A 56,229-nucleotide genomic window follows, 5' to 3' on the forward strand; every position below is an offset into this window, starting at 1 on the left:
GGACGCAGCGAGAGGATGCTTCCATCGATGCGGATCCGGCACTCAGACCGGCTGCGGTTCTCAGTGCTCAGGAACTGCTGCAAGCCGGCTTGCAGGCGGTCATCGTCACGGTCTTGGAGATCGAGCGCGCCGAGCAAGCGGCGCAGGCAGAACGAGCGGCAGCGCTGGCGGCGAAGCCATCGCTGCGTCCGTCGCCCGAAGAGCGCGAATTGAAACGTGCCGAACGTCGTGAGATTCGACGCGCGTTGCGCCGCGCTGAGCGAATGCAGCAACTCCAGCGCGCGTCCGCGGCGTCGATACGGCTGCGCGCCGTCAATGTATGGGCGCGGATTCGCCGCGCGGCACGCTCGGTGCTGTCGCGGCTGAGACGAACGCTGCGCCGTTGATTGTCTCGGTCCGGGGAGCGCAGCCCTTGTGCTGCGCTCCCCGGCTCGAAATCGACGTCGTTACTGCAGCTTGACCTCAAAGCCGACAATCAGGTTGGCACCCGGCATCGGCACCTGATCTTTGACGAACGACGTCGAGCGACGTGCATTCTCGTCGAGCAGGTTGCGGCCGCGCAGGTAGATCGACGTGTCGTGGCCGGCACCGGGCAGCGTGTAGTTGAGGCTGGCGTTGAGCATCGTGAAGCCGTCGGTTTCGGTTTCCAGCGGCGCGACGCGGTCCTGGCGCAGCACGCGGATCAAGTCGAGGCTGCCGGAAAAGTTGCCCTGATCGGCTTCCAGGCCCAGACCGATCCGCGCCGGCGTCATCCGCGGCAGGTCGCGGCCACCGCCGCTGAGCTCGCCATAGGCGATGTCGCCGAACAGGCGGCTGCGGACGTCGAAGCGGCCGTTCTGCACCAGCGCGTAACCGATTTCGCCTTCGAAGCCATAGAACCGGGCATCGGCCTGACGATAGTTGACCAGCAGCAGTTCACCGTCTTCGGCAAACGTGCCCTCGTCGTCGACCCGATCGGCAACGCCGTCTTGATTGGCGACACCGCTGCCGTCGGCATTGAGGCCTTCATCCACTTCCTGTTCGAAGATGTAGTTCTGGATGCGCTCGAAATACACGTTGCCGCGCCACTGGAAGCGGCCGTTGTGCTTGTCCAGGCCAATCTCGAAGTTGTTGGCCGTTTCCTTGGCGAGGCGGTCGTCGCCCCGCTCGTAGGTCGAGGTCGCGCCATGAGGGCCAAACGCGTACAGCTCTTCGGTGACGGGCGCGCGCTGCGAGCGCGTTGCGAACAGCTTCAGGTGGTAGTCGGCGCTCAGGTCGATCGTCGTGCCGCCCGACAATGAGAATGGCTTGAACGTCAGCGCGTCGCGGCCGATGGTGTCGCTGTCGACGTGATCGATGCGCAAGCCGAACTCGGCTTGGCCCCAGGACACCGCGCGCTGCTCGACGACGAACACGCCCAGCGACTCGGTCACCGTTTCCGGCACGAAGGACTCGTCACCGATCGCAGCGAAGTCGCGATGGCCATACTGCAGGCCGACGACGCCGGTCCAGCCGGCCAGCGGAGCATGCAGCGCTTCAAGGCGCGTGTCGCTCTGACGGTTTTCGAAGCGCGTGCCTGGCTCACCGGGGGCCTCGAACTCGACGTGGCCGTAGTCGTTGTAGCCGCTGCGCAGCCGCAGCGACGTGATGCCTGGCAGCGGTTGATACAGCTTGGCTTCCAGGTCGTAGCGGCTCTGGCTCATGTCGATGAAGGCTTCTTCTTCGACCGGCAAGCCGTACTCGGAGACCACGCGGCTGAAACTGCCGGCGATCGAGCCGCCGTCCCAGAACTGCGCTGCCGACAGCGACCCCGAATCCTTGCGCGCGCCGCTGTTGGGCATGCGCCCGCCAAAGCCGCTGCCGTCGAGCGCCGAATTGCCGGCCAGATCAAAGTTGTTCGCCTGGTTGCCGGCGATCGTGGCGCGTAGTTGCGTGCCGCCGACGCCGTAGCCGATCCGTGCATTGCCGAAGCGCTGATCGCCGTTGTTGCCGTAGCCGGCACCGGCTTCGCCGCTGAGCCCCGGCGTGACCGCCGACGGCAGCGCGCCGTCGACGACGTTGATGACGCCAGCCGACGCCGCGCTGCCGTAGATCAGCGTCGTCGGCCCCTTGAGAATTTCGATCTGCTCGGCGTGCGCCGGATCGATGCCGACGTCGTGGTCGGTACTGACGTCCGAGGCGTCCATCGACGGGCTGCCGTTCTGCAGCACCAGCACGCGAGGGCCGCCCTGGCCGCGGATGATCGGCCGGCCGGCGCCGCGACCGAAGTCGGTGGTCGACACGCCCAGCTCGTTTTCCAGCGTTTCACCGACGGTCAGGCCGCGACGGCGGTCGAGCGCGTCGCCAGTGAGCACTTCCACCGGCTGGGTCAGTGTGTCGGCGGGACGGGCGAACGGGTCGGCGGTGACGATGATTTCGGGCAGCACGGTGCCGTCAGGGCTTGCGGCGGGTGACGGACCGGCAGCGTGGGCGGCGGGGGTGGAGAACGACAGATACAGCGCGCTCGCAAGCGCGGAGCGACGGAACAGACGCGACATGGTGGACATCCTCGACAAAACGGATCGGAAGCGGCGCGCACACCGGCGCGCACGCAAGGCAACGAACGCGACGCGGCCGTGAGCGGCCGGGCAGCGCGGGATCAGCAGGTCGAGTGAGGCGGCGCCCTTGCGCGGGCGGTCAGCGGGGTGGCGACGCTGGCATGCAGCTGCAGCGGTGCCGAGGAGACATCGGGCGCGATCCAGTGGGCAACGGCCGGTGATGCCGGCAGCGGTGCCCCCCCGTCGAGGTTCATGCCCAGCACGCAGACCGAGCAGGCCTTGTCCTGCGCCAGCGCCGGATGCTCCAGCGCATGCGCAAAGCTCAGCCACTGCGTGAGCAGCAGGGCTAGGGCCAGCAGCAAGGTGGGCATACGACGGGTCCGCATCCGACTAGTGTGGCTCAGATTCGCGAACAGATGAATGGGGATTGCCGGTGATGGCGTTCAAATCGGCGCAAACAGCGCCTGTCCGCGTGCCGCGATCGCGTCGCGAAACCAGACCAGCGCGCGGCCTTCACCACCGCCGCGCCAGGCTAGGCGCAGCGGTGCACTGCCGCGCTCCTGCTCGACGCGCTTGACCCGCAGCCGGCCGTTGGCGACGTGGCCGCCGATCAGATGCTCCGGCAGAAAGCCGCCACCGAGGCCCGCAAGCTGCGCCTGAATCTTGGCTGCGAGCGTCGGCACGATCAGCGTGTCCTGATTGGGCTGAATGCCGAGGCTGCGGGCCGGCAAGCGTCGCGATGAGTCGGCGGCGACGATGCCGCGATGGCGCGCAATCGTGGCCGCCTGCAAGGGCTCGTCGGCATCGGCCAGCGGGTGATCCGGCGCCACCGCATAGACGAACGCGACGTGGCCCAGTTCCAGGGACACCAGCCCAAAATCGTCGGGCGGCTCGCCAGGCGCGGCCACGGCGAGGTCCGCGCGGTTGTCGATCAGCGCATCCCAAGTGCCGCCGAAGATTTCCTGCGTGAAGCGCACCCGCGTGCCGCTGCCGAGCGCGTCGAACTCGGTCACCAGCGCCAGCAAGCGTTCCAGCGGCAGCACTTCATCAGCGGCGATCGTCAGCTGTGTTTCCCAGCCTTGGGCGACGCGCTTGACGCGCCGTTCCAGCGTCTCGGCCTGACGCAGCAGATCGCGGCCTTGTTCCAGCAACTCACGCCCGGCCGGCGTCAGCTCGGCGCGCTTGCCGCTGCGGTCGAAGATCGCCACGCCCAAGTCCGATTCGAGCTTGTTGACGGTGTAGGTCAGCGCCGACGGCACACGGTGCAGCCGCTCGGCGGCGCGCGCGAAGCTGCCAGCGCTGGCGATGGCATCCAGGGTTTCGAGAGCATCCAGGCTCAAGCGCATCGGCAGAGTTCCAGGTTCAAAGCCGCTGAAGCGGCGGTCCAAATCATTCCGATTTTTTAACGCGGTGCAGCGGCATAGATTGGCGCGATCCAATGCCATGCAGGAGCACGTTCATGATCCGCTTCCATTCCAGCGCCGACCGCGGCCACGCTGATCACGGCTGGCTCAACAGCCATCACAGCTTTTCGTTCGGTGAGTACTACGACGCGGCGAAGATGGGCTTCGGCCCGCTGCGCGTGATCAACGACGACCGCGTTGTCGGCGGCGCCGGCTTTCCGCCGCACTCGCATCGCGACATGGAGATCATCAGCTATGTGATCGACGGCGGCTTGCGCCATCGCGATTCCACGGGCGGCACGTCGGTGATCCTGCCCGGCGAATTGCAGCTGATGACCGCCGGCAGCGGCATCACGCACAGCGAGATGAACGCTTCGCCGATCGATGGCGTGCACTTCCTGCAGATCTGGATCGTGCCGTCGGTGCGCGGCGCGGCGCCGGGCTATCAGCAGGCGGCGCTCGACACGGCGGCGTTGCAGCGCGGCTTTGCCACCGTGGTCGCGCCGGCCGGCGAGGGCGCGCCGTTCACGATCCTGCAGGATGCGCGCCTGCAGATCGCGTGGCCCGAAGCCGGCCAGCGCCTGATGCCGACGATCCGCGCCGACCGCCAGTACTACCTGCACGTGGCCACCGGCAGCGTCGAAACCAGCGGCCGCACGCTCAAAGCCGGCGATGCACTGACGCTGACCGGCGAGAATGCGCTGCACGTTACCGCCGGTGACGACGCGCAACTGCTGCTGTTCGACTTGCCGGCATAGCCCCGCCACAGTGACTCAGCGTGAGCCGCGCCAGTTCAGCGCCAGGTGCACGCTGAAGTCGGGCGAGGAACTGGTGATCAGGTCTTCCTGGAACGCCAGGTCCAAGTCGAAGCGCGGGTCGACGTGGTAGCGCAGGCCCATCGTCAGCTGCAGGCCGTCGCGGAACGGGTCGAGCTCGGACTCGTCGTACAGCGCGCCATGGCCATACAGCTGCACCAGCAGCGACAGCGGATCGAACACCCGTGCCGCAAGCCCGGCGCCGGCAAACGGCACCCACTGGTTCTGCATTTCGCCGAGGATCGCGGTCTGACCGTTGTACGACACACCGCCCGACAAATAGCCGCTGAACATCGAGCCGGGCGCAAACGGCAGCGCGTAGTCTCCCCAAGCTGCAACGCCGCTGTTGCCGCCGGCCAGATGCGATTCGCTGCCGGTTTCGAACTTGATCTCGGTACGCAACGCCAAGCTCTCCAGCGCCTGCCAGCCCAGCGCCATGCGCACGTCGCCGAAGTCGGCGCCGCTGCGCTGTTCCAGCAACTGGGTCTGGCCGTTGCGCGCGTAGCCGTACAGATAGCGGTTGCGCGGCGCTTGCTCGCGACCGCCTTGCGGCAGGCCGAACAGCGAATGCCAGTCCTCGACCGGGCCGTCCATGAAGCCGCCGCCCTGGTACATCACCGGCAGCTGCAGGCTCAGGTCCAGCCCGCGACCGAGACCACGGCGGAACGCCAGCGTCAGCAGATTGGTTTCGCCGTCGAGCACCACCACTTCGCTGGCGTCGCCGCTGGTGTGGTACTCGGTGGTCAGGTCGTAACGCAGTGCATCGGCCGACTCGCCGGCCGCCAGCACCCGCGCCTGCCCCAGCACCGGCAGTTCGAACGCACGCGCCAGCGCGCTTTGGTTGTAGGTCGCCAGCGGGCCGCCGGGGCCAGCGGCCAACGCCGGCTCGACGCTGAGCAACAGCGCCAGACACAGCGGTGCACGGCGTGTCAAAACATTGATCACGGTTGAGTCCTGGTAGGGTTTATCACATACGGTTTCAGCCCGAAGCTTAACGCAGGTCTAGGGCCGATCTGCGCGCTCTGCTAGCATCCGGGCCCGTTTGAATGCAACACGCCGACACGGCCTTTCAACATGAAGTTTGTTACCGACAACATTCGTCTGCGCGCGCGTGCGGTTTCGACGCCGGCGCAGGTTCAGAACGAGCTGCCGCTGAACGAGCGCGCCGCCCAGACCACGTTCGATGCACGCCGCGAAATCCAGGACATCCTGGCCGGCCGCGACGACCGCTTGCTGGTCGTGGTCGGGCCCTGCTCGATCCATGACGTCGATGCCGCGCTCGAGTACGCGCAGCGCCTCGCCACCGCGCGCGACGCGCTCAAGCAGGATCTGCTGATCGTCATGCGCGTGTACTTCGAGAAGCCGCGCACCACGGTGGGCTGGAAGGGCCTGATCAACGATCCGGGCCTGGACGACACCTACGACATCGATCTGGGCCTGCGCACCGCGCGCAAGCTGCTGCTCGATCTCAACGGCCAGGGCATGCCGGCGGGCGTTGAATACCTCGACCTGCTGACGCCGCAGTACCTGTCGGACCTGGTCAGCTGGGGCGCGATCGGCGCGCGTACCACCGAGTCGCAGCTGCACCGCGAAATGGCCAGCGGCCTGTCGTGCCCGGTCGGCTTCAAGAACGGCACCGACGGCAGCGTCAAGGTTGCCGTGGATGCCTGCATGGCCGCGCGTTCGCCGCATCGTTTCCTGTCGCTGACGCAGGAAGGCCAGATCTCGATCTTCGAGACCACCGGCAACGAGGACTGCCACATCATCCTGCGCGGCGGCACGTTGGGCACCAACTACGACACGCAGGCGGTCGAAGCCGCCAGTGCGGCGATGACCAAGGCGGCGCTGCCGGCTCGGATCATGATCGACTTCAGCCACGCCAACAGCTCCAAGCAGCACAAGCGCCAGATCGTCGTGGCGCAGGATGTCGGCGCGCAGATCGCATCGGGCGACACGCGGATCATGGGCGTGATGGTCGAAAGCCATCTGGTCGAAGGCCGGCAGGAAATCGCGCCGCGCGACCGCATGTGCTACGGCCAGAGCGTCACCGACGCCTGCATCGGCTGGGACGACACGGTTGAAGTGCTGCGCGGCCTCGCCGCCAACGTCGCCCAGCGCCGCCAGCAGCTGGCCAAGACCGCCTGAGCGGAGCGCGGCAGGCCTCGACTAGGTCTGCCGCGTCGCCAGCCAGCGCAGCACGCGCTCGGGCGGGTCATCGTTTTTGACCACGTGCAGCGGCTTGCTGCCAGCGAGCCGCCCGCCCAGTGCGACCACGACGCCGTGGCGCGGGCACAGATCCAGGCATTTGCAGCGGCTCAGCGGTAGCGCCGGGCCGGGCAGCGCCTGCAGTTGCAGCCGCAGCCACTCATCCAGCGGCACACCGTCAACGTCGGCGTCGCGGCCCTGCTCATGCAGGCAGGGCTTGCACACCAGCACGGCCTCTTCGCGCATGCGCCGGCTGCGCTTGCTCACGAAACGCGAAACTCCAGCCGTTCGATCAACTGCCCGTCTGGGGTTTCCAGGTCGACGCGCCAATCACCGCGCGGGTCTTCGGGGAAGTTGCGCTTGCGACTCCAGGTGCGCCAGCCGGTCTTGCCGCCGCCGTGGATTTCGGCCGGAATCCGGTCGAGCTTCTTGCCGTTCTGCACCCACTGGAACACGACGCTCTGCTCCAGTCCCATCGGCGCGCGGATCGCGACGAACGCCACCGCGCCGCTGGCGCGCAGCGCGGTCACGCTGAACTGGTTGACGGCCGGCCCCGGATCGAGTCCCTGAATCTGCTGCGCGATCCTTGCTTCGGTCACCGACAGGCCGGCGGGCGGCACATGCGAGCGCAGCAGCCACAGCAGCACCGGCGCAACCGCCAGCGCCGCCAGGCCGATCAGCCGCGCGCGCGGCGTGACCAGATCGGCCCAGACCCGAGGCAAGCCCAGCAGCAGCCACACACCGGTAATCGCCAGCGCCAGAGGCAGCGCGTTTTCGAGTTGCACCTTGAGCGCGATCGGGATCACCACCAGCGCGCAAACAAAGCTGACGTAGGCATGGAACAACAAACCCAGCGTCGGCCGCTGCGCGATGCGTTTCTCGTAGATCGGGTCGAGCGTGCTGATCAACGCGGCCAGCACGGCCAGGCTGGTGAACAGCCACTGGCCCCAGTCGGGCTGCGTGGCGCCGATCACGAACGGCAGCGAGAAGAACAGCACTTCCTGCTGCAGCGACTGCGTGATCATCTGCAGCGCGTAGGGCGTCCAGCGTGAATTGAAGCGGCGCAACAGCCAGCGATGCAGCCAGCCTTGCACCAGCAGCCATGGCCATCCAAGCAGCGCCACCACGGCGATCATCCGCGCCAGGCCTTCGCCACGCCGCACCATGAAATAGCTGCCGGCGCCGGCGACGAAGCTGCCCAGCGGCAGCAGCCATGGATAGCGGTCGAGCAGCCGCAGCACGCGCAGCATCAGCCGCTGCATCAACGGCCAGCGCGGCTTGTTAGCAGGCGTGTCGGCGTCAGCGGACTCGGCCAGGGCGTCGTCGAGTTTCAAAGGGCAACCCGCGCGTGATGACGGTGGCCGCGATTAGGCGCGGCCGTGACTGAAGCCTGCGTGAGTCGGATCGTGTGCGCGCTCACTGGTACACCTGCACCGGAAAGCTCAGTTCGATTCGCGACTGCGGCATGTCTGGCGCCATCTGCGGCACCGGTGACGCGCGCTGGATCACGTCGACGGCCTTGGCGTCGACGGATGCATTGCCGCTGCCGCGCAGCACCGAGGCGTCGAGCACGCGGCCGGCGCGATCAATCGAAAACCGCACTTCGACGGTCACCTTGGCCGAAGCGCGCACCGCTTCGGCCAGCACGCGCTGGTTCACCGTGAACAGATGCTGGGTCAGTTGCTGGAAGAACGCGGCGCGGTTGGCGACGGCGGCGCCGGCAGGCCGTGCCGGTGGCTCCACGGCCATGCCCGGCAGCGCGGGCGCCGCACTCGTGACCTGCGGTGCTGCACCCGGCGATTCGACCGCGGCGAGGTCGGTGCTTGGTGCTACCGGTCGCTCGGCTTGCGGGCTGCGGTAGATCGTCGTCGATGGCGGCGCGTAGATGATCTGCGGCCGGATTGCCGGCTCGGCGGCCGGCGCGACCGGTACCGGCGCTGCGGGCGCCGGTGTGGCCGGTGCAGGTGCCGCAGCCGCAGCCGGCGTCGGGCTCGGCGCTGGCGCGGTCGGCGTCGCTGCGGATGGTTCGATCGCAGCTGGAGTGGGCGGAGTCGGTGGCGACGCTGCGGCCGGAGTCGGCGTTGGAACCGCCACTGCCGGCGGCGCCTCGCGGTCGCGGTTCTGCTCGCGGCGCGGCTCGGGTCGCGGCGACGCGGTCGGACCGGCGGCCTCGGCTACGGTGGCGGCACGCGGCCGGCGACCGGCCGGCGCTGGACTCGGCGCGACGATGGCGCTGGCCGTTGCCGGCTTTGCCGCGACATCCGGCGCCGCTTGCGGCGGCGTCCGCGTCCGCGCCAAGCGCAGTTCGACGACGCTGCGGACCACTTCTGCCGGCGCCGGTGCCGGCGTCGGGTTCAAGCGTTCATATGCAGCCTGGGCTTCGCGGGCCGCGTCGCCCAAGTTCTGACTCAAGTCGAGTCGGATGCGAACGATGCCGGCCGCGGGCGGCAGCGGCACGCGACTCGGCGGATTGTCACGGATGGCGGCGCCGAGTTCGGTGGTCATCCGCAGCGATGACGGCAGCCGCACCGGGATCACGTCCGGAGTCGCCATCGGTTCCAGCGCCGGCGCGCGCCGCATCGCGATGCGCTCGGCCGCGTCGCGCAGCGCCTGTTGGATCGACGGCAGCGACAGCGCCGCTGCCAAGTGCAGCACCACGGCCGCCGCAAAGGCGATCGACAGGCGGGGCGGCGGCGTGGGGAGCGTTGCGGCGTACATGATCGGGCTGCAAGGCTATGCGAAACCCGCGCCGCTTGCGCCGGCTCCGCGCGATGGCGGGGCCGGCGTGCAGCAGGTCGAGCCTGCGCCTACCAGTGCTCGCCCTTGAACACGTTGGCGAACACCATCTGCTCCAGCGTCGGCTTGTGGCCTTCCTTGCGGCCCTGGCGCGCGGCCGAGGACGACGGGAACAAGCGGAAGCCCCAGCTGAGCACATAGTCGTTGAGCTTGGGCCACAGCGCGTAGCTGACCGAGGCCGCCGTGCCCAGCGTGGTGGCGATCGACTTGGGCCGCTCTAGCACCGCGCGCATCACCACGTCGCCGGCGGTATCGGGGCTCCAGGTCGGCACGTAGTCGTACATCTTGGTCGGCGCGATCATCGGCGTGCGCACCAGCGGCATGTAGATCGCCGTGGTGTGGATGTTGTGGTTGCGCACTTCGGCTGACAGGCAGCGCGTGAACGCATCGAGCGCGGCCTTGCTGGCGACATAGGCCGAAAAGCGTGCTGCGTTGGCCAGCACGCCGATCGAGCTGATGTTGACGATGTGGCCGCTCTTGCGCTTGGTCATGCTCGGCAACAGCTTCATGATCAGCCGGATCGCGCCGAAGTAGTTCAAGTCCATCGTGCGCTGGAAGTCGTGGAAGCGCGTCGTCGATTCCATGACCGCGCGGCGGATCGACCGGCCGGCGTTATTGATCAGGATATCGACGTGGTCGAAGTCGCGCAGCACCTCGTCGGCCATGCGGTCGATGTCTTCCATGTTCGACAGGTCGCAGCTGTAGATGTACGCCTCGCCGCCCGCTTTTTCGAGCACGGTCTTGGCTTCTTCGAGCTTGTCGAGCGTGCGCGCCACCAGAATCACCTTGGCGCCGGCAGCCGCGAACTTCTTGGCTGCGTTGAAGCCGATGCCGGAGCTGCCGCCGGTCACCAGCACCACTTTGCCGGCCAGCTTCTGCATCGCATCGGCCGGAATCTTGACCTTCAGGTCGAGGAACAGCTCCCAGTACGCCCACAGCTTGTCGGCGTAGTCGCGGATGTCAGGGCAGGTGATCGACGTGTCCTTCAACGCAGCGCGAGCGCGCTTGTTGTCGAACACTGCGCGGTTGAACGCATAGCCGATCACCGACATCGGCACACCGATGGTGTCGGCAACGCGCTTCTGCGTGGCCTTGGGCACCATGCTTGCCATGCGGCTGCCCAGATTGCGGACCGCGTTGGGGATCACCGGCAGATCGATCTTCGCGGCGAACTCGGGGCCGTGCGCGACTTCCATGCAGGTGCCGAGCAACTCGCCGACGGTCGGCGCCTTGTTCTGCATCAGGTGGAAGCACTGGCCGTCGAGGCCGGGCTTGTGGGCGATCGCGTCCATTGCGGCGGCGACGAAGTCCACCGGCACCACCGGCATGCGGCCGCCTTCGATGCCCAGCAGCGGTAGCCACTTGGGTACCTTGTGGCTGATTTTCTGCAGCGCCTTGAAGAAGTAGTAAGGCCCGTCGATCTTGTCCATCTCGCCGGTCTGGCTGTGGCCGACGACGATGCCGGGGCGATAGATCCGGAACGGCACCTTGGATTCGTTGCGGACGATCGCTTCGGACTGGAACTTGGTCCGGTAGTACGGATGGTCGACCGACTGGCCGACATCGAACATGTCTTCGGTGAACTTGCCGACATGCTCGCCGCCGGCCACGGCGACGCTGGACACATGGTGCAGCCGCACTTCGCCGCCGAGGTCGTTGGTGAAGGCCACGACGTTGCGCGTGCCTTCGTTGTTGATGCGGTCGGCCACCGCATCGTCCATCGTCATGTCGTACATCGCCGCCAGATGAAACACGTGGTCGATCTTGCCGGCGATCTTCTTGAAGTCGGCGGCGCGAATCAGACCCGGCTCGGTGATGTCGCCCGTCACCGGCACCAAGCGCCGTGCATGATCGCCGTAGCGCAGCGACTGCTCGGCGAACTTGTCCTTCGAACTTTCGCGGACCAGCACATAAACCTTGCTGTCCTCGCGCTCGAGCAACTTCTCCAGCAGGAATTTGCCGATGAAGCCGGTGGCGCCGGTGACGAAGTAATTCATGACGTTCTCCTCTCGTTATATTTTGATGCTGCGCCAGGGTCACCTGACCCTGGCTGACCGGCAAGGGTCGAACACGATCAGTTACGGCCGCCCTTGAAGTGCTCCATGCTGCTGTAGATCTTGAACACCTTGTCGGCGATGACGTCCCAGACCGACAACGGCAGCACGCCGCGCGTGAACATCGCCAAGCGAACGGTCCACGGCATCGTGATCAGCGGCTTGCCGATCTTCATGGCCTTCCAGACGCGGTTGACGACCGTTTCCGGCGTCAGGATCGGCGTCATCAGTGGCGCCTTGACGCCGTCGAACATGCCGGTGGAGATGTAGCTCGGGCACACGGTCGTCACCTTCACGTGATGGTGACCGGCCTGCTGCAGTTCCAGGCGCAGCGAATCGCTCCAGCCGATAGCCGCCCACTTGCTGCCGCAGTAGACGCTCATCCGCGGGTTGCTGACGGTGCCGGCGGCCGAGGCGATGTTGATGATGCGGCTCTGGCGGCCGCCGGTGATCATCGCCGGGATGAACGCGCGGGCGATGTACATGATCGCCAGCGAGTTGATCGCCATCGTCGCCCAGATGTCGCGGCGGTTGTCGTGATCCCAGAAGTATTTGCCGCGGATGATGCCGGCGTTGTTGAACAGCAGGTCGATGTCGCCGATCTCGCGCTGCACTTGCGCGGCCGTCTTCTCGATGTCTTCCAGGCTGGACACGTCCACCGTGTACGCGAACACGGTGCCGCCGGCCGCCTTGAGTTCGGCCACGGTCTGATCGAGCGCCGCCTGATTGATGTCCCACAGCACCACGGCGCCGGCCTTCTCACGCACTGCCAGTTCGGCGTACAGCTTGCCCATGCCCATGGCGGCGCCGGTAATCAGCACCTTTTTGCCTGCAACGGTTTCCATCCACATGCTCCGATCAACGAAATAGCGGGGTCGAGCCGCCATCGCCCGGCGCCGGGTCGGTGACGCGCGCCGTTCGGGGCCTATGGGGACGGTCCGGCTCGAAGGCCGCCAGTGTGTTGCCAGCGCGGCGCTATCGCAACCGCGAATCGGCGGCAAACCAGCGCCATTGCGCGCCGATCTGCGCTTGCAGCGCGGCAATCCGTTCGTTTCGCAATGCCTCCGTATAGGGCGCTGCGGGGTGCCGGCCCCAGACTGGCGCCGGCCAGGCTGGATCGCCGACGCGGCGGACGATATGGTGCAGATGCAGCTGCGGCACCATGTTGCCCAGCGCGGCGACGTTGAGCTTGTCGCCGCCAAAGGCCTGCATCATCGCGCGGCCCAGCGTCACGGATTCGGCCAGCAGCTGGGCTTGATCGGCGTCGGTGAGTTCGTAGATCTCGCGCAGCGCCGGACGTCGGGGCACCAGGATGCACCACGGGTACTGGGCATCATTCATCAGCAGCAGCCGGCACAGCGGCGCGTCGGCCAGCGGCTGGCAGTCGGCAGCCAGCTGCGCGTGCAGTTCGAAGCCGCTCATGGTGCAGCGCCAAGCTGGCTCAGGATGAACGCGTATTCGCGCGCGGTGTCCTGATACTTCTGGTACCGGCCCGACTTACCGCCGTGCCCGGCGGCCATGTCGACGCTGAAGATCAGCGGCCGTTGATCGGTCTTGGTTGCCCGCAGCCGTGCGACCCACTTGGCCGGCTCGTAGTACTGCACCTGGCTGTCCCACAGGCCGGTGACGACCAGCATTGCCGGATAGGCTTGCGCGCGTACGTTGTCGTACGGCGAATAGCCGAGCATGTAGTCGTAGTACGCCTTCTGCTTGGGGTTGCCCCACTCGTCGAATTCGTTGGTGGTCAGCGGGATTGACTCGTCGAGCATCGTCGTCACGACATCGACGAACGGCACATAGGCGACGATGCCGCGATAGTCCTGCGGCGCCAGATTGGCGACGGCACCCATCAGCAGGCCGCCCGCGCTGCCGCCGGCCGCGAACACGCGGTCCGGCGCTGCGTAGCGCTGCGCGACCAGCCAGCGCGTGCAGTCGATGAAGTCGGTGAACGTGTTCATCTTCTTCAGCAGCTTGCCGTCTTCGTACCAGGCGCGGCCCAGTTCCTGGCCGCCGCGGATATGGGCGATCGCCACGACGAAGCCGCGGTCGAGCAGGCTGACCCAGTTGGATCGGAACACCGGGTCGGTCGAATAGCCGTAGGACCCGTACGCGTACTGATACAGCGGCGCGCTGCCGTCGAGCCGCGTGTCCTTGCGGTAGGCCAGCGAGACCGGCACGCGCGTGCCATCGCGTGCCGTGGCGTGGACGAATTCGGTGCGGTAATTCGCAACGTCGAAGCCGCCGAGCACCGGCTCGGCCTTCAACAGCGTGCGCTGCCCGTCGACGAGGTCGTATTCGTAGGTGCTGCGCGGGGTGACCAACGAGGTTTCGACGTAGCGCAGCTTCTGCCGCGTGGCGTCGGGCGTGTCGACCAGCGTCATCGAATAGCTCGGCTGGTCGCTGGCGATCACGAAGTCGCGGCCGCCGTCCCAGCGCCGTGCGCGCAGCTTCAGAAGCCCGCCGCTGCGTTCGTTGACCGCCAGGTAATCGCGGTACAGCGCATAGTTTTCGATGAAGGCGTCGGGGCGCGCCGGCAGCACGTCCTTCCACGCGGCCTTGTCGGCCGCGCGCGCGATTGGCACGCGGACGATGCGGAAGTTCGGCGCCTGCCAGTTGCTGCGGATCACGAAGTCGTTACCGATCGCGTCGGCCTGATATTCGTGGCCGGCCTCGCGCGGCAGCAGCGGCTTGAAGCGCAGCTGCGGGTCGTTGGCGGCGGCGTAGCGCACTTCGGTCTGCAAGGTGCTCTGCAGCTGGATGAACAGCAGCTTCTCCGACTTGCTGCTGCCCAGGCTCAGGTAATAGCTCGGGTCTTTTTCTTCGTAGATCAGCGTGTCTTGCGCGGGCGCCTCGCCGAGCCGGTGGCGGTGTACGCGCACCGACAACAGCGTGACCGGGTCCTTGGCCACGTACAGCAGCGTCTTGCTGTCGGCGGCCCAGACGATATTGGGCTCGACGTTGGGCACGCTGTCGGCCAGCGTGGCGCCGGTTTCGAGATTCTTGATCTTCAGCGTGTACTGGCGGCGGCCGACGGTGTCTTCGGCGTAGGCCAGCAGCTTGCCGTCGGGGCTGATCTGCGTGTCGCCGATCTGGAAGTACGCATGACCCTGCGCCATCGCGTTGCCGTCGAGCATCACCTGCTCGGGTGCCGACATCGAGCCGACGCGCCGGGCGTGGATCGGGTACTCCTTGCCTTCTTCGAAGCGCGTGTAGCGCCAGACGCCGTGCTGCAGCACCGGCACCGAAGCGTCGTCGGGCTTGAGACGCTGCACCATCTCGTCATACAGCCGCGCCTGCAGGTCAGCGGCCGGGGCCATGACCGCATCGCGATACGCGTTTTCAGCGTTCAGATAGCCCAGCACCTCGGGCGACTGACGCGTGTCGTCACGCAGCCAGTAGTAGTCGTCGTTGCGGGTGCCGTTGGGTGAGGTCACTGCATAAGGCTTGCGTGCGGCGACCGGGGCGACGGGCGCGCTGGCCGGCGTCGATGCCGTGGTCGCAGGCGCTGGTGTCGGCGCAACGGGACTGGGCGCGACACAGCCGGCAGCCAGCAGCAGCGCCAGCAGCGCGGCCGGCATGCGAACTTCCGCCAGACCGCGACGCGTCAGCGTCGATAGATAGGACATCGTCAACTCCGGTGATCGACGCTCCCCAGCGGCGCCGCCGGCGATCTTACTGTTTGCCCCGCCCGCTCGCGTATTGCCGTCGTAGGAGGGCTACCATCGCGACAACCCCATGCTGGAGCGTCCCGATGTCACGTCATGCCTTGCTCGCCGGTAGTACGGGATTGATCGGCAGTTTGTTGCTGCGCCAGCTGCTCGACGACCCTCGCTACGACCGCGTCACCGCGCTGAGTCGCCGCGAGCTGCCGCTGCAGCACGAGCGGCTGCACGTGCTGCTGACGGACTTCGACGATCTGGATCGCAGGCGCGACATGCTGGGCGCCGATGACGTGTTCTGCGCGTTGGGCACGACGATGGCGCGCGCCGGCTCGCGCAGCGCGTTCGAACAGGTCGATCACGGCATGGTGCTGGCGCTGGCCCACGCGGCCCGCCGGGCCGGCGCGCGCCAGTTCGTGCTGGTGTCGGCGGCCGGCAGCAGTGCCACATCGCCGTCGTTCTACAGCCGCACCAAGGCGCGCGTGGAGTCCGACCTGCGTGCGCTGGGCTATCCGGGCCTGCATATCTTGCGGCCGTCGTTGCTGCTCGGTGACCGCCGCGAGTCGCGGCCGATGGAGCAGTTGGCGCAGCGCCTTTCGCCGGCACTGGGCTGGCTGGCGCGCGGGCCGATGGCGCGCTACGCGCCGGTGCAGGCCGCCACCGTGGCCACGGCGATGCGCGTGATCGCGCTGCGCGACCAAGCGGGCACCCATGTGTACGAGGCGCCGTTTCCGGCCTGATCGCCGCGACGGTGCGCGCGGCTAGGACTCCGGCAACTCGATCACGCCGCTGCCTGGCAGGCGCGCCGCGCCTTGCGGCGCCGCGGTCGGCGTTGCCTCGCCGATCGCCGTGGTGTCGGTGCGTCGCTCGTAGAACGCCTCGCGCAGTGCTTGCTGCAGCCGGTCGCAGCGGTCGCCGCGCAGCCCGGCTTCCAGCAACTCGGCGCTGATCGTCGCCAGCAGCGATTCAAACTCGCGGACCCGCGTGGCGTCGCTGGATATCGCGTCCAGCAATTGGTCGAGCCGGTTCAGGCCGTCCTGCCATGGTGCCGACGGACGGCCGTGGCGCAGCAGCCGCTGTGTCAGCAGCGGCCCCCAACCGGCTCGCAGAAACAGCCGCAACCCTTGTGGCAGCGTGTGCTGCAAGGTCGCCTGAGCCAGGGTTTCGGCAACGTCGCGGCGCGCATCGACCAAACCGCGGTCCTCGCCTAGACCGCTGTGCAGGCGCAGTCCATCAAGGCAGTCGGTGACTTGGGTCGCCGTCAAGGGTGCTATCTGCGGCAACGTCGATTGCACGAAGCTGGCGCTCAAGGCCATCTGGTCGATCCGTGCGCACAGCTGACGGCGCTGACGCTCGTCGTGGCATTCGCAGGCTTGGCGCAGCAACTGACGAACCGGATGTGCCGGCCAGTACAGCAGCGCCCCGTCGGCGAGCACGATCTTGGTCAGCGTGAAACGCAGTGGTTCGAATGCAGCACGCGCGCTCGCGGCCAGCGGCTCCAGCGAGGTGGCGATCAGCTGCCCCAGCAGCGCCAGCCGCTGGGCGATCGGTCGCGGATCTCCAGCCGGGGCCGGGGCTCGATGCAGCGCGGCCAGCAGCACTGCGGCCAGCTGTGCGTCGGCATCCTGCAGGCCGCGCGCTTGCTCGTGGCGCAGCGCCGTCAGCATCGCCTCGTCGACGCTGTGCTCGGCATCGGCCGCTGTCACCATCATCGCGTCGGTCGTGCCGGCGGCGGTGGTCGGTAACGGGTTGTCGAGGGTATCCAGCGCTTGGATCAGGATTCGCTCCAGCGCCGCACCCAGCACCGGTTCGAGCAGTGCATACAGCGCCAGGCGCTGCGATCCGCCGATGTCCTGAGCCTCCAAGGCGACGCGCAGCGTGTCGACCAGCGTGGCCGGAGCGAATGCTGCGGCCAGGTTCGGCATCTGCCCGCGCAGGGCCCGTACCCTGAGCCGCTGTTCGAGTCGCACCAGCGGCGGGTCGTGTGCGCGGCGCAGGCGCTGGGCCAGGGCGTCGATCGCAAGCTGTTCGACGCGCGCCTCGGCCGCCGGCCGTCCATAGCGAACCAGCTCACGATCACCGCGCCCACCGGCGGCTGACGGCGGTGAAAACAAGCGGGCGATCTCGCGCCGGTAGCGCCGGTCCAGGCTGTTGCGCTCGACCCTGAGCCGCGCGGACAGTTCGGCATGCAGGCGCGGGCCCGGTACGTCGCGACCGTCAGCGACAAGCCGGTCGAGCCGACCCAGCAGGTCGCCGAGCGCTTGGCTCAGGTGATCCTGCACCATGCCGCACAATAGGCCTGCCGTCCCCGCTGCGGGTCCGTCGGGTCCCTGGGGCTGCTTTTCGATCGAGTTGGACATGACCTGCGTTTATCGGCCTCCACGGGGATCGGAATGAGCGCTTTATCCGTCGGCGGCAAGTCGCCTCTGACGAGCGGCCAGCCCGACACTTCGCCACATCATCCGTCTATCCGGATGACGAGATACAATTGAGTATGTACGACGCCCAGCCCAGCCTCCGCCCCGATTGCTCCTCCCTGTTGCAGCGCCTGCTGTCCGAGCGCGTGCTCGTGCTCGACGGTGCAATGGGCACGATGATCCAGGGCTACAAACTCGAAGAGTCCGACTACCGCGGCACCCGCTTTGCCGACTGGCACCGCGACCTGAAGGGCAACAACGACCTGCTGGTGCTGACCCAGCCGCAGATCATCGGTGAGATCCACCGGCGCTACCTCGATGCCGGCGCCGATCTGATCGAAACCAATACGTTCAACGCGCAGACGATCTCGCTGGCCGACTACGGCATGGAGCCGCTGGCCTACGAGATGAACTTCGCTGCCGCGCAGCTGGCGCGCAGCGCGGCTGACGAGGTCACCGCGCGCGATCCAGGCAAGCCGCGTTTCGTCGCGGGTGCGCTCGGTCCGACCAACCGCACCGCGTCGATCTCACCCGACGTCAACGATCCCGGCAAGCGCAACGTCAGCTTCGAGGAGCTGGTCACGGCCTATCTTGAGCAGGCCAATGCGCTGGTCGACGGCGGTGTCGATCTGCTGCTGATCGAGACGATCTTCGACACGCTCAACGCCAAGGCTGCGATCTTTGCTTGCGAGACGCTGTTCGAGCAGCGCGGACGCCGCTGGCCGGTGGTGATCTCGGGCACGATCACCGACGCGAGCGGGCGCACGCTGTCGGGGCAGGTCACCGAGGCGTTCTGGGCGTCGGTGCGCCATGCGCGGCCGCTGGCGATCGGTCTGAACTGCGCGCTCGGCGGCAAGGACATGCGGCCCTACATCGCCGAACTGTCGCGGCTCGCGGACTGCTACGTCAGCTGCTATCCGAATGCCGGCCTGCCCAATGCATTCGGCGAATACGACGAGACGCCCGACGAAACCGCGGCGATCGTGCGCGAATTCGCCCAGGCCGGTCTGGTCAATATCGTCGGCGGCTGCTGCGGCACCTCGCCCGGCCACATTCAAGCGATGGCGCGCGAAGTCGCCGGCATCCGCCCGCGTGTGCCGACGCCGCATGACGGCATCACCAAGCTGTCGGGGCTCGAACCGCTGAACCTGTCCAGCGAGATCCGCTTCGTCAATGTCGGTGAGCGCACCAACGTGACCGGCTCGGCCAAGTTCCGTGATCTGATCAAGGCGGGCGACTACAGCGCTGCGCTGACGATCGCACGGCAGCAGGTCGAGGCCGGCGCGCAGATCATCGACGTCAACATGGACGAGGGCATGCTCGACGGCGTCGCAGCGATGGACCGATTCCTGAAGCTGATCGCATCGGAGCCCGACATCTCGCGCGTGCCGGTCATGGTCGACTCGTCGAAGTGGGAGGTCATCGAAGCGGGCCTGCGCTGCGTGCAAGGCAAGCCGATCGTCAACTCGATCTCGATGAAGGAAGGCGAGGAGAAGTTCATCCGCGAGGCGCGGCTGTGCCGCAAGTACGGCGCCGCGGTCGTGGTGATGGCTTTCGACGAAGAAGGCCAGGCCGATAACCTCGAACGGCGCAAGACGATCTGCTCGCGCGCGTACAAGATCCTGACCGAGCAGGTCGGCTTTCCGCCGGAAGACATCATCTTTGACCCGAACGTGTTCGCGGTCGCCACCGGCATCGAGGCGCACAACAACTACGGCGTCGATTTCATCGAGGCCGCGCGCTGGATCAAGCAGAATCTGCCGGGCGTGCATATCAGCGGCGGCGTGTCGAACGTGAGCTTTTCGTTCCGCGGCAACAACCCGGTGCGCGAAGCGATCCACAGCGTGTTTCTGTATCACGCGATCAATGCCGGCATGGACATGGGCATCGTCAACGCTGGCGCGCTGGTGATCTACGACCAGCTCGATCCGGATCTGCGCGAGCGCATCGAAGACGTGATCCTGAACCGGCGCGCCGACAGCACCGAGCGTTTGCTCGAGATCGCCGGCAAGTTCAAGGGCGATGGCAGCAAGCAGGAAGTCGCCGACGAAGCGTGGCGCTCGCTGCCGCTGGGCGAGCGCATCACCTATGCGCTGGTCAAGGGTATCGACGCCTTCGTCGAAGCCGATACCGAGTTGCTGCGCGCCGAGATCGCCGCGCGCGGCGGCCGGCCGATCGAAGTCATCGAAGGCCCGCTGATGGACGGCATGAACGTCGTCGGCGACCTGTTCGGCGCCGGCAAGATGTTCCTGCCGCAGGTCGTGAAGTCAGCGCGTGTGATGAAGAAGGCCGTGGCCTATCTGATTCCGTACATCGAGGCCGAGAAGCAGCCCGGTGACGTGCAGCAGGCCAAGGGCAAGATCCTGATGGCGACCGTCAAGGGCGACGTTCACGACATCGGCAAGAACATCGTCGGCGTCGTGCTCCAGTGCAACAACTACGAGGTGATCGACATCGGCGTCATGGTGCCGTACCAGAAGATCCTCGACACTGCGCGCGCCGAAAACGTCGACATCATTGGCCTGTCCGGGCTGATCACGCCGAGCCTCGACGAAATGGTCACGCTGGCCAAGGAAATGGAGCGCCAGGGTTTCGACATCCCGCTGCTGATCGGCGGCGCCACCACGTCGCGCGCGCACACCGCGGTCAAGATCGCGCCGCAGTATCACGGCCCGGTGGTCTGGGTGAAGGACGCATCGCGCTCGGTGCCGGTAGCGTCAGCGCTGCTGTCGGCCGAGCAGCGGCCGCGCTTGCTCGCCGAGATCGACGCCGATTACGCAACGATCCGCGAGCGCCACGCCAACAAGGACCGCCACGAAAAGTTCATCGCGCTGTCCGCCGCGCGCGCCAATCGCACGCCGGTAGATTGGAGCCAGACGCCGCCGTTCCGGCCGCGCATGCTGCTGCAGCAGGCGATGGACGTCTGTGCGAGCCCAGCCGGTGCCTGCGATCACGCGCACCACGATCACGCCACGCAGTTCGTCAAGACGCTGCACGACTATCCGATCGCCGAGCTGCGCGAGTACATCGACTGGCAGCCATTCTTCATCAGCTGGGAGCTCAAGGGCCGCTTCCCGGACTTGCTGAACAACCCGGCCAGCGGCGAGACCGCGCGCAAGCTCTGGGCGGATGCCAACAAGATGCTCGACGACATCATCGAGCACCGCTGGCTGCGCGCGAACGCCGTGTTCGGATTGTTTCCGGCCAATGCGGTCGACGAGGACGACATCGCGATCTACGCCGACGAAACCCGGACGCGCGAAATCGCCCGGCTGCACAACCTGCGCCAGCAAAGCGAGCATCGCCCGGGCGTACCGCATCGCTGTTTGGCCGACTACGTCGCGCCAGCGAGTACCGGCCTGCACGACTACGTCGGCGCCTTCGCGGTCACCGCCGGCCTGGGCTCGGCCGAAAAAGTCGAAGCCTTCAAGCAGGCCAACGACGACTACAACGCGATCCTGCTCGAATCGCTGGCTGACCGGCTGGCCGAAGCGTTCGCCGAGCGGCTGCACCAGCGCGTACGCAAGGAATGGTGGGGCTTTGCGCCCGACGAACACCTCGACAACGGCGCGCTGATCAACGAGCAGTACCAGGGCATTCGTCCGGCGCCGGGTTATCCGGCCTGCCCTGAGCACACCGAGAAAGACACGATCTGGAAGCTGCTCGACGTCGAGCGCAACACTGGTATCCGCCTGACCGAGAGCTACGCCATGTGGCCCGGTGCGGCCGTCAGCGGTTGGTACTTCGCCCATCCGCAGGCGCAGTACTTCATCGTCGGCCGCGTCAACAAGGAACAGGTCGCCGACTACGCCCGCCGCAAGGGCTGGACGCTGGCCGAAGCCGAGAAGTGGCTGACGCCCAACCTCGGCTACGAGCCCGAGGACTAAAAGCACATCGGCTGAACCGGGCGCCGCGGCGGTCGACCGCGCTGCCGTCCGTTAGCGCGGCGACGCGGGGGGCGACTGGTTCGTCGGGTTGCGATCGGCCCCTCACCGCCGCGCTGGTCGCCCCGCCGATGCCGCATGGCCGCCATCGGGCCTTTTGCGCTGCCCCGCGGCGGCCGAAGGCGTAGCGTAGCGATCCGCGGCGATGACCGACCACGAGCCCGAATGCGACCGGTCATCCTCGCGGGAAATTTGCCTACAAGGGGTTGCCAACAGACTGGGTCCATCACTTCTGTGTAGACCCGGAGCCGAAATTGACGATGAGTTCAGTGGGCCCACCGTACGTGCTGATGGCCGTCCTGTGCATGTCGGGGTCGGCCGTCTGGTTCCTGATGCGCAGCGATCCGGCGCAGTTGGCCTCGATGGCCCCGTCGTCGGGGTCTCGCGATGACATGGCCACGCTCGCGGTGCCCGTCGACACTGCCGACTACACGCGTCGCCAGCCGGGCCGGCCGCTGACCGCCGGCCTGATCAGCTACGCCAGCGTCGAAGATGTCAGTCTGACGCTGCGCACCGGTCGCGTGGCCGTCGAACGGCGCACGCTGGCCCGGCCGCCCGACCCGCGCTATCCGCCCCGAACGCTGGACACGCTGACGGTGGATCGCTTCCCGCTGCTGGGTACGCGCGGCCAGCTGACGCTGCAGTTCTTCAACGACCGCCTGTTCGAGATCGGCTTTCGTCCGGACGACGCCAGCGCCTGTGCCCGATCGCTGAAGGCCGCCGATTCCAAGCTTCGTCGCGACGCCAACGGCCGCGCCGAGCGCACGTCGGGCAGCCAGCGCATCGCCACCAACTGCGACCTGGCCGCCAGCGACGTCGGCCGGTCCTTGAACACCGAGCCCTACGTGCTGTGGCAGGACCTGCGTCTGGTGCGTGAGCGCGACGACTGGGATCTGCGCTTCGGTGCGATTCCGTACAGCAACAAAACGCCGAGCTGAAAACCCCGAGAAACCTCAGGGTTTGACGAACTTCAGCGTCATCCGGTCGGACTCGCCGATCGCCAGGTACTTGGCGCGGTCGACGTCGCCGAGCCGTAGCGTCGGCGGCAGCGTCCAGACGCCGCCCGGGTGGTCGCGCGTGTCTCGCGGGTTGGCGTTGATTTCTTCCCAGGCCACCCAGGTAAAGCCGGCCTCGACCGCCAACTGCACGACGTAGTCCTGGCTCATGTAGCCGCTGCGGATCATCTCCTCGCGGCTGACGTCGTCGTAGTTGCGATGCTCGACCACGCCGAGCACGCCGCCTTTCTTCAGCACGCGGAAGAACGCGGCAAACATCTCGCGTTCGGTGCCGTCGGCCAGCCAGTTATGCACGTTGCGGAACGTCAGCACCATGTCGGCGCTGTCGGGCGGTGCTGGCTGCCAGGCGTTGGGCGCGCCGATGGCCGTCAAGCGGACACGATCGAACAGCTGCGGCGTTGCCGCCAGTGCCTTCTTGTACTGGTCCAGCGTGCGCTTCTGGTACGCCGGCTGATTGGGGCTGTCAGCGAAATGCGCGGCAATGTACAGGCCGCGTGCTCGCAGGAACGGCGCCAGGATCTCGGTATACCAGCCGCCGCCGGGCCAGATCTCGATCACGGTCATGTCGTTCTCGACGCCAAAAAACTCCAGCGTCTCGAGCGGATGGCGATCGAGATCGCGCGCCCGGTTGGCGTCGCGATACGGCGCGGCGATCGCCTGCTCCAGCGTGATCGTCGGCAGCGTCTCGGGCGCTGCGGGCGGCGGCGTGACGCAGCTGCTCAGCAGCCAGCCAGCCGCTGCGGCCGCGACGACCGCGGCGCAGTGCTTGAAAGACCGCTTAGTGATGGTGGCCGCCCTCGCCGTGCACGTGGCCGTGCTCGAGTTCTTCGGCGCTGGCTTCACGCACGTCGGTGATCTCGACGTCGAAGTTCAGGTTTTCGCCGGCCAGCGGGTGGTTGCCGTCGACGGTGACGATGTCGCCGATCACGCGCGTGACGACGACACGGCTCGGGCCCTGCGGGCCGTCGGCGGTGAAGCTCATGCCCGGCTTGATGTCCTTGATGCCCTGGAACGCGCGGCGCGGCACGTCCTGCACCAGGCGCGCATCGCGCTCGCCGTAGCCTTCGGCCGGGGCCACCTTGACGCTCAGCTTGTCGCCGGCGGCCTTGCCGGCCAGTGCGTTTTCAAGGCCGGGAACAATGTTGCCGGCGCCGTGCAGATAGGCCAGCGGCGACGAACCTTCCGACGAGTCGATGACCTCGCCCGCGTCGTTTTTCAGGGTGTAATGGAACGAAACCGCACAGCGGTCGGCGATCTGCATGTCAGGGGCTCGGCTGGAATGGACTGATGGGTGCGGTGACCCGCTGCTATGGTAGCCGATCGACAACTTGTGACGGCTCTTGCAACCCTGTCGCCACGGCGCGCGTCCAAGCAACGGCGCAGGCGCCAACGTCGCCCGGGGGGAGAACGACTTTGACCAAGACAATGGCGGTTTTCGCCGATAGCTGGCCGATTGCGCGACGCAAGCGGCTGACGATGATTTGCACCTCATCATAAAATCCATTTATTTCAGCCATTTAGATGACATCGGCGACTGGCACGATGCGTGGAATGGCTGCCCGAACACGCTTTCCGTACACGACCTCGACATGACGACTTCTCTGCGCGCGCTCCCCCTCCCGAACGCAATCGGCCTGACGACGATGCTGTTGCTGGCGCTGTCCTTGGCCGGCTGCAACGGCAAGAAGGCCGAGGACGAAAAGAAGAAGGAGGAGCCGGCGATCCCGGTCGAAGTCGCGCCGGTCACCCAGGGCCGCATCGATGCGGCATATCGCGGCACGGCGACGCTGGAGGCCGAAAACGAGGCCACGGTGATGGCCAAGCAGGGCGGTGTGATCGAGCAGGTGATGGTCGAGGAGGGTGACCGCGTCCAGGCCGGCCAAGTGCTGGCGCGGCTCGAAACCGACAAGCTGCGCTTCGAACTGGCGCGCGCGCAGGCCGACGTCGACCGGCTCGAACAGGACTTCACCCGGCTCAAGTCCGTCTACCAGCGCAACCTGGTGTCGCGCGAGGCCTACGACAAGACCCAGTACGACCTGGCCGCCGCGCACGCGGCCGCCGACCTCGCCACGCTGGCGCTGAAAGAGGCACAGATCCGCGCGCCGTTCGACGGCGTGGTCAGCGCACGCTTCATCAAGCGCGGCAACCTGATCCAGGCCAACACGCAAGCGTTTCGGATCACGCAGCTCGACCGGCTGCGCGCGGCGATCTACGTGCCCGAGCGCGACATCGACAAGCTCAAGCCCGAGCACGATGTGAAGCTGACGGTCGACGCGTATCCGGATCAGGTGTTCGGCGGTGTCGTGATGCTGATCAACCCGGTCGTCGATGCCAGCTCCGGCACGGTCAAGGTCACCGTGCGGATCGACGCCAAGCAGTCGACGCTGCGGCCCGGCATGTTCGCCCGCGCCGAAATCCTGTACGACCGCCACGAACAAGCGCTGCTGGTGCCGCGCGATGCCGTGCTGGTCGAAGATGCCGCCGAGTCGGTTTATCTGGTGCATGACGGCCGCGCCCAGCGCCGGCCGATCAAGGTCGGTTATGGCGACGCCGAGCATTTCGAGGTGCTTGACGGCCTCAAGCTCGGCGACCAAGTCGTGACCACCGGGCAATCGAGCCTGAAGGACGACGCCAAGGTCGACGTCGTGCAACCGCTGAAGGCAGCGCCAGCGACGGCCGCACCGGCGACTGCGGCGCCGGCCAAGGCGAGCTGAGATGCGTCAGTCGCTCCACCACGTCGCGATCGACGGCAGCGCCGCTGCCGCGCCACGTCAGCCGCCGGCAGCCTCGATGCCGTCGTACTGCCGGATCGCACTGCGCGACGATGACCACGCTGCCGCAAGGAATCCGTAGCCATGCTCGCTTTCGTAACCCGGCGCCCGGTCGCCGTCGTGATGTTCACGCTGGCCGTGCTGCTATTCGGCATGGTGTCGCTGTCGCGACTCCCGGTGACGCTGCTGCCCAACTTGTCGTATCCAACGCTGACGGTGCGCACCGAGCTGGAAGGCGCCGCGCCAACGGAGATCGAAACGCTGCTGAGCAAGCCGATCGAAGAAGTCGTCGGCGTGATCAAGAACGTGCGCCGCGTCACCTCGACCTCACGCGCCGGTACGTCCGACGTCACGCTGGAATTCAACTGGGGCACGCGGATGGACTACGCTGTGCTCGACGTGCGCGAAAAGCTCGACACGCTCGAATTGCCCAAGGACGCCAAGCGCCCGGTGGTGCTGCGCTTCGATCCGTCGTCGGACCCGATTCTACGGATGGGCCTGGCGCTGAAAGCTCAGGACGAGACGCGCAGCGTCGTCGCCGAAGACGTCAGCCTCAAACGCCTGCGCCGCATCGCGGAAGACCTGGTGCAAAAGCCGCTGGAGGCCGTCGGCGGCGTGGCGGCGGTGAAGATATCCGGCGGCCTGGAGGACGAAGTGCAGGTGCTGGTCGACCTGCACAAGCTCGCGCAGCAGGGCCTGACGCTGGAATCGATCAGCACGCGACTCAAGGCCGAGAACGTCAATTTGTCGGGTGGTCGTGTCGAACAGGGCGCCAGCCGCTATCTGGTGCGGACGCTGAACCAGTTCCGCGATCTGGACCAGATGCGCAACGTGATCCTGGTATCGCGGCCGACGCCGGGCGGCGTGCTGCAGCCGGTGTATCTGCGCGACGTCGCCGAGGTTCGCAGCGGCTACAAGGAGCGCGAGGCGGTGATCCGCATCGGCGGCAACGAAGCCGTCGAGATCGACGTCTACAAGGAAGGCGACGGCAACACCGTCGAAACCGCGCAAGTCGTGCAGAAGCGTCTGGAGACCTTGCGCAAATCATTGCCGGCCGATGTCGAGCTCAAGCCGCTGTACGACCAGAGCGTGTTCATCGAAAGCGCGATCGACGAAGTGCGCGACGCGGCCATCATTGGCGGCGTGCTTGCCGTGCTGATCGTCTATCTGTTCTTGGGCAGCGCGTGGATCACGGCGGTGATCTCGATTTCGATCCCGGTGTCGGTGATCGCCACGTTCAACGTGATGTACGGCGCGGGCTTGTCGCTGAACATCATGTCGCTGGGCGGCATCGCGCTGGCGATCGGCCTGGTCGTCGACGATGCGATCGTCGTGCTCGAAAACATCATGCGCAAGCGCGAAGCCGGCCTTGCGCCGGCCGACGCTGCTGTCGCCGGTGCATCCGAAGTCGGTGGCGCGGTGATCGCCTCGACGTTGACCACAGTGGCCGTGTTCTTTCCGATGGTGTTCGTGCAAGGCATCGCCGGCCAGCTGTTTTCGGACCAGGCGCTGGTCGTCACCGGCGCGCTGATCTTCTCGCTGGTGGTGTCGTTCACGCTGATTCCGATGTTGGCGGCGCGCGGTGCAGACAAGACACCGCCACCCGCGGCGGCGCCGATTCGCCGCGACTCGGGTCATATGCGTCACGGTCTGTCCGCGGTGCGCTACGGGCTGTTCGAGCAGCTGCCGTACGCGATCGGCTGGGTCATCGTCCGTGTGCTGCGCGGTATCGGCTGGCTGCTGGGCTTCGTGTTCCGCCCGCTGTCGCGCGGATTCCAATCGATGTTCGACCGCTTCGAGGCGCGCTACGAGCGCGCGCTGATCTGGGCGCTGGGACATCGCACGCTGGTGCTCGGCAGCGCGGTGGCGATGCTCGCCGGCAGCGCGTGGCTGTTGACGCAGATTGGCGTTGAGCTGATTCCGCCGTTCAACCAGGGCGAACTGCGCGCCGAAATCGAGCTGCCGCCGGGCACGCCGCTGGCGCGCAGCGACGCCGCGCTGCGCGACCTGTCGCGAACGCTGCAGGCGGATACCGAAGCCGCGCCCTGGCTCGGCTCCAACTACTCGATCGCCGGCCAAGGCAATCGGCTCGACGTATCGGCCGATGAAGGCGGCGAGAACAACGGCATTCTGAATCTGAGCCTCAAGCCGGGCTTCTACGACAAGGAGTCCGATCTGATCGCCAAGCTGCAAGGTCCGCTCGAAGCGGTGCCGGGCCTGACGTATCGCTATACGCGTCCGACCTTGTTCACGCTCAAGGCGCCGCTGGAGGTCGAGATTGCCGGCTATGACCTCGACGCGCTGGTGCGCATCAGCGAGGCGATCCGCAATCAGATGCGGGCCTCGGGCTATTTCAGCGAGATCGAAACCACGCAGGCTCCTGGGCATCCCGAGATCCAGATCCAGTTCGATCAGGAGCGCGCGGCCGCGCTCGGTCTGGACACGGCCGACTTGGCCGCTCGCGTCGTCAACTCGGTGCAGGGCGATGTGGCCACGCGCTATCGCCTGAACGATCGCGAGATCGACGTGCTGGTGCGCGGCTCCGAAGGCGATCGCAGCAGCGTGGACGATGTACGGCGTCTGGTGATCAACCCCGACGCAGCGCGTCCGGTGACACTGGAAGCCGTTGCCGATGTCCGGCTGCGCAGCGGTCCGAGCGAGATTCGTCGCATCGGCCAGTCACGCGTCGTTGTTGTGTCGGCGCAGCTGGCACGCGGCGACCTGTCCGAAGCGGTGGCCGAGCTCGACCGCATCGTCGCCAGCGTGCCGATGCCGCAGAACATCGGCGCCTCGGTTACCGGGCAGAGCGAGGAGATGGAGGTGTCGTTCAAGTCGCTGCAGTTCGCGCTGGCGCTGGCGGTGTTTCTGGTTTACCTGGTGATGGCCTCGCAGTTCGAGTCGCTGGTGCACCCGTTCGTCATTCTGTTCACGATCCCGCTGGCGGCGATCGGCGCGATTCTGGCGCTGTACCTGACCGGCTCGATCATCAACGTCGTCGCATTGATCGGCATGATCATCCTGGCCGGTATCGTTGTGAAAAACGGCATCGTGTTAATCGACTTGGTCAACCGCAAGCGCGAAGAAGGCTACAGCCGCTTCGACGCGATCCTGATCGGCGGGCGCACGCGCTTGCGCCCGATCCTGATGACGACCGCGACCGCCGTGCTCGGCTTGCTACCCATCGCAATCGGCATGGGCGCGGGTGGCGAGATGCAGCGGCCGATGGCGATCACCGTGATCGGCGGGCTGACCGTGTCCACGCTGCTGACGCTGCTGGTGATTCCGGTGCTGTACACGCTGCTCGACCGCAGCCCGGATCGGGTCACCGACAGCGCACTGGCCGGTGTCGCGGCCGACGGCCATCGCGCATGAGCACGTCGACGCCGCTGATGCTGCCGCCGTGGCAACGACTGCTGCAGTTCGTGCTGTCACTGTCGACGTTCGTGATGATGTGTCTGCTGTTTCTGGATCGACCGCTGGCCGTGTGGCTAGCGGTTCATGCGGGCCATTGGGTCGAGCCGGCGCGCGCGTTCACTGACAATCTGTCGGCCCTGTTTCTGCCGTCGCTACCGCGCTGGGTGCATCCGGTCGCGTTGATCGTGACCGGCCTGCTGCTGGCATGGCAGCGCCGGATGTTGGCGGCGCGCACGCTATGGTTGATCGCGCTGGTGCTGGTGCTGACGCGTACCACGGTATCGGCGCTGAAGGCGGCCTGTGATCGCGTGCGGCCATTTGAGTACCTGAACGATCCGCGGCTCGCCGACTTCGGTGTCGCCGGACATGATTCGTTTCCGTCGGGACACGCGGGTACCTACATGGCGGTGCTGTTGCCGCTGGCACTGGTACTGCCGCAGTGGCGCCTGCCGCTGCTGCTGGTGGCCACGCTCGGCTCGCTGGCGCGCGTGATCGAGGGCGACCACTACCTCGGGGACGTCACGGCCTCGACCGTGATCGTGCTGATCCACATCGTGCTGGTGACCGCGCTGCTCGGCCGTCCGCTGGGCTTGCGCTTTTCGGAGCCGACGTCGCCATGAACCTCACTGCGCTGTCGATCAAGCGTCCGGTATCGGTTGCGATGTTCTTCGTCTGCATGACGCTGATCGGCTTGATCGCCGGTCAGCGCTTGCCGCTGGAGTCGCTGCCGGATATCGAATTCCCGTTCATGGTCGTCAATATTCCGTATCGCAATTCGACGCCCGAAGAAGTCGAGCGCCGGATCACGCGGCCGGTCGAAGAGGCGATCGCGACGCTGCCGGGCCTCAAGCAGATCGAATCGACGTCCAAAGACGACGGCGTCGAAATCGAACTGCAGTTCGACTGGGGCACGGATCTGGCGGTCAAGGGCGTTGAGGCGCGCGACAAGATCGACGCGATCCGCGAGAACCTGCCCGACGATGTCGACCGCATCCAGATCGTCAAGTTTTCGGGCTCGGACCAGCCGATGCTACAGCTGCGCATCTCGGCCGACCGCGACTTGTCGGGTGCGCACGACATGCTCGACCGCAACCTGAAGCGCCGGCTGGAACGTATCGCCGGCGTTTCCAAGGTCGAGTTGTATGGCGTCGAGGAAAAGCAGGTTCGCATCCAGCTCGCCGCCGACCGGATCGCCAGCCACGGCGTCGATATCGCGCGGCTCGGCGAGCAGTTGCAGAAAGCCAACTTCGCACTCAGCGCCGGGCAGCTGACCGATGGAAGGCTGCGCTACACGGTACGCCCCGAAGGCGAGTTCACGTCACTGGAGCAGATCGGCAACATCGTGATCGATCAAGGGGGCGTCAAGCTGCGCGACATCGCCGAGATTCGCTACACCGATCCGGAGCTGACCTACGGTCGTCATCTGAACCAGAAGTTCGCGATCGGCATCAATGTGTTCAAGGAAACCGGCGCCAACCTCGTCGAAGTCGGCGAGCGCGTCACGGCCGAAGTCGAGCAGGTCAAGACGCTGCCCGAGATGCGCGGCATCCGCTTGTTCGTGATGCAGGACTCAGCGCACGACGTCAAAAGCTCGCTCGGTGACCTGCTGGAGGCCGGCGCGATCGGCGGCCTGCTATCCCTGATCGTGCTGTGGCTGTTCCTGCGCGACATGCGCATGACGCTGATTGTCACGCTGTCGGTTCCGCTGTCGCTGTGCATGACGCTGGCCGCGATGTACTTCCTCGGCTTTACGCTGAACATCCTGACCTTGATGGGCTTGATGCTGGCCGTCGGCATGCTGGTCGACAACGCGGTCGTCGTCACCGAAAGCATCTTCACCGAACGCACGCATACCGGTGATCCGGTCAAGGCGACGCTCGATGGCGTCAACAAGGTCGGCATGGCCGTCGTCGCCGGCACGCTGAGCACGGCCATCGTGTTCCTGCCCAATCTGTTCGGCGCGCAGAACGAAATCACCGTGTTCATGAGCCAGGTCGCGCTGACGATCACGATCTCGCTGGCGGCCTCGTTGCTGGTGGCTGTGACGCTGATCCCGCAGCTGACCACGCGCATGGTGACCGGCAATGCGCATGGCGGCGCGCGCTGGCTGGTGCCGCTGACCGCGTTCTATGAGCGCACGCTGCGCTGGACGCTGCTTCACCGGGGTTGGACCAGCTTCATCATCGTCGCGGTGCTGGCTTCGGCTGCGCTGCCGCTGAAGTTCATCAAAACCGATCTGTTTCCGAGCGAAGACGGTAACCGTCTGCAGATCCGCTACAACCTCAACGGCGTCTACCGGCTCGACAAGGTTGAAGAAGCGGTCAACACGATGGAGAACTATCTGTTTGCCCACAAGGACGAGCTGGGCTTTGAGTCGGTGTACAGCTACTTCGACGTCAGCCGCGCCGAAACCACGCTGATCATGCCCGACAAGGAACTGCGCAAGCGCCGTAACGCGGAGGTCATGGAAGACATCCGCACGCACTGGCCGAAGCTGGCGATTGCGCAGCCGAGCTTCGACCAGAATCGCAGCGGCTCGGCCGAAAAGCTCGGCGTGCGTATCTTTGGCGAGTCAGCCGAGCGGCTGCGCGATGTCGCCTCGGACGTCGTCACTGTGCTGCGCCGCGTCGAGGGCCTGACCGATGTGCGCGTGATCGCCGAAGCCGAAGATCAGGAAGTGCGGATCCGGATCGATCGCGATCGTGCACGCCAGAATGGCCTGTCGAGCCAGCAGGTGGCCGACGCCGTCGCGGCCGCGATGCGCGGCACCGAGTTGCGGCCGTTCCGCACCACGACCGGCGAAGTCGACACGCTGGTCGAATTCCGCAAAGCCGACCGATCCGACTTTGATGCGATTCTGTCGATGCCGATCATCCGGCCCGACGGGCAGCGCATCACGCTGTCGTCAGTAGCGCAGATCGACGTCGGCGCAACGCCGGGCAACATCACGCGCGAAAACCGCATGGCGTCGCTGAAAGTGCAGTTCGGCACCGCCGACGGCGTGACCGCCGAAGACGCCAAAAAGAAAGTCGAAGCCGTACTCAACGATCTGCAATATCCGCCCGGCTATAGCTGGGGCTACAGCCAGGCGTTCGACGACGAGGCCGACAGCATGATGACGATGCTGATCAACATGGTGCTGGCGATCGTGCTGATCTATCTGGTGATGGCGGCGCTGTTCGAGTCCACGCTGGCGCCGACGGCGATCATCACCGGCATCTTCTTTTCATTCGTCGGCGTGTTCTGGTTCTTTTTGATCACGGCGACGACGTTCTCGTTCATGGCGATGATCGGGCTGCTGATCCTGATGGGTGTCGTGGTCAACAACGGCATCGTGCTGGTCGATCACGTCAACCAGTTGCGTGCGCTTGGCATGCCGCGCGAGCAGGCTGTCATCGTTGGATCGCGCGACCGCTTGCGGCCGATTCTGATGACGGTCGCCACCGCGACGCTGGGCATGGTGCCGCTGGCGATCGGCGATACCGCGATCGGCGGTAACGGCCCGGCGTACTACCCGATGGCGCGCGCGATCATCGGCGGCCTGGTGTTTTCGACGCTGGTCAGCCTGGGCGCGCTGCCGAGCATCTACTGCATGCTCGATGACATGCGGATCTGGGGCAGCCGCATCGTGGCGCGTGCGCGCGGTGTGTCCTTGTCGCCGCGCGACGTCCGCTAGCACCCGAGCCGACGCAAACGAATCGTCACGTTGTGGTCCCTTGAGCGCGGGCCGCTGCAATAGGAGTCTTTCGATGTCGCAAGTTTTGCCGAGTCAACCGCAGGCGCAGGGCAGCGTGTTCTGGGGATCATTCTGGATGCTGGTGCTGTCGGTGCTGCTGTTCTGGCTGCCGGGCTTGGGCAGCCTGATCGCGGGCATCGTCGGCGGCAAGATCGCCGGCAGCGTCGGACGCGCGTTTCTCGCATCAATCCTGCCGAGCTTGGTGCTGGGCGCCGCCTTGTTGCTGCTGGCGCAGTGGCTGACCGGTATCGCCTGGCTGGCCGCGCTGATCGCGCTGGGCACCGTGATGTTCGCGATCATCGGCGCCGGCACGCTGGTGGTCGGTGCCTTGATCGGTGGCCTGCTGGCCTGAGCGACTCCCGCAGCAGCGCTGCGGTCGGTTAGCCTTGGGTCTGCGCCGCGCATTGCGGTGCCCATCCCGGTGATCCGATGTTCAAGCAGCTGCTATTGATTGCGGTGGTGCTGCCGCTGGCCGGCGCCACCGGGTTTGCCGTATGGCGCACGTCGCAGATTCCGCTGCATGAAGCCGTCACCCGCAGTGCCGCGCTGATTGCCGTCGACCGCGCCGCGGTCGCCGACCGCCTCGCTGAGGCGGTGCGGTTCGCGACGGTGGCCAATGCCACTGCCGATATCAGCGCTGAGCAGCGCGCTGCGTTCAACGGCTTTCTGGACTATCTGCAGCGGCGCTTTCCGCTGACGCACCAGCGCCTGCAACTTGAGCGCGTCAACGAATTTAGCCTGCTGTACACCTGGGCCGGCTCTGACCCGCAGCAGGCGCCCGTATTGCTGGCCGCGCACATGGATGTCGTGCCGGCCGATGCTGCCGGCTGGACGTACCCGCCGTTTGACGGCGTGATCGCCGATGGCTATGTCTGGGGCCGCGGCACGCTGGACGACAAGAACAGCTTGGTTGCGATCCTCGAAGCCTGCGAGGCGCTGTTGCAGCTCGGCTACGCGCCGCAGCGCACGCTGCTGTTCGCGTTTGGACAGGATGAGGAAGTCAGCGGCCAGCGCGGCGCATCCGCCATCGCCGCGCTGCTGGCGCAACGCCAGATCAAAGCCGCGTTCACGCTCGACGAAGGCGGCGCCGTGACACGCGGCTTGGTCCCCGGCGTCGACCGACCCGTGGCCTCGGTGATGGCCGGCGAAAAAGGCTATCTGACGTTGAAGCTGTCGCTGGCCGCCGACGGCGGGCATTCGTCGACGCCCGGGCCGAGCAGCGTCGTCGGCCGGCTGGCGCATGCCGTGACGCAGCTCGAAGCGCATCCGATGCCGGCGCGGCTGATCCCGCCGGTGGACGCAATGCTGGCGCGCCTGGCGCCCGAAATGGCGTATCCGACACGGCTGGTCGTGGCCAATCGTGACTGGCTGACACCGGTGCTGCTGCAGGCGCTGTCGGGCTCGCGGACGACCAATGCGCTGGTGCGCACGACCACGGCGGTGACGATGTTCAACGCCGGGGTCAAGGACAACGTGCTGCCCAACCGCGGCGAAGTGCTGGTCAACTTCCGTCTGCTGCCCGGCGACAGCATCGCCGACGTGCTGCGCCACGTACGCGAGGTGATCGCCGACGACGACATCGCGATCGCACCGGTCGATGCGTTCAATCACGATGCCCCGGCCGCCTCCGACGCCGGTGCGCCCGCGTTCGGACTGATCGAGCGCGCGATCAACGAGGTGTTCCCCGAAGCGCTGGTCACCAGTGGCGTCGTGCTCGGCGCAACCGACAACCGCTATTACGCCGGCGTGCGCGAGCAGGGCTACGGCTTTTCGCCGATGCCGTACACGCAAGACGACGCCACGCGCATTCATGGCATCGACGAGCGCATTGCCGTCGACGATTACCTGAAGATGATCCAGTTTTACGCCCAGCTGATGCGCGAGGCGGGCGCGGCGCCCGCCACAGCGCCGTGACCGCGACGCTGCGACTGGCGCTCAAGGTATCGGCCAAAGCCTCTCGCAGCGCGGTCACCGGCTGGCGCGGCGATGTCCTCAAAGTGTCGGTGACGGCTGCGCCCGAGCGCGGCAAGGCCAATGCGGCAGTGCTCGACGTGTTAGCCGAGGCGCTGGCCGTGCCGCGCAGCGCGGTGCGGCTGTTGCGCGGCGGCACCACGCCGGACAAATGGGTCGAGATCGACGGACTGGCCGACGTCGACGAACTGCGGCGTCGCATCGGCTGAGGGAAATCCCCCGGCGCGGCGGCGACGCCCATTGGCTAGACTCGGCCGGTCCTGCGCCGCGTCCTCGCGGCGTTCTCATTTGGAGCGTCCCCAAACATGACCAGCGCCAGCGTCGCGGCCCCTGCGCGATCCGACAAGATGCCGTCCGGCATCCCGTTCATCATCGTCAACGAGTTCGCGGAGCGCTTCTGCTTCTACGGCATCAACGCGATCCTGGTGCAGTACATGATCCAGTTCCTGCACTTCGGCGACGCCAAGGCGCAGGGCTGGCAGGCGATGTTCAAGAGCGCGGCCTACTTGTTCCCGCTGCTCGGTGCGATGGTCTCGGACATCTTCCTGGCCAAGTTCCGCACGATCATCTACTTCTCGATCGTCTACGTGATCGGCTGCACGACGCTGGCGCTAGGCAGCACGCCGACGATGCTGGTCGTCGGCATGTTCCTGATGGCCTTCGGCACCGGCGGCATCAAGCCTTGCGTGTCGACCAATGTCGGTGACCAGTTCACGTCCGCCAATGCGCATTTGATCGAGCGCGCGTTCTCGTACTTCTATCTGTCGATCAATCTCGGCTCGTCGATCTCGATCTACTTCTGCCCGCAGCTGCTCAGCGACCCGGACTACGGCCCGCGCTTCGCATTCGGCATGCCGGCCTTGATGATGGCGCTGGCGACGCTGGTGTTCTGGCTCGGTCGCAAGCGCTTTGCGATTGTGCCGGCCGCGATGACCAACCCCGGCTGGGCGCCGCTGGGTTTCATCGCGTTTTTCCTGGCGTTGCTGGCGATTTCGGCGGCGATCTTCCTGGCGACCAACTTCCTGTTCGCGCTGCTGATGATGCTGGCGATGCTGGCCGCGTCGGCCGCGATCTGCATGAACACGCCGCTCGGCAAGGCCTTGCCGAGCGAGCTGCTCGCCTGGCTGCAGCGCTCGTTCACCGGCGAGCACTTGAGCATCGTCCTGCGTCTGTCGGTGCTGTTCTTGTTCGTTGCGTTCTTCTGGGCGCTGTGGGATCAGAGCAATGGCAACAGCTGGACCGTACAAGCCCAGTCCGGCCTGATGGACAAGCATCTGTTCGGCTTTCTCGGCGGCGTCTTCCCGGCGCTGGCGACCTACGAGATGCTGCCGGCGCAGCTGCAGGTCGTGAACGGCCTGTACATCATCGTGATGATTCCGATCTTCAGCTTCGGTATCTATCCGCTGCTCGGCAAGTTCTTCGCCGTGACGCCGCTGCGCAAGATCGGCATGGGCTTTTTCATCACCGCCTCGTCGTTCGTCGTCGTCGCCTGGATCGAGCAGCGCATCCAGAGCGGCCACGTGGTCAGCCTGTGGTGGCAGATCAGCGCCTACGGCGTGCTGACCGCAGCTGAAGTGCTGGTGTCGATCACTTGCCTGGAATACGCGTACAAGCAGGCGCCGCCGGTGATGAAGAGCACGATCATGAGCCTGTTCCTAGTCTCGACCAGCCTGGGCAATGCACTGACGGCGACCGTCAACGCGCTGATGGTCGAGCCGCTGCAGGCCTCGTCGGTCGAAACCGGCGCGCAGACCTGGGCGACGATGAGCGCGGTCGACGACTTCGTCACCGGCCAGAAGATCGACTTTGCCGGCGACAACGGCGTGACGATCACCGACGTCGACGGCACCGCTGCGCCGCTGGCCGGCACCTTCCTGATCGGTGAGATCGACGCCGCCGGCAAGCGCATCCGCCTGCTCGACAAGGTCGAGCGCCGCGACGTCGTCAGCAGCGGTGCGTTCGCTGCCGACAAGGCCGACGTGTCGACCTACGCGCTGGTCGGCCCGGTGTACTTCCTGTTCTTCGCGGCACTGATGGGCGGCATGGCCGTACTGTTCATCTTCTTCGCCGTCAGCATCAAGGAGCGCACCTTCGTCCGCGACGACGCTTGAGCCAGCGGTCCGGGGCGCGGCGGGCGGGCTAAACTAGCGCGTGCCTGCCGGGTAGTCCGCCGTGTCCGAGTCCGCTGTCGAAGTCCCCGTCCGTTTCGCGCCCGCTGGCGGCAGCCGCGCGCCGCGGCTGTCTCACGAGTCCAACAAGCTGGCCAAGCGCCTGCGCCGCAACGTCGGCCAGGCGATCCAGGACTACAACATGATCGTCGACGGCGATCGTGTGATGGTCTGTCTGTCCGGCGGCAAGGACAGCTACACGATGCTCGACCTGCTGCTGCAACTGCAGGCCAAGGCGCCGGTGCGGTTCTCGATCACAGCGGTCAATCTCGACCAGAAGCAGCCCGACTTCCCCGAACACGTGCTGCCCGACTATCTGCGCAGTCGTGGCGTCGACTTCCATATCCTCGAGCAGGACACCTATTCGGTGGTCAAGCGCGTCGTGCCCGAAGGCAAGACGATGTGCTCGCTGTGTTCGCGGCTGCGTCGTGGCGCGCTGTACAGCTACGCCCACGACCACGGCTATACCAAGATCGCGCTCGGTCATCATCGCGACGACATCCTGGCCACGTTCTTCCTGAACCTGTTCTTCGGCGGCTCGCTGAAGGCCATGCCGCCGAAGCTGCAGTCCGACGATGGCCGCAATATCGTGATCCGGCCACTGGCGTACTGCCGTGAAAGCGACATCGCCGAGTACGCGCGGCAGCGCGCGTTTCCGATCATTCCGTGCAACTTGTGCGGCTCTCAGGAGCAACTGCAGCGCAAGCAGGTGCGCCGGATGATGGAAGCCTGGGAAGCCGAGCATCCCGGCCGCAGCGAGATCATTTTCAGGGCGCTGAGCAATGTCGCGCCGTCACAGTTGGCCGACCGCAATTTGTTCGACTTCGCCAGCTTGGGCGGCGACCGTCCGCTCGCTGAGGGCCAGGGCGACTGGCTGATGCCCGACGCCGATGCTGCGGCTCGCTGACGCCGGCACGGCGCGCGCGATCGTCGCGGGTCTGTTGCTGCTGTCGTCGCTGGGCGTCGACGCCGGCGACACTGCAGCCGCCCGAACCGCGGCGCCACAAGACACCGTCACCGCGCCGGGCGCGGCGTTATCGGCCGAAGCGGCCGCCGCGACGCCGTTTTCCTGGACCGTCCAGCGCACCCCCGACCTTGCGGCTGCCGAGCAGGACGCCACGCGGGCGCCGGTGGTGCACCAGCTGGTGGGCTCGGTCCATCTGCTGCCGTCATCGGCGTATCCGCTGCCACCGGGTCTGGATCAGGCCTACGCGCGCACCAGCGCGCTGGTGCTGGAGACCGATCTGGCCGCATTGCAGGAGCCGGCGTTCCAGCAGCAGTTCCTGCAGCGCGCACAGGCGCCGGGCGGCTTGCGCGCCATCGTCGAGCCGGCGCTGTATCAGCGGCTTCAGCAGCGCACCGCCGCGCTGGCCTTGCCCGACGGCTACTGCGATGCATTCCGCGCCTGGTTCTGCGCGCTGTCGCTGGAACTGTTCGAGCTGCAGCAGGCCGGCGTCGACGGTGATTTCGGCCTGGACCAACACTACTTTCAGCGTGCGCTACGCGATCAGCGCAGCGTGCGCTGGCTCGAAGAACCGGGTCAGCAACTGGCGCTGTTCACGACGATGAGCGATGTCCAGTCGCAGCAGTTTCTGGCGGCCACGCTGCAGGGCTTGGGCGAGGACGGCGCCGATCCGAACGAGCTGCTGCGGCAGTGGCGCCTCAACGATCAGCCGGCGATGGCCCGCAACGTCGTGGATCTGAAGCGCCGCTATCCGGATGTGTACGACCGGCTGCTCGCCGCGCGTAATCGGGCGTGGCTGGCGCGGCTGGACGCGATGCTTGGCGAATCACGGCCGTTGCTGATCGTTGTGGGCGCTGCGCATCTGGTCGGGCCTGACAGCGTTCCGGCGCTGCTGGCGGCCCAGGGCTGGATCGTGACGCCGCAGCGCTGAATCAGCCGCGCGCTCAGCTCTTTTCGGCGGGCAGCGCGGCGCCTGGCTCGACCTTGGGCGAGGCCCAGACCGATGCCAAGATGCCGACTTCGTACAGCAGGTAGCTGGGGATCGCGAGCAGCAGCTGCGACAGCACATCGGGCGGCGTCAGCACGGCGGCGACGACGAAGGCGCCGACCAGCACGTACTGGCGGTGTTCGCGCAGCTGCGCCGGCGTGACGAAGCCGGTGCGCACCAGCAGCACGATCGCCACCGGGGTTTCGAACGTGACGCCGAAGGCCAGGAAGATCGCGAGCACGAAATCCAGGTACTTGTTGATGTCGGTCATCACCGCGACGCCCGTGGGCGCGATGCCGACCATGAAGTGAAACACCGTCGGCAGCACCAGGAAGTACGCGAACGCGATGCCGGCATAGAACAGCCCGGTGCTCGACACCAGCAACGGCATCACGAAGCGCTGCTCGTTCTTGTACAAGCCGGGCGCGACGAAGGCCCAGACCTGGTACAGCGTCCACGGCATCGACAGCGCCGCGGCCAGGATGCCGGCCAGCTTCAGCGGCGCAAAAAACGGCGATGCGACTTCGGTGGCGATCATCGTCGCTCCCTCCGGCAGCAGGGCCAGCAGCGGCTTTGCGACGAAGGCGTAGATTTCCTTGCCGAAGTAGGCCAGCGGTGCAAACACGACCGCAATGCCGATCAGGATGCGCACCAGCCGCGTGCGCAGTTCCAGCAAGTGGGCGATCAGCGGCAGCTCGCCGTCGGAGGCCGCGTTGGGCGTGTTGCTCACGGGTACTGCGCCTCGGGCGGTGGCGCCGGGCGCGGCTTGGGCGGCTCGGCAGCCGGCGCGGGCGTCACCTCAGTGGGCGTGGGCGCGGCAGCGGGCGCGTCGGCCGTGGCGGTCGGCGCGGGTGGGATCGCGGTGGCCGCGTCGATCGCGTCGGCTTCGCTGGCCGCGGCGTTGGCAGCGGCCGTGATGTCGGCGCGCGTGGTGGCCGGCGTGATCCGGTCCTTGACGTCGCTGGTCAGCGAGCGGGCCGATTCTTCGATCGCGGACTTGGATTCACGCAGCGCTTGCTGCGCTTCCTGGAACTGGCGCTTGATGTCAGCGACGCTGGTCTCGCGTTCCAGTTCGTTGCTCAGATTGCGCATGTAGGCGCGCGCCTGGCCGCTCCAGCGACCGACCGTGCGCGCCACCTTGGGCAGCCGCTCCGGGCCGAGCACGACCAGCGCGACGACGAAGCACAGCGCCAGTTCGGAGAAGCTGATGTCGAACATGCGACCGAATCCGGCGGCGGATCAGACTTTGTCTTTTTCCGACTGCGTGCTGCTCTGATGCTGGTCGGCGCGCTGCTGGATCAGCTCGGCGCTGTGGCGCTCGGCTTCGGCTTCGCCTTCCTTCATCGACGACTTGAAGTTCTTGATCGCGCCGCCCAAGTCGCCGCCCATGTTGCGCAGCTTCTTGGTGCCAAACACCAGCACGACGATGGCCAGCACGATCAGCCAGTGCCAGATGCTGAATGAACCCATGATGTCTGCTCCTGTGGTCGGTGTGCCCGGGCGGCGAGTCTAACGCGATGTCCGGACCGCCAAGCTACTCTTTGGTTGGGGTGCCGCGCGAAGCCTTTTCGGCCAGCCCGGATTGGGTGCTGCGACGCGTCAGTTCGTCGGCGATCTGCTGCGGTGCGATATTGCGCTGCGCCATCAGCACCAGCGTGTGATACCAGAGATCGGCCAACTCATAGACCAGCGCCGTGTCACTTTCGTTCTTGGCGGCGATCAGCGTCTCGGCGGCTTCTTCGCCGAGCTTCTTGAGAATCGTGTCCAAGCCTTTGGCGTACAGCGATGCCGCGTAGGACGAGCCGGGATCGGCCGTCTTGCGCTGTTGAAGCAGCGTGTACAGCGAATCGATCACGGACGAAAAATCAGGCGCGGTGGTCATGGCTGATGATGCCACGCTCAGATGACGGCGCTGCGAATCTCGTTCTGGCGCACGCGCACGCCGCGGCTCGCCAGATAGGTTTTGGCGTCCTGCACGCTGTATGTGCCGGAGTGGAAGATGCTCGCGGCCAGCACCGCATCGGCGCCGCCGCGGTCGAACCCTTCGTACAGATGTTCGAGATTGCCCACACCGCCGGAGGCGATCACCGGCACCGTGACCACCGAGCTGATCGCCTTGAGCACGTCCAGGTCGTAGCCTTCCTTGGTGCCGTCGCGGTCCATGCTGGTCAGCAGGATTTCGCCGGCGCCCTTTTCGACCATCTTCACGGCCCATTCGACGGCGTCGATGCCGGTGGCCTTGCGGCCGCCGTGGGTGAAGACTTCCCAGCGTGGTGGTTCTTTCTTTTTGCTGACGCGCTTGCAGTCGATCGCCACGACGATGCACTGCACGCCGTAGCGTTCGGCCGCTTCGGTGACGAAGTCCGGCTTGTGCACGGCGGCGGTGTTGATCGACACCTTGTCGGCCCCGGCCTTCAGCAGTGCGCGCACGTCGGCGCTGGTGCGCACGCCGCCGCCGACCGTCAGCGGAATGTAGATTTCGCGAGCAACGGCTTCGACCGTGGCGAACAGCGTTGGGCGCTCCTCGCTGCTGGCGGTGATGTCGAGGAACACCAGTTCGTCGGCACCCTGCAGGTCGTAGCGGCGCGCCACTTCGACCGGGTCACCTGCGTCGCGGATTTCAGCGAACTTGATGCCCTTGACGACGCGGCCGCGGTCGATGTCCAGGCACGGAATGATGCGTTTGGCCAACATGATTTTTGCAGCCTTTGCGAAGACAGCTCAGGCGGTGGCGATCTTCACGGCGTCGGCGAGCGTGAAGCCGCCTTCGTAGAGTGCGCGGCCGATCACGGCCCCGGCGACACCTTCGCCTTCGAGGTCCTTGAGCTTGCGGATGTCGTCGAGCGTGGACACGCCGCCGCTGGCGAACACGGGCGTATTGACCGCCTGCGCCAGTGCGCGCGTCGACTCGACGTTGAAGCCGGCCATCATGCCGTCGCGGCCGATGTCGGTGTAGATCAGCGCTTCGACGCCGTCGCGCTCGCAATGCTGCGCGGCTTCGATGGCGTCGAAGTGAGTGAGCTTGGCCCAGCCGTTTAGTGCCAGACGCCCATCTTTGGCGTCGAGACTGACGATGATGTGGCGCGGGTATTCGAGGCACACGTCGCGCAGGAAATGCGGCGTGTTGATCGCCTTGGTGCCGATGATCACGTAGGCGACACCGGCATTGAGGTAGCGCTGTACGGTTTCCTCGTCGCGGATGCCGCCGCCGATCTGCACCGGCACGTCGACCGCCGAGGCGATGGCTTCGACGACCTTGAGGTTCACCGGCTGGCCTTTGATCGCGCCGTCGAGGTCGACGACGTGAATCCGCTCAGCGCCTTCATCGGCCCATTTGCGGGCCATTTCGACCGGGTCTTCGGAGAACACGGTCACGTCGTCCATGTTGCCCTGACGCAGGCGCACGCAATGGCCGTTCTTGAGGTCGATGGCGGGGATCAACAGCATGGGAGCTTGGGCGGACGGCCGGTCAGACTGACGGATGCGGCGCGAGCGCCGCGAGTAGAGGACGGGTACTGCGTGTTCCGTTGCGAGGGACTCTGCCCGAACGCGGGACGCATTGGCAAGTTGGTTGTCGCCGCCAGACGCGCGGCGCCTAGGCCTGCCCGTTCCACTCGGCGAAATTGGCCAGCAGCTGCAAACCGGCCGCCTGACTTTTCTCGGGGTGGAATTGGAACGCCACGATGTTGTCTCGCGCCACGGCCGACGCGAAGCTCGTGACGTAGTCGGTCACGCCGAGCACGTGCTCGGGCCGGTCGGGCTGCGCATGGTAGCTGTGCACGAAATAAAACCAGCTGTCGTCTGGCACGCGGTTCCAGACCGGATGCGGGCGATTCTGCCGGACCCGGTTCCAGCCCATGTGCGGCACTTTCAGGCGTTCGACGGCATCGGCCGGCGGGTCTGGAAAGCGGACGACCTTGCCGGGGAACAGTCCCAGCGCATCAACGCCGCCGTTTTCATTGGAATGGTCGAGCATCACCTGCATGCCCAGACAGACGCCGAGCATCGGTACCTTGCGCGAGGCTTCGATGACCAGATCGTTGAGTTCGAGGCGGCGCAGTTCGTTCATGCACGCCAGCACACCGCCGACGCCGGGCAGCACCAAGCGGTCGCACTTGAGCAGCTTCTCCGGATCGTAGGAGATCTCGATGCGTTGCGACCCGGCAACCCGCTCCAGCGACTTGCCGAGCGAATGCAGGTTGCCCATCCCGTAATCAATGACGCCGATGCTGGCCAAGGCGATGCTCTCGCGTGGGGTTTACAGGCTGCCCTTGGTGGAAGGCATCGTGCCTTCGGCCCGCGGATCGGGTTCGACGGCCATGCGCAGCGCACGGCCGAACGCCTTGAAGATCGTCTCGGCCACGTGGTGGGCGTTGCGGCCGCGCAGGTTGTCGATGTGCACGGTGATCTTGGCGTGGTTGACCAGGCCCTGGAAAAACTCGCGCAGCAGGTCGACGTCGAAGCCGCCGATCAGCGCGCGCGGGTATTCGACGTTGTATTCCAGGCCCGGCCGACCCGACAGGTCGACGACGACGCGCGACAGCGCCTCGTCCAGCGGCACGTAGGAATGGCCGTAGCGGCGCACGCCGCGCTTGTCGCCGAGTGCCTGGTCGAGCGCTTGTCCGAGCGTGATGCCGACATCTTCGACCGTGTGATGCGCGTCGATATGCAGGTCGCCGTGGGCCTTGACCATCAGGTCGATCAGGCCGTGGCGCGACACCTGATCGAGCATGTGGTCGAGGAACGGGACGCCGGTGGCGAAATCCGACGTGCCGGTGCCGTCCAGGTTGATCTGGACTTGAATCTGCGTCTCGCGAGTGTCGCGGGCGATGCTGGCGATGCGTGCTGGCATGTCGGCTGGCAGCCGTCGTATGGATCAAAAGGGCGCCAAGGATACTCCGCAGCGCCGCGCTGGCAAATGTCGACTGACTAAGACGTCAGCCAGAACGTCACCGGACCGTCGTTGGTCAGGCTCACCTGCATGTCGGCACCGAAGCGGCCGCTGGCGACGGCGCCGTGCCGGGCGACGGCCAAGCCGAGCAGGTGGGTGAACAGGGCCTTGGCGCGATCCGGCGGAGCGGCCGCCGAAAAGCTCGGGCGCAGCCCGCTGCGAGTGTCGGCCGCCAGCGTGAATTGCGGCACCAGCAGCAAGCCGCCGCCGACATCGGCCAGCGAGCGGTTCATTCGGCCGGCGTCGTCGGCGAATACGCGGTACCCCAGTAAGCGGCTCAGCAGCCGCTCGGCCGCCGCTTCGTCGTCGGGCTTTTCGATGCCGATCAGCACCAGCAGGCCACGGTCGATGGCGCCGGTCAGCTCCCCGTCGACGCGCACGCTGGCGCTGCTGACCCGCTGCAGTAGTCCGATCATCTGGGGTGCATCCTTTGTTCCATCTACTTGAGACTTGCCAGTAGCTGCCTAGAATGGCGTATGTCGACTCTCCTGCGCGGCTTGCTCATTCTGCTGGGCCATCTGCCGCTGCCGGTGCTGCACGGGTTCGCGGTCGTCGTCGGTCGTCTGATGTGGTGGATTCCCAACGACCTCAAGCGCGTCACCGAGCTGCACCTCGACCTGTGCCTCGAAGAACTGCCCGCCGCCGATCGCGAACAGATCGCGCGACTGAGCCTGGTTCATATGGCCAAGGCGGTTTGCGAAGCCCCGGCGATCTGGTTCGGTCCGCGCGACCGCATCGATCGCTGGCTCGACGACGCGGCCGCGCGTGACCAACTCCAGTCGCTCGTCGCCGGAGGGCGAGGCGCGATCATCCTGTGCCCGCATATCGGGTCTTGGGAATTGGCGGGCTTGTTCTGTTCCACGGTGGCGCCGATCACCTCGCTGTACAAGCCGCAGGGTGAAACGCTCGACCGCGTCATGCTCGAAGGCCGTTCACGGCTGGGCGCCAATTTGGTGCCGACCACCGGCGGAGGCGTCAAGGCGCTGCTGCATGCACTGCGCAACGGCCAGATGGTCGGCATCCTGCCCGACCAGGATCCGCCCTGGGGCGCCGGCGTGTTCGCGCCGTTGTTCGGCTTACCGGCACACACCTCGGAGTTGGTCACCCGCCTGGCCAGTCGCACCGGTGCTCCGGTCTGGTTCTGCTACGCGGAACGCTTGGGTCGCGGCAGCGGATTTCGCTTCCACATCACGCCGGCGCCGCAGCAAGTGGATAACCCGACGCTGGGCGCCGCAATGCTGAACCAGGGCATCGAATCGGTGCTGACGCACCTGCCCGAGCAGTACTGGTGGAGCTACAAGCGCTACCGCCGCCAGCCGGCCGGCTCGCTCAATCCGTACGCCCGCCTGAAGCGCTGACGGCTCGCTATGGGGCGCGACCGGCCCGACGCGGCCGCGTCGCACCATTGTGGTGCAACACACTCTCTGCCTGAGGGCTTTCCCCCAAATCATCTCGGGGGTTTGGAGTGGCATGGTCCATGCTTAGATGCAATTCCGCAGACCGGGGTGCAGCCTGCGACGCGCGCTTGCAATCAGAAACCGCTGCCAGTTCAAGGAGTTAAGACAATGAAGTTAATTGCAGCCATCATCAAGCCGTTCAAGCTCGATGAGGTACGGGAGGCTCTGTCCGAGATCGGCGTCGCCGGTATCACGGTCACCGAAGTCAAAGGCTTCGGTCGGCAGAAGGGTCATACCGAGTTGTACCGTGGTGCTGAGTATGTTGTTGATTTTCTTCCGAAAGTGAAGATCGAAGTCGCGGTTGACGACGACAAGCTGGATTCGGCTATCGACGCGATCAGCAAGGCCGCCCACACCGGCAAGATCGGTGACGGCAAGGTCTTCGTGTTCTCGCTCGAGCAGGCCGTACGCATCCGCACCGGCGAAACCGGCAAGGACGCTCTCTAACCAAAGCTCAACGTTTCAATCGATAAACCAGGGGAGATGTAAATGATCCGTAAATATGTACTGGCCCTGATGCTGGCCGCGTCATGCGGCTCAGCCGCAGTCTGGGCCCAGGAAACGCCTCCGGCAGCCGCCGAAGCGCCGGTTGCCGAAGCGGCGCCTGCCGCTGCCGAGGCAATGCCGGCCGAAGCCGCTCCGGCGGAAGCGGCTCCGGTTGCAGTTGCCGAAGCCGCGCCTGAAGCGCCGGCCGAAGCTGCCAAGCCGCCGGTGTTCAACGAAGGCAACGTGGCCTGGATGCTGGTCTCCACCGCGTTCGTGTTGCTGATGTCGCTGCCGGGCCTGGCCCTGTTCTACGGCGGCATGGTCCGCAGCAAGAACATGCTGTCCACGCTGACCCAGACGTTCGCGATCTTCTGCTTGATCGGCGTGCTGTGGGTCGTCTACGGCTACAGCGTCGCGTTCTCCGACGGCAGCGCCTATTTCGGCGGCCTGTCCAAGGCGTTCCTGAACGGCGTGGTCTACGACGCCAATGGCTTCTTCACGGCCACCGGCACGTTCAGCAAGGGCGTGGTCATTCCTGAACTGCTGTTCGCCGTGTTCCAGATGACGTTTGCCTGCATCACCGTGGCCCTGATCGCCGGCGCCTATGCCGAGCGCATGAAGTTCAAGGCCGTGCTGATCTTCTCGGTGGTTTGGTTCACGCTGTCTTACCTGCCGATGGCCCACATGGTCTGGTGGTGGGCGGGTCCGGATGCGTACACGAGCGCCGACAAGATCGACGAACTCAACGCAGGTGCCGGTTACCTGTGGCAGCTCGGCGCGCTGGACTTCGCGGGCGGCACCGTCGTGCACATCAACGCCGGTGTGGCCGGTCTGGTTTGCGCGATCATCCTCGGCAAGCGTTCGGGCTACGGCAAGGTTGCCATGGCGCCGCATAGCCTGGTCATGAGCATGATCGGTGCCTCGCTGCTGTGGTTCGGCTGGTTTGGCTTCAACGCTGGCTCCAACCTCGAAGCCAACGGCTACGCGGTGCTGGCGTTCGCCAACACGATGTTCGCCACGGCCGCTGCGGGCGCCGCTTGGTTCTTTGCCGAGTGGATCTTCAAGGGTAAGCCGTCGCTGCTGGGCATCATCTCCGGCGCCATCGCCGGCCTGGTCGCCATCACCCCGGCTTGCGGTTATGTCGGCATCACCGGCGGTCTGGTTATCGGCACCGTTGCTGGCGTGGTCTGCTTCTTCTCGGTTGCCTACCTGAAGAAGCTGATCGGCTACGACGACGCGCTCGATGCCTTCGGTGTCCACGCGGTGGGCGGCATCATCGGTGCGGTGCTGACCGGTGTGTATGTCGACCCGGCCAAGGGCGGCGTCGGCGTGTACAACAACTGGGTCGAGCTGGTGGCGGGTTACTCGTCGGCTCAGATCATGATTCAGGTCAAGGCCGTGCTGGTGGCGATCGTCCTCAGCGCCGTGGTGTCGGCCGTGACCATGCTGCTCCTCAAGTTCACGATCGGTGTTCGCGTCAGCGAAGAAGCCGAGAGCGAAGGCCTGGATGTCGCCGAACACGGCGAGAAGGCCTACAACTGAGTTCGAGCTGCACGATCTCCTAGGGGTGTTGTTCTTGGGGCGGGTCGAAAGACCCGCCCTTTTTCTTGGGCGTCGCCCTGCGCCGTGCGGGAACCATGCGATTGCCGCTTCTCCGAGCGCGTGAACGCCGCTCGCAGATGCCGGCCCGGAGCGTGTGCGGCCAAGCTGTAAATCTAGCTACAGGCGCACGCCTGAGGGCGAGCCCCGATACACGGCCCGGCCGTGCCCGGCGTCACATCTACGACCCGTCAGCGTGCACTACGCTGTCCGAGATCCGTCACTTCCTTTTGCAAACCGATAAGCACTGTGGCGTGCTGCTACTGGGGCGTTGCTAGATTGTTAGCCAATACATTCGGATACGATTCGCTAAGCCGGCTCATATCGTCGACTGGTACATCGGCTGCCTCGTACCAATACGATGTGAATGGCAATCGAATATCACAAACTGAAGGATCGATTAAAAGTACCTTTCAGATAGCGGCCAATCGCAATCGAGTATCACAGGCCGTAACCAATTCGATCCCGACCGCATTCACCTACGATGCAGCAGGAAACGTGCTTTCCGACCAGTCGAACACGTATCGGTACAACGCCGCAGGCCGGATGTCTGGCGCCACTGGCAAACTAACGTCTGCGTCTTACGCTTATAGCGGCAATGGCGAGCGTACGAGCAAGCAATTGACTGGCGGATCGCCGATCTATTTTCAATACGATGAAGAAGCAAACCTTGTCGGCGAATACACGCCGAGCTCAAATACCTATAAAGAATACATCCGCATTGCCGGAATGCCGTTGATAGCAGTGACCCAGGCCGGATCGTATTTGATTCTCACTGATCATCTGCAGACGCCGCGTGCCGTTATCAGCTTCGCATCAAGCCAAGTCGTGTGGAACTGGAATCCAGGCCCCTTCGGTACAGGCGCGCCGAATGAGAATCCAAGTGGTGCACCCGGGCAGAGCTTCACATTAAACCTGCGTTTCCCAGGGCAATACTTTGATTCAGAAACGGGTGTTTCCTATAACTACTTCCGCGACTATGACTCCAAAACGGGTCGATATCTGCAATCCGATCCGATTGGCCTGGCGGGGGGCATCAATACTTACAGCTACGTGGACGGCAACCCAATTAGCTACGTCGATCCATACGGCCTCTCCAAATATGACAGGACGTTTGGACTGCCCAAGCAGTTCTGGAACTGGTATCACCGCCAAGTAAAGAGACCAGGCGATGCGGACCTAGAGAAAGATGAAGCGGAGTCCATGTGTAAGGATTGGGAGGCACAAGGTAAACCCGGTCCAGACAACAAGGGCAATCGCGATCAGGAGGGTTCAGCTGACTTGGGGCTGCTCGAATGGCTGATCCCTTGGCAAATCATGCCTATGAATGCAGGGTGCCTCAACGAGGACTGCAACGGGAACGGCCTGCCTGATTACGATGAGCCGAGCCCATGAGCCAAGCGACATTCGATATTGAGCTTTCCCTGCATAACTTCGCTGGCGCGCAAGTCACGCTTCAACGAAGCTTAGGCGATGAATATTTGTTTGAAGATCGGACGAAGCAAGGCTGGGGCTTGGTCCTTCGCAAGCGCGATGAAGTGCGGTTGTCGTTGGCGGAGGCGGTTGACAGCTTTCTAAAACCGCTTGCAGCGGTACAGTCGTTGATCGCAGACTGCGAGCCCACGCTCAGGCTCGCAGTCTTCAATCCAAACGTGACCTGCACGGTCCTTTTGCCTCGACTAGACCAGATCGCTGCCCTTGGGGCTAAGCTTGAGGTGAGTGTTTATCCGGCAGATGATGATCAATAGCGCGTGGGCCGACTTGAAGGGGGCGTTAATACTTATGCCTACGGGTTGAACAATCCCACTAGCAACACCGACCCCACTGGGCTATTCCCGTTCTTGGTGATTCCTGGCGTCTGTGCTGCAGGCGGATGTGAAGCGGCTGCGATTGCGATCGGCCTGGGCGCGTACATGTCGACGCCGGCCGGACGCGATGCTGCGAAAAAGGCGGCGGACGCTGTTACGGAGATGTGCTCAGACGATGACGATAAGAAATGCGAGCAGCAGTTGGAGCGTGAAGAAGCACTGTGTGAAGCGATCGCCGGATCACGGTATCCGGGCAATCGGGCACAGGCTGTGACTGTCTGCAAGATGGCCGCATTCCAAAGGTACGCACAATGTTTGCGTGGGGTGCCTGAATCAGAACGTCAGCCACTCACTGGCGTTGACACGCCGATCTAACCCGGACGATTCGAATGAAAGTAAGCGAGGTTTTGACCAACGAATTTCTTGTCCGCTATGACGAATCGGGTGAGCGACTTTTGATTTACACGCTGAAGAACGGCAAGCCCGATAGCGATGTCCCGATTTCCTTGCGCTTGGAGATGCTGAAGGACATGGGATCAGACGAAGCATCGAAGTGGGTCGGCCAAACGCTGCTACTTCTGGTGCCAGCTATGCGGGAGAAGGTATTCAGTCTCCCGAAGGAGTCGTAGCGCGGGCAGGCTTCTCTGCCCACGCGGCAAGCTGTAGCGTCCTCGTTTTTCAGAGACAGCTTGAGGTAGAGGGTGTGGTGAGTGTGCCAGCGCATAGGGAACGGGCGGAAGCCCGCCGAGGGCGCGATGCGGACGTTGGTGGTTGTAGCGGTGCCGCCAGTCTTCGGCCATGCGGCGGACCTCATTGAGATTCTCGAAGACATAGCGGTCGAGGACTTCGGTCCGGAAGGTTCGATTGAATCGCTCGATGTAGGCGTTCTGGGTCGGCTTGCCCGGCTGGATATGGACGAGCGCGACGCCGTGCTGGGTCGCCCAGTCTTGCAGAGGGCCTGACTGATGAATTCCGGCCCTTTGTCGAGTCGCAGGCGCCGCGGCGTGCCGCGGGTCTCGATCAGTTCGTCGAGCGCACGGACGACCCGGGCAGACGGCAGGCTGGTGTCGATCTCGATCCGCAGCGATTCGCGGTTGAAGTCGTCGTTGACGTTGAAGGTCCGGAACTGCCGACCCGACCACACGGCATCGGTCTTGAAGTCTGCCGACCACGTGTGATCGGCGGCCAGCGGGATCGCCAGTGGCGTCTGGATGCGATCCGGCAGCCGGCGCTTGCCGCGCCGCGGCTGGTGTTGTTGATGGTCCGCTTCCGATAGGCGACCTAGTTGGCCTCGGCATACTCACGGGAGCATTGATCTACGACGCTTGTACAGACGACGACAACACGGAGTTCTGCGAACGAAGGCTTGAAGCAGAACTGAAGACATGCCGCGCGCTTGGCCGCAGAGAAAGGGCGGGACATTTGAAGAATGGCAGCGCGGCGCGCTGCTACGAATCCGCCGAAGCGCGATTGTAGGCGTGCCGAAACAATCGGCCGGAACCACCTTTCCACGGCTGGCCACAGTAGGTTTACACCATGTTCAGTAATTATCCTCACGTTGTATCCGTCGTGAGCCGAGACGGAAAGCGGTTCGTCCGCATAGATCGACTGATCGGTGAAAAAAGGGACTTCTATACGGAAATAGAAATCTCCCAGAATGAAACGGATGATCGTTGGGATGCTTTTGACAAGCTGGCAGAAACGATTGGCAAATCGATTTGCATTGATAGCCCGTTGATACGGGAGCAGCTTGGAATTGATCGCGATTGAGCCTTTCGGAGCGGGCTTCACCTGCCCCCCTTCCGCGGTTTCCGATTTTCTCGACCGCCCTTGCGGCAGTGAGGATCGCGTAGCCCGGCCTCGGGTGGCGACCCTTAGCGTGATGCTAGGAACCGCGCTATGACCTTCATCGCCCCCTAGTGACTCGCGCAGCCGGAACGCCGGCGCCGATTCAGCCGGCGTTGAGCGGTACCACGGCGATCGTGCAGCGCGACAGGCACACGGCCTTGCCTTGTTCGTCGCGGATGTCGATCGACCAGACCTGCGTGCGGCGGCCGATGTGGATCGGCGTCGCGGTGCCGGTCACGGTGCCGCTGCGGACGCCGCGCAAGTGGTTGGCGTTGATCTCCAGGCCCACGGCCATTTCGCCTTCGGCCACGTTCAACTGGGCCGCGACCGAGGCCAGCGTTTCGGCCAGGGCCACCGACGCGCCGCCGTGCAGCAGGCCAAACGGCTGGTGCGTGCGCTCGTCGACCGGCATCGTGCCGACCACCCGCTGGCGGGTCGTTTCGGTCAGCTCGATGCCGAGCCGGCCGATCAGGGTCTGGTCCAGCTTGCGGGAGAAAGCGGTGGTCATGGCAGGCCTCGTTGGTGTCGAAGCCTGCGAGCTTAAGCGGCTGGCGGTCCGGCTGCAGCCTCGGCGGCAGCGGCCAGACGCCGCGCGACGGCTGCCGTGAACAGCGGCCGGGTGATGGCGTACACCAGCGCGACCCACACCGGCGCGCAAATCGCCCAGAAGCCGATACCACCGAGCATCACGCCGCCGAAGTCGGCAAGCGCCTGCCACGGCGCGGCTTCAACCCGCGCTTTGACTTCGTCCAGCGACAGCGAAAACGCCGGCGCGCCGAGCCATTGGCCGGCCTTCCACAGCGGCAGGATCAGCAGCAGTTGCACACCCGACAACAGGTAGTTCACCAGCTGCATCAGCGGATGGTTCAAGCGCAGCGCCGCACCCGCAGCCAGACACAGCAACGTGGTCGTGCCCAGCGCCGGGAACAGTGCCAGCGCCGACGACACGGCCACCGTCAGCGCCAACTGATGCGGGGTGATGCCGCGCCGCAGCTGTTCGAGTACGACGTTGCGCGATCGCGCCCACAGGCCCGGCTTGGGCGCGGCAGTGTTCATGCTCAGCCTGGCTTGACCAGCGTGATCTGCATCAGGTCGATGCTGCCGACGCGGAAGCCGCATTCGCAATACGACAGGTAGTAGCGCCACATCCGCAGGAAGCGCTCGTCGAACATGCGCACGACTTCGTCACGCACGTCGAGCACGCGGCGGTGCCACTCGGCCAGCGTGTCGGCGTAGTCGATCGCGAAGAAGCGCGGCGCCTCCGGGCGCAGGCCGGCGACCAGCGCCAGATCCTGGAACTTGCCCGGCGGGCACAGCATGCCGCCCGGGAAGATGTACTTCTGGATGAAGTCGCGCTTGACGCGGTATTCGTCGAAGATCTTGGCGCTGATCGTGATGCCCTGGATCGCGGCGCGGCCACCGGGCTTGAGCGCTTTTTCGATCGCACTGAAGTACGTTGGCCAGTACTCCTCGCCGACGGCTTCGTACATTTCGATCGACACCACGCGATCGTACTGGCCGACCACGTCGCGATAGTCACGCAGCTCGAAGTGGACCCGGTCGGCGACGCCGGCCTGCTCGGCTCGGCGCACCGCTTCGGCCAGCTGCTCGCTCGACAGCGTGATCGAGTGAACCTTGCAGCCGTAATGCGTGGCCGCGTAGATCGCAAACCCACCCCAGCCTGAGCCGATTTCGAGCAGGTGATGCTCGGGCTTCAGGTCGAGACGTTCGGCCATGTGGCGGAACTTGTTGATCTGCGCGTCGTACAGCGGCTGCGCCGGCTCGGCGTAGACGGCGCTGGAATACGCCATCGTCGCGTCCAGCCACAGCTGATAGAAGTCGTTGCCCAGATCGTAGTGATGCTCGATGTTGGCGCGGGCCTTGGGCTTGGAGTTGGCGCGGCGCTTGTGCTGGATGTAGCCCCAGATTCGGCCGAGGCGGTTGAACTCGAACGGCCCCTTGTAATACGGCTCGTTGAGGTACAGCACGGTCAGCAGCTCGGTCAGGTCGGGTGTATCCCAGGCTCCGGCCAGATACGCGTCGCCGAAGCCGACTTCTCCGCCCGCCAGCACGTGGCGCACGACGCTGGCGTCGTGCAGATGGACCTGGCCATGCGGGCCGGGCTCGCTGCCCTTGAAGTGACGCAGCGTGCCGTTGGGCAGGCGCACGTCGAGGCTGCCGATGCGGATGCCGCGGAACATGTACATCAGCACGCGCAGCACCAGCGGCGTGCTGCCCTTGAGCGCGCCGGGCGCGAGCGATGCCGGCAGATCGGGCGAAAAGCCGTCCCGTTGCATCAGCGTGGGCAGCGGCTCTTGTGCCGGGCGAATCGGAGGTTTGCTCATCAACTGATCTCGGTAGAAGGCGGTGCCGGCTTGCGATGAAAGCGGGCGCCACGCAGCCAGATTTTGAGCGCTTGCCAATGGATGCCGATCACCACCTTGATCGTCATCCACGGCATGCGCAGGACCTGCAACACCATCTGCCGATCGGTCATCGGCAAGCGGCGTCCTGCCAGCGTTGCATCGAAGATCGGCTCGCCCTCGCGGGTCTCGTGAATCACCACCCGCAGTTCATCGGCCGGGTCGTTCAGCTCGAAGCGATAACGACCGACCAGGTCGAAGAACGGCGACACATGGAAGTTCTTGTCCTTGTGCTGAATCCACGGATACGCAGCGCCGCCGTCACGGGATGCAGGCGCCGGCAGCAGGTAACTGTGCTTTTCGCCGAAGGTGTTGCGCACTTCGGCGATCACCGCGAGCCGGCGGCCGTCGGCGTGGTCGCAGTACCACAGGCTGATCGGGTTGAACGCAAAGCCCAGTACGCGCGGCAAAGTCAGCAATTGGATGCGCCCGCCGGCCAGGTCGATGCCGCCATCGGCGAGCACGCTCTGCGCCCAGCGACGCAGGCCGCCGCGTTCACCGCGACCGTAGTCGGCGTCGTGGAACGACAGCAGGTTGAAGCGGTTGCGTGAAAACCAGCGCAGGCTGCGGTCGAGCTGGTCGATCCGGTCGATGTCCAGCAGCAGATAGAAAATCCGGTAGACGAAGCGATACAGCGGCGCGACACGACGGCGGTGCATCACCTTGGCGCGATACAGCGAGCCGGCCGGTGTATGCCCCGCGCGATTCACAGTTGCGCCCAGGCCGGCAGACAGTCGCGATCGATGCCGGCGACCGCGCGCAAGCCGGCGCTGAAGCCGTCTTCGTGAAAGCCGTAGCGCGTCCACGCACCGGCCCACCAGACATGCTGCTGCCCTTGGATCGACGGCAGCGCGTTCTGCGCGGTGATCGTCGCCGGCCGATATTCGGGGTGTTCGTACTCGGTGCGATACAGCACGCGGTCGGCGCGCGGCTCGCGCGGCGGATTCAGCGACACGATGTAATTCGTCTTGGTCGGCAGGTTCTGCAGCCGGTTCATCCAGTAGCTGACGCCGATCGGGCGATCGTTGAGCTGGTCGCTGGTCAGCAGCGCATTCCATGCCGACCAGGCCCAGCGGCGACGCGGCATCAGGCCTTCGTCGGTGTGCAGCCACGCGATGTTGCGGGCGTAGGTCACGTTGCCGAGCACCGCGCGTTCGGCCTCGCTGGCGTCGCCGAGCATCCGCAGCGCCTGGTCACTGTGCGTGGCGCAGACCACGGCGTCGAAGCGCGCCTCGCCGTTGTCGGTGCGCAGGCTGACGCCGGTCTCGTCGCGGCGCAGTTCGCGCACCGGCGTCGACAGCAGATGCTGGCCGCGGAACGACGACATGATCCGGTCGATGTAGCGTTGTGAGCCGCCGACGATGGTCTGCCACTGCGGCCGCTCGTAGACGTTGAGCAGGCCGTGGCTGTCGAAGAAGCGCGCAAAAAACGGGAACGGAAAGTCCATCGTGCCGCGCGTCGACGTGCTCCAGATCGGCCCGGCCATCGCCGCCACGTAGCGCACGCGCAGCGCCATCGGGTAGCCACCGCGCTCCAGAAACTCGCCGAGCGTGATGTCGGGCAGGTCGTTGTTGACCAGCCGCTGCTTGACGTCCTTGTTCAGCCGCAGCACCGCCAGCAGCATCCGGATGTGCGTCGGCGAGAACATCAGCAGCGGCTGGGCGAAGATCTTGGCCAGGTTTTCGTCGCCAGCCCATTCGACGCGGCCGTTCTCGACGCTGACGCCGAGCGACATGTCGGTGTTCTGCCGCGGCACGCCGATGTCGTCGAGGAAGCGGTAGAAGTTCGGGTAGTTGACCGGGTTGCAGACGATGAAGCCGGTGTCGATCGCCAGCGTGCCGGCCTGCGCGTCCTGAACGTCGACGGTGTTGGTGTGCCCGCCGATCCGGGGGGCTGCTTCGAAAAGGCTCACGTCGTGGCGCTGGCTCAGGTAATGCGCTGCGCCGAGCCCCGTGATGCCGCTACCGATAACCGCGATCTTCATGTGATTTTTTAGTTAACAAAACAGGATTAGCAAACATAAAAAAGCGGCTTCGCCACAAGCCGCTTGTTTCCGCTTTACGTCCTGTTCGGCGGTGGGGATGCACGGCCCCGGTGCTACCTTACTTCAACAGCGGCTTTAAGCTGGGCCACACCGCGTCGAGCATCGTCGGCTGCGAGGCCGCCGACGGATGGATGCCGTCGTCCTGAAACGCGCCTGCCACACCGACCAGCGGCAGCAGAAAGAACGGTACCAACGTCAGCTTGCGGTCCTGCGACACCTCACCGAAAGTGCGAGTGAATCCTTCGGTATAGGCCGCCCCGTAATTGGGGGGGATGCGCATTTCCAGCAGCAGCACTTTGGCGCCGGCATTCAGGCTCAGATCGGCCAGCCGGGTCAGGTTGTCGCGCATTGCCTTCAGCGGCAGCGCGCGCAAGCCATCGTTGCCGCCGAGTTCGATCAGAACGATAGCCGGCTTGTGGCGGTCCAAGGCGCTCGGCAGTCGCGCCAGGCCGCCCGACGTGGTGTCGCCAGAGATGCTGGCGTTGACCACGCGGTAGTCGTAGCCCTGTGCGTCGAGCCGTTTCTGCAGCAGCGCCACCCAGCCGGCTTGGGCGTCAAGCCCATAACCGGCCGACAGGCTGTCACCGAGAACCAGAATCACCGGCTTGGCCGGGGCTGCGAGCGCCGTCGGCGCCACGGCCAGCCAGGTCGCCAGCAGCATCAGCAGTGCGGTCAGCAAGGGAATACGGATGAGCGAAGGTAGCGGCAGCGTGATCATGGAAGCGTCGGTCCGGTCAGTGGTCGAGGCCAGAGGCGTCAGCAAACACATTAGCAGC

General features: G+C 65.6%; 55 protein-coding genes and 1 pseudogene (2 of these 56 running past the window's edge). 24 read left to right on the forward strand and 32 right to left on the reverse strand.

Translation table 11 applies throughout. The features are described from left to right. Positions 1-386, forward strand: partial view of a hypothetical protein gene (locus tag BUB09_RS04510; RefSeq protein ID WP_072894743.1) — the final stretch only. It extends 1,135 nt beyond the left edge of the window; the window shows 386 of its 1,521 coding nt (coding positions 1,136-1,521); its start codon lies off the left edge, out of view; its stop codon occupies positions 384-386. Positions 387-446: 60 nt separating this feature from the next. On the opposite strand, the gene BUB09_RS04515 is transcribed toward BUB09_RS04510, so the two are convergent. The 3 genes from BUB09_RS04515 to BUB09_RS04525 form a co-directional block, all read right to left on the reverse strand. After that, complete coding sequence (locus BUB09_RS04515; protein WP_245793132.1) at positions 447-2,516, reverse strand: TonB-dependent receptor; 2,070 nt, start codon at positions 2,514-2,516, stop codon at positions 447-449. Between the two features lie 101 nt (positions 2,517-2,617). After that, positions 2,618-2,887, reverse strand: coding sequence for a hypothetical protein (locus BUB09_RS04520; RefSeq protein ID WP_072894749.1), 270 nt, complete (start codon positions 2,885-2,887; stop codon positions 2,618-2,620). Between the two features lie 72 nt (positions 2,888-2,959). Further along, positions 2,960-3,862: a LysR family transcriptional regulator gene (locus BUB09_RS04525; protein WP_072894755.1), complete on the reverse strand. Its 903-nt coding sequence runs from the start codon at positions 3,860-3,862 to the stop codon at positions 2,960-2,962. Positions 3,863-3,975: 113 nt separating this feature from the next. Between BUB09_RS04525 and BUB09_RS04530 the strand changes: the two genes are divergently transcribed. Continuing rightward, positions 3,976-4,677 (forward strand): pirin family protein, encoded by a 702-nt coding sequence (locus BUB09_RS04530; RefSeq protein WP_072894758.1) that lies wholly within the window; start codon positions 3,976-3,978, stop codon positions 4,675-4,677. A 15-nt stretch (positions 4,678-4,692) separates the two neighbouring features. Here the strand turns inward: BUB09_RS04530 and BUB09_RS04535 are convergent, their stop codons facing one another. Continuing rightward, complete coding sequence (locus BUB09_RS04535; RefSeq protein ID WP_084083159.1) at positions 4,693-5,679, reverse strand: DUF3187 family protein; 987 nt, start codon at positions 5,677-5,679, stop codon at positions 4,693-4,695. Between the two features lie 129 nt (positions 5,680-5,808). On the opposite strand from BUB09_RS04535, the gene BUB09_RS04540 reads away from it, so the two are divergent. Further along, positions 5,809-6,879 carry a 3-deoxy-7-phosphoheptulonate synthase gene (locus BUB09_RS04540; protein ID WP_072894760.1) on the forward strand — a complete coding sequence of 357 codons (1,071 nt, stop codon included), beginning with the start codon at positions 5,809-5,811 and terminating at the stop codon, positions 6,877-6,879. 21 nt (positions 6,880-6,900) lie between these two features. Here BUB09_RS04540 and BUB09_RS04545 read toward each other — a convergent pair whose 3' ends face one another. The 7 genes from BUB09_RS04545 to BUB09_RS04575 form a co-directional block, all read right to left on the reverse strand. After that, entirely contained in the window at positions 6,901-7,206 is a 306-nt protein-coding gene (locus tag BUB09_RS04545) for a hypothetical protein (protein ID WP_072894761.1), read from the reverse strand. Continuing rightward, the gene (locus BUB09_RS04550; RefSeq protein WP_084083160.1) at positions 7,203-8,273 is read right to left on the reverse strand and encodes a DUF5924 family protein; all 1,071 of its coding nucleotides are present in this window, start codon (positions 8,271-8,273) and stop codon (positions 7,203-7,205) included. Before BUB09_RS04550 ends, BUB09_RS04545 begins: the two co-directional genes overlap by 4 nt. An 82-nt stretch (positions 8,274-8,355) precedes the next feature. Then, the gene (locus tag BUB09_RS17565; RefSeq protein ID WP_072894762.1) at positions 8,356-9,657 is read right to left on the reverse strand and encodes an energy transducer TonB; all 1,302 of its coding nucleotides are present in this window, start codon (positions 9,655-9,657) and stop codon (positions 8,356-8,358) included. An 89-nt stretch (positions 9,658-9,746) separates the two neighbouring features. Continuing rightward, entirely contained in the window at positions 9,747-11,732 is a 1,986-nt protein-coding gene (locus tag BUB09_RS04560; protein WP_072894763.1) for an SDR family oxidoreductase, read from the reverse strand. Between the two features lie 77 nt (positions 11,733-11,809). Beyond that, entirely contained in the window at positions 11,810-12,634 is an 825-nt protein-coding gene (locus BUB09_RS04565) for an SDR family oxidoreductase (protein WP_072894764.1), read from the reverse strand. A gap of 130 nt (positions 12,635-12,764) precedes the next feature. Continuing rightward, a complete protein-coding gene (locus BUB09_RS17570; protein ID WP_072894765.1) occupies positions 12,765-13,211 on the reverse strand; it encodes an HIT domain-containing protein in 447 nt (148 codons plus the stop codon). Further along, positions 13,208-15,415, reverse strand: a complete 2,208-nt coding sequence (locus BUB09_RS04575; RefSeq protein ID WP_217650230.1) for a S9 family peptidase — start codon at positions 15,413-15,415, stop codon at positions 13,208-13,210. The genes BUB09_RS17570 and BUB09_RS04575 overlap by 4 nt, the downstream gene beginning before the upstream one ends. Positions 15,416-15,540: 125 nt before the next feature. Here BUB09_RS04575 and BUB09_RS04580 point away from each other — a divergent pair, with 125 nt between their 5' ends. Continuing rightward, a complete protein-coding gene (locus tag BUB09_RS04580) occupies positions 15,541-16,188 on the forward strand; it encodes an NAD(P)H-binding protein (protein WP_072894766.1) in 648 nt (215 codons plus the stop codon). A gap of 21 nt (positions 16,189-16,209) precedes the next feature. Here BUB09_RS04580 and BUB09_RS04585 read toward each other — a convergent pair whose 3' ends face one another. Beyond that, the gene (locus tag BUB09_RS04585) at positions 16,210-17,808 is read right to left on the reverse strand and encodes a DUF1631 family protein (RefSeq protein ID WP_084083161.1); all 1,599 of its coding nucleotides are present in this window, start codon (positions 17,806-17,808) and stop codon (positions 16,210-16,212) included. Between the two features lie 134 nt (positions 17,809-17,942). On the opposite strand from BUB09_RS04585, the gene metH reads away from it, so the two are divergent. Together metH and BUB09_RS04595 are read left to right on the forward strand one after the other, a co-directional pair. Then, positions 17,943-21,752 carry a methionine synthase gene (gene metH, locus BUB09_RS04590; RefSeq protein WP_072894768.1) on the forward strand — a complete coding sequence of 1,270 codons (3,810 nt, stop codon included), beginning with the start codon at positions 17,943-17,945 and terminating at the stop codon, positions 21,750-21,752. Between the two features lie 317 nt (positions 21,753-22,069). After that, positions 22,070-22,747, forward strand: a complete 678-nt coding sequence (locus BUB09_RS04595) for a hypothetical protein (RefSeq protein ID WP_139250118.1) — start codon at positions 22,070-22,072, stop codon at positions 22,745-22,747. A gap of 15 nt (positions 22,748-22,762) precedes the next feature. Here BUB09_RS04595 and BUB09_RS04600 read toward each other — a convergent pair whose 3' ends face one another. Continuing rightward, positions 22,763-23,611, reverse strand: a complete 849-nt coding sequence (locus BUB09_RS04600) for a class I SAM-dependent methyltransferase (RefSeq protein WP_084083203.1) — start codon at positions 23,609-23,611, stop codon at positions 22,763-22,765. Beyond that, positions 23,604-24,086, reverse strand: a complete 483-nt coding sequence (locus BUB09_RS04605; protein ID WP_072894771.1) for an FKBP-type peptidyl-prolyl cis-trans isomerase — start codon at positions 24,084-24,086, stop codon at positions 23,604-23,606. The genes BUB09_RS04600 and BUB09_RS04605 overlap by 8 nt, the downstream gene beginning before the upstream one ends. Positions 24,087-24,414: 328 nt before the next feature. On the opposite strand from BUB09_RS04605, the gene BUB09_RS04610 reads away from it, so the two are divergent. The 11 genes from BUB09_RS04610 (at position 24,415) to BUB09_RS04655 (ending at position 38,780) form a co-directional block, all read left to right on the forward strand. Next, a complete protein-coding gene (locus BUB09_RS04610) occupies positions 24,415-25,539 on the forward strand; it encodes an efflux RND transporter periplasmic adaptor subunit (RefSeq protein WP_072894773.1) in 1,125 nt (374 codons plus the stop codon). Position 25,540: 1 nt separating this feature from the next. Beyond that, the gene (locus tag BUB09_RS17125; protein ID WP_175550107.1) at positions 25,541-25,678 is read left to right on the forward strand and encodes a hypothetical protein; all 138 of its coding nucleotides are present in this window, start codon (positions 25,541-25,543) and stop codon (positions 25,676-25,678) included. Positions 25,679-25,680: 2 nt separating this feature from the next. Beyond that, positions 25,681-28,968: an efflux RND transporter permease subunit gene (locus BUB09_RS04615; RefSeq protein ID WP_072894775.1), complete on the forward strand. Its 3,288-nt coding sequence runs from the start codon at positions 25,681-25,683 to the stop codon at positions 28,966-28,968. After that, a complete protein-coding gene (locus BUB09_RS04620) occupies positions 28,965-29,630 on the forward strand; it encodes a phosphatase PAP2 family protein (RefSeq protein ID WP_072894778.1) in 666 nt (221 codons plus the stop codon). The genes BUB09_RS04615 and BUB09_RS04620 overlap by 4 nt, the downstream gene beginning before the upstream one ends. Next, the gene (locus BUB09_RS04625) at positions 29,627-32,686 is read left to right on the forward strand and encodes an efflux RND transporter permease subunit (protein WP_072894780.1); all 3,060 of its coding nucleotides are present in this window, start codon (positions 29,627-29,629) and stop codon (positions 32,684-32,686) included. The genes BUB09_RS04620 and BUB09_RS04625 overlap by 4 nt, the downstream gene beginning before the upstream one ends. 73 nt (positions 32,687-32,759) lie before the next feature. Beyond that, positions 32,760-33,098 (forward strand): hypothetical protein, encoded by a 339-nt coding sequence (locus tag BUB09_RS04630; RefSeq protein WP_072894782.1) that lies wholly within the window; start codon positions 32,760-32,762, stop codon positions 33,096-33,098. Between the two features lie 77 nt (positions 33,099-33,175). Further along, a complete protein-coding gene (locus tag BUB09_RS04635; protein ID WP_072894784.1) occupies positions 33,176-34,660 on the forward strand; it encodes a M20 family peptidase in 1,485 nt (494 codons plus the stop codon). Next, the gene (locus BUB09_RS04640) at positions 34,657-34,926 is read left to right on the forward strand and encodes a DUF167 domain-containing protein (RefSeq protein ID WP_084083163.1); all 270 of its coding nucleotides are present in this window, start codon (positions 34,657-34,659) and stop codon (positions 34,924-34,926) included. Before BUB09_RS04635 ends, BUB09_RS04640 begins: the two co-directional genes overlap by 4 nt. Before the next feature lie 96 nt (positions 34,927-35,022). After that, a complete protein-coding gene (locus BUB09_RS04645) occupies positions 35,023-36,828 on the forward strand; it encodes a POT-type proton-dependent oligopeptide transporter (RefSeq protein WP_072894786.1) in 1,806 nt (601 codons plus the stop codon). A 61-nt stretch (positions 36,829-36,889) separates the two neighbouring features. Further along, complete coding sequence (gene ttcA, locus BUB09_RS04650; RefSeq protein WP_084083164.1) at positions 36,890-37,792, forward strand: tRNA 2-thiocytidine(32) synthetase TtcA; 903 nt, start codon at positions 36,890-36,892, stop codon at positions 37,790-37,792. Next, the gene (locus tag BUB09_RS04655) at positions 37,776-38,780 is read left to right on the forward strand and encodes a TraB/GumN family protein (RefSeq protein ID WP_072894788.1); all 1,005 of its coding nucleotides are present in this window, start codon (positions 37,776-37,778) and stop codon (positions 38,778-38,780) included. The genes ttcA and BUB09_RS04655 overlap by 17 nt, the downstream gene beginning before the upstream one ends. Positions 38,781-38,793: 13 nt before the next feature. Here the strand turns inward: BUB09_RS04655 and tatC are convergent, their stop codons facing one another. The 9 genes from tatC to dtd form a co-directional block, all read right to left on the reverse strand. Further along, on the reverse strand, positions 38,794-39,567 hold the full coding sequence (gene tatC / locus BUB09_RS04660) for a twin-arginine translocase subunit TatC (protein ID WP_072894791.1): 774 nt from the start codon (positions 39,565-39,567) through the stop codon (positions 38,794-38,796). After that, on the reverse strand, positions 39,564-40,055 hold the full coding sequence (gene tatB, locus BUB09_RS04665; protein ID WP_072894794.1) for a Sec-independent protein translocase protein TatB: 492 nt from the start codon (positions 40,053-40,055) through the stop codon (positions 39,564-39,566). Before tatB ends, tatC begins: the two co-directional genes overlap by 4 nt. Positions 40,056-40,076: 21 nt before the next feature. Continuing rightward, positions 40,077-40,307 carry a Sec-independent protein translocase subunit TatA gene (tatA, locus tag BUB09_RS04670; RefSeq protein ID WP_072894797.1) on the reverse strand — a complete coding sequence of 77 codons (231 nt, stop codon included), beginning with the start codon at positions 40,305-40,307 and terminating at the stop codon, positions 40,077-40,079. Between the two features lie 64 nt (positions 40,308-40,371). Then, the gene (locus tag BUB09_RS04675) at positions 40,372-40,719 is read right to left on the reverse strand and encodes a phosphoribosyl-ATP diphosphatase (RefSeq protein WP_072894799.1); all 348 of its coding nucleotides are present in this window, start codon (positions 40,717-40,719) and stop codon (positions 40,372-40,374) included. Between the two features lie 17 nt (positions 40,720-40,736). After that, complete coding sequence (hisF, locus tag BUB09_RS04680) at positions 40,737-41,534, reverse strand: imidazole glycerol phosphate synthase subunit HisF (RefSeq protein ID WP_072894802.1); 798 nt, start codon at positions 41,532-41,534, stop codon at positions 40,737-40,739. 24 nt (positions 41,535-41,558) lie between these two features. Further along, positions 41,559-42,284 (reverse strand): 1-(5-phosphoribosyl)-5-[(5-phosphoribosylamino)methylideneamino]imidazole-4-carboxamide isomerase, encoded by a 726-nt coding sequence (hisA, locus tag BUB09_RS04685; protein ID WP_072894804.1) that lies wholly within the window; start codon positions 42,282-42,284, stop codon positions 41,559-41,561. A gap of 148 nt (positions 42,285-42,432) precedes the next feature. Beyond that, positions 42,433-43,074, reverse strand: a complete 642-nt coding sequence (hisH, locus tag BUB09_RS04690) for an imidazole glycerol phosphate synthase subunit HisH (protein ID WP_072894807.1) — start codon at positions 43,072-43,074, stop codon at positions 42,433-42,435. 21 nt (positions 43,075-43,095) lie between these two features. Next, positions 43,096-43,689, reverse strand: coding sequence for an imidazoleglycerol-phosphate dehydratase HisB (gene hisB / locus BUB09_RS04695; protein WP_072894810.1), 594 nt, complete (start codon positions 43,687-43,689; stop codon positions 43,096-43,098). Between the two features lie 77 nt (positions 43,690-43,766). Beyond that, the gene (dtd, locus tag BUB09_RS04700) at positions 43,767-44,204 is read right to left on the reverse strand and encodes a D-aminoacyl-tRNA deacylase (protein ID WP_072894812.1); all 438 of its coding nucleotides are present in this window, start codon (positions 44,202-44,204) and stop codon (positions 43,767-43,769) included. A 60-nt stretch (positions 44,205-44,264) separates the two neighbouring features. Here dtd and BUB09_RS04705 point away from each other — a divergent pair, with 60 nt between their 5' ends. From BUB09_RS04705 to BUB09_RS17130, 6 genes are all read left to right on the forward strand, one after another. After that, entirely contained in the window at positions 44,265-45,146 is an 882-nt protein-coding gene (locus BUB09_RS04705) for a lysophospholipid acyltransferase family protein (RefSeq protein ID WP_072894815.1), read from the forward strand. Between the two features lie 207 nt (positions 45,147-45,353). Continuing rightward, the gene (gene glnK, locus BUB09_RS04710) at positions 45,354-45,692 is read left to right on the forward strand and encodes a P-II family nitrogen regulator (protein ID WP_072894817.1); all 339 of its coding nucleotides are present in this window, start codon (positions 45,354-45,356) and stop codon (positions 45,690-45,692) included. Positions 45,693-45,734: 42 nt separating this feature from the next. Further along, positions 45,735-47,273 carry an ammonium transporter gene (locus BUB09_RS04715; protein WP_072894820.1) on the forward strand — a complete coding sequence of 513 codons (1,539 nt, stop codon included), beginning with the start codon at positions 45,735-45,737 and terminating at the stop codon, positions 47,271-47,273. 306 nt (positions 47,274-47,579) lie between these two features. Then, positions 47,580-48,725: an RHS repeat domain-containing protein gene (locus BUB09_RS04720; RefSeq protein WP_494546058.1), complete on the forward strand. Its 1,146-nt coding sequence runs from the start codon at positions 47,580-47,582 to the stop codon at positions 48,723-48,725. Next, the gene (locus BUB09_RS04725) at positions 48,722-49,078 is read left to right on the forward strand and encodes a hypothetical protein (protein ID WP_072894826.1); all 357 of its coding nucleotides are present in this window, start codon (positions 48,722-48,724) and stop codon (positions 49,076-49,078) included. The genes BUB09_RS04720 and BUB09_RS04725 overlap by 4 nt, the downstream gene beginning before the upstream one ends. A 449-nt stretch (positions 49,079-49,527) precedes the next feature. Then, positions 49,528-49,767: a hypothetical protein gene (locus BUB09_RS17130; protein ID WP_175550097.1), complete on the forward strand. Its 240-nt coding sequence runs from the start codon at positions 49,528-49,530 to the stop codon at positions 49,765-49,767. On the opposite strand, the gene BUB09_RS17720 is transcribed toward BUB09_RS17130, so the two are convergent. The 9 genes and pseudogenes from BUB09_RS17720 to BUB09_RS04760 form a co-directional block, all read right to left on the reverse strand. Then, positions 49,711-50,109 carry an integrase core domain-containing protein gene (locus BUB09_RS17720; RefSeq protein WP_436232901.1) on the reverse strand — a complete coding sequence of 133 codons (399 nt, stop codon included), beginning with the start codon at positions 50,107-50,109 and terminating at the stop codon, positions 49,711-49,713. The two genes, BUB09_RS17130 and BUB09_RS17720, sit on opposite strands and share 57 nt — an antisense overlap. Positions 50,110-50,150: 41 nt before the next feature. Then, a pseudogene (locus tag BUB09_RS17725) lies at positions 50,151-50,282 on the reverse strand (IS3 family transposase); the annotation flags it as partial. 137 nt (positions 50,283-50,419) lie between these two features. Further along, complete coding sequence (locus BUB09_RS16890) at positions 50,420-50,929, reverse strand: hypothetical protein (RefSeq protein ID WP_139250121.1); 510 nt, start codon at positions 50,927-50,929, stop codon at positions 50,420-50,422. Between the two features lie 160 nt (positions 50,930-51,089). Further along, entirely contained in the window at positions 51,090-51,494 is a 405-nt protein-coding gene (locus BUB09_RS04735) for a hotdog fold thioesterase (RefSeq protein ID WP_072894831.1), read from the reverse strand. Between the two features lie 32 nt (positions 51,495-51,526). Beyond that, positions 51,527-52,042, reverse strand: coding sequence for a DUF2062 domain-containing protein (locus tag BUB09_RS04740; RefSeq protein ID WP_072894834.1), 516 nt, complete (start codon positions 52,040-52,042; stop codon positions 51,527-51,529). 2 nt (positions 52,043-52,044) lie between these two features. Next, positions 52,045-53,331 carry an SAM-dependent methyltransferase gene (locus BUB09_RS04745; protein ID WP_245793133.1) on the reverse strand — a complete coding sequence of 429 codons (1,287 nt, stop codon included), beginning with the start codon at positions 53,329-53,331 and terminating at the stop codon, positions 52,045-52,047. Continuing rightward, the gene (locus BUB09_RS04750) at positions 53,331-54,119 is read right to left on the reverse strand and encodes a DUF1365 domain-containing protein (RefSeq protein WP_072894836.1); all 789 of its coding nucleotides are present in this window, start codon (positions 54,117-54,119) and stop codon (positions 53,331-53,333) included. Before BUB09_RS04750 ends, BUB09_RS04745 begins: the two co-directional genes overlap by 1 nt. Continuing rightward, positions 54,116-55,393 (reverse strand): NAD(P)/FAD-dependent oxidoreductase, encoded by a 1,278-nt coding sequence (locus BUB09_RS04755; RefSeq protein ID WP_072894839.1) that lies wholly within the window; start codon positions 55,391-55,393, stop codon positions 54,116-54,118. The genes BUB09_RS04750 and BUB09_RS04755 overlap by 4 nt, the downstream gene beginning before the upstream one ends. A 118-nt stretch (positions 55,394-55,511) precedes the next feature. Continuing rightward, the gene (locus tag BUB09_RS04760) at positions 55,512-56,171 is read right to left on the reverse strand and encodes an arylesterase (protein WP_281249908.1); all 660 of its coding nucleotides are present in this window, start codon (positions 56,169-56,171) and stop codon (positions 55,512-55,514) included. Between BUB09_RS04760 and BUB09_RS04765 the strand changes: the two genes are divergently transcribed. Then, positions 56,143-56,229, forward strand: the 5' portion of a protein-coding gene (locus BUB09_RS04765; protein ID WP_245793134.1) for an ABC transporter ATP-binding protein. 630 nt of this gene lie beyond the right edge of the window; only the first 87 of its 717 coding nucleotides appear in the window; the start codon lies at positions 56,143-56,145; its stop codon lies beyond the right edge, outside the window. The genes BUB09_RS04760 and BUB09_RS04765 overlap by 29 nt on opposite strands.

The organism is Hydrocarboniphaga daqingensis, assembly GCF_900129825.1.
GTDB classification, from domain to species: domain Bacteria; phylum Pseudomonadota; class Gammaproteobacteria; order Nevskiales; family Nevskiaceae; genus Hydrocarboniphaga; species Hydrocarboniphaga daqingensis.

Excerpts from the sequence above, each read along its gene's own strand:
- BUB09_RS17565 (WP_072894762.1), bottom strand. The coding sequence starts at position 9,657 with ATGTACGCCGCAACGCTCCCCACGCCGCCGCCCCGCCTGTCGATCGCC.
- BUB09_RS04595 (WP_139250118.1), top strand. The coding sequence starts at position 22,070 with ATGAGTTCAGTGGGCCCACCGTACGTGCTGATGGCCGTCCTGTGCATG.
- BUB09_RS04755 (WP_072894839.1), bottom strand. The coding sequence starts at position 55,393 with ATGAAGATCGCGGTTATCGGTAGCGGCATCACGGGGCTCGGCGCAGCG.
- BUB09_RS04515 (WP_245793132.1), bottom strand. The coding sequence starts at position 2,516 with ATGTCGCGTCTGTTCCGTCGCTCCGCGCTTGCGAGCGCGCTGTATCTG.
- glnK (WP_072894817.1), top strand. The coding sequence starts at position 45,354 with ATGAAGTTAATTGCAGCCATCATCAAGCCGTTCAAGCTCGATGAGGTA.
- metH (WP_072894768.1), top strand. The coding sequence starts at position 17,943 with ATGTACGACGCCCAGCCCAGCCTCCGCCCCGATTGCTCCTCCCTGTTG.
- BUB09_RS04735 (WP_072894831.1), bottom strand. The coding sequence starts at position 51,494 with ATGACCACCGCTTTCTCCCGCAAGCTGGACCAGACCCTGATCGGCCGG.
- BUB09_RS04585 (WP_084083161.1), bottom strand. The coding sequence starts at position 17,808 with ATGTCCAACTCGATCGAAAAGCAGCCCCAGGGACCCGACGGACCCGCA.
- BUB09_RS04565 (WP_072894764.1), bottom strand. The coding sequence starts at position 12,634 with ATGGAAACCGTTGCAGGCAAAAAGGTGCTGATTACCGGCGCCGCCATG.
- BUB09_RS04745 (WP_245793133.1), bottom strand. The coding sequence starts at position 53,331 with ATGAGCAAACCTCCGATTCGCCCGGCACAAGAGCCGCTGCCCACGCTG.
- hisB (WP_072894810.1), bottom strand. The coding sequence starts at position 43,689 with ATGCCAGCACGCATCGCCAGCATCGCCCGCGACACTCGCGAGACGCAG.
- BUB09_RS04630 (WP_072894782.1), top strand. The coding sequence starts at position 32,760 with ATGTCGCAAGTTTTGCCGAGTCAACCGCAGGCGCAGGGCAGCGTGTTC.
- BUB09_RS04605 (WP_072894771.1), bottom strand. The coding sequence starts at position 24,086 with ATGCAGATCGCCGACCGCTGTGCGGTTTCGTTCCATTACACCCTGAAA.
- hisA (WP_072894804.1), bottom strand. The coding sequence starts at position 42,284 with ATGCTGTTGATCCCCGCCATCGACCTCAAGAACGGCCATTGCGTGCGC.
- BUB09_RS04760 (WP_281249908.1), bottom strand. The coding sequence starts at position 56,171 with ATGATCACGCTGCCGCTACCTTCGCTCATCCGTATTCCCTTGCTGACC.
- BUB09_RS04620 (WP_072894778.1), top strand. The coding sequence starts at position 28,965 with ATGAGCACGTCGACGCCGCTGATGCTGCCGCCGTGGCAACGACTGCTG.
- BUB09_RS04715 (WP_072894820.1), top strand. The coding sequence starts at position 45,735 with ATGATCCGTAAATATGTACTGGCCCTGATGCTGGCCGCGTCATGCGGC.
- BUB09_RS04560 (WP_072894763.1), bottom strand. The coding sequence starts at position 11,732 with ATGAATTACTTCGTCACCGGCGCCACCGGCTTCATCGGCAAATTCCTG.
- BUB09_RS04520 (WP_072894749.1), bottom strand. The coding sequence starts at position 2,887 with ATGCCCACCTTGCTGCTGGCCCTAGCCCTGCTGCTCACGCAGTGGCTG.
- tatB (WP_072894794.1), bottom strand. The coding sequence starts at position 40,055 with ATGTTCGACATCAGCTTCTCCGAACTGGCGCTGTGCTTCGTCGTCGCG.
- BUB09_RS04740 (WP_072894834.1), bottom strand. The coding sequence starts at position 52,042 with ATGAACACTGCCGCGCCCAAGCCGGGCCTGTGGGCGCGATCGCGCAAC.
- BUB09_RS04725 (WP_072894826.1), top strand. The coding sequence starts at position 48,722 with ATGAGCCAAGCGACATTCGATATTGAGCTTTCCCTGCATAACTTCGCT.
- BUB09_RS17125 (WP_175550107.1), top strand. The coding sequence starts at position 25,541 with ATGCGTCAGTCGCTCCACCACGTCGCGATCGACGGCAGCGCCGCTGCC.
- BUB09_RS04540 (WP_072894760.1), top strand. The coding sequence starts at position 5,809 with ATGAAGTTTGTTACCGACAACATTCGTCTGCGCGCGCGTGCGGTTTCG.
- BUB09_RS04575 (WP_217650230.1), bottom strand. The coding sequence starts at position 15,415 with ATGTCCTATCTATCGACGCTGACGCGTCGCGGTCTGGCGGAAGTTCGC.
- BUB09_RS04580 (WP_072894766.1), top strand. The coding sequence starts at position 15,541 with ATGTCACGTCATGCCTTGCTCGCCGGTAGTACGGGATTGATCGGCAGT.
- BUB09_RS04705 (WP_072894815.1), top strand. The coding sequence starts at position 44,265 with ATGTCGACTCTCCTGCGCGGCTTGCTCATTCTGCTGGGCCATCTGCCG.
- BUB09_RS04635 (WP_072894784.1), top strand. The coding sequence starts at position 33,176 with ATGTTCAAGCAGCTGCTATTGATTGCGGTGGTGCTGCCGCTGGCCGGC.
- BUB09_RS17130 (WP_175550097.1), top strand. The coding sequence starts at position 49,528 with ATGAAAGTAAGCGAGGTTTTGACCAACGAATTTCTTGTCCGCTATGAC.
- tatA (WP_072894797.1), bottom strand. The coding sequence starts at position 40,307 with ATGGGTTCATTCAGCATCTGGCACTGGCTGATCGTGCTGGCCATCGTC.
- BUB09_RS04645 (WP_072894786.1), top strand. The coding sequence starts at position 35,023 with ATGACCAGCGCCAGCGTCGCGGCCCCTGCGCGATCCGACAAGATGCCG.
- BUB09_RS04625 (WP_072894780.1), top strand. The coding sequence starts at position 29,627 with ATGAACCTCACTGCGCTGTCGATCAAGCGTCCGGTATCGGTTGCGATG.
- BUB09_RS04655 (WP_072894788.1), top strand. The coding sequence starts at position 37,776 with ATGCTGCGGCTCGCTGACGCCGGCACGGCGCGCGCGATCGTCGCGGGT.
- BUB09_RS04615 (WP_072894775.1), top strand. The coding sequence starts at position 25,681 with ATGCTCGCTTTCGTAACCCGGCGCCCGGTCGCCGTCGTGATGTTCACG.
- BUB09_RS04610 (WP_072894773.1), top strand. The coding sequence starts at position 24,415 with ATGACGACTTCTCTGCGCGCGCTCCCCCTCCCGAACGCAATCGGCCTG.
- dtd (WP_072894812.1), bottom strand. The coding sequence starts at position 44,204 with ATGATCGGACTACTGCAGCGGGTCAGCAGCGCCAGCGTGCGCGTCGAC.
- BUB09_RS04530 (WP_072894758.1), top strand. The coding sequence starts at position 3,976 with ATGATCCGCTTCCATTCCAGCGCCGACCGCGGCCACGCTGATCACGGC.
- BUB09_RS04675 (WP_072894799.1), bottom strand. The coding sequence starts at position 40,719 with ATGACCACCGCGCCTGATTTTTCGTCCGTGATCGATTCGCTGTACACG.
- BUB09_RS04525 (WP_072894755.1), bottom strand. The coding sequence starts at position 3,862 with ATGCGCTTGAGCCTGGATGCTCTCGAAACCCTGGATGCCATCGCCAGC.
- BUB09_RS17570 (WP_072894765.1), bottom strand. The coding sequence starts at position 13,211 with ATGAGCGGCTTCGAACTGCACGCGCAGCTGGCTGCCGACTGCCAGCCG.